The organism is Marivita sp., assembly GCF_051859345.1.
Lineage (GTDB): Bacteria > Pseudomonadota > Alphaproteobacteria > Rhodobacterales > Rhodobacteraceae > Marivita.
Map to the genome: position 1 here is coordinate 1 of NZ_JBHYFV010000009.1, position 56,105 is coordinate 56,105.

Annotated in this window: 56 protein-coding genes, 1 tRNA gene and 1 pseudogene (1 of these 58 running past the window's edge); 24 read left to right on the forward strand and 34 right to left on the reverse strand. The window is 61.0% G+C overall.

All coding sequences use genetic code 11. The features are described from left to right. Both ACTIEN_RS07965 and trpE read left to right on the forward strand, forming a co-directional pair. A pseudogene (locus ACTIEN_RS07965) lies at positions 1-315 on the forward strand (peptidylprolyl isomerase); the annotation flags it as partial. 4 nt (positions 316-319) lie between these two features. After that, a complete protein-coding gene (gene trpE / locus ACTIEN_RS07970; RefSeq protein WP_439522595.1) occupies positions 320-1,834 on the forward strand; it encodes an anthranilate synthase component I in 1,515 nt (504 codons plus the stop codon). 160 nt (positions 1,835-1,994) lie between these two features. Here trpE and ACTIEN_RS07975 read toward each other — a convergent pair whose 3' ends face one another. Beyond that, positions 1,995-2,408 carry a SufE family protein gene (locus ACTIEN_RS07975; RefSeq protein ID WP_439522596.1) on the reverse strand — a complete coding sequence of 138 codons (414 nt, stop codon included), beginning with the start codon at positions 2,406-2,408 and terminating at the stop codon, positions 1,995-1,997. Between the two features lie 134 nt (positions 2,409-2,542). On the opposite strand from ACTIEN_RS07975, the gene ACTIEN_RS07980 reads away from it, so the two are divergent. Then, entirely contained in the window at positions 2,543-3,058 is a 516-nt protein-coding gene (locus ACTIEN_RS07980; protein WP_439522597.1) for a hypothetical protein, read from the forward strand. Here ACTIEN_RS07980 and rnd read toward each other — a convergent pair. The 3 genes from rnd to purM all read right to left on the reverse strand — a co-directional run bounded on the left by rnd (position 3,055) and on the right by purM (position 5,940). Beyond that, positions 3,055-4,212 carry a ribonuclease D gene (rnd, locus tag ACTIEN_RS07985; RefSeq protein WP_439522707.1) on the reverse strand — a complete coding sequence of 386 codons (1,158 nt, stop codon included), beginning with the start codon at positions 4,210-4,212 and terminating at the stop codon, positions 3,055-3,057. The genes ACTIEN_RS07980 and rnd overlap by 4 nt on opposite strands. 91 nt (positions 4,213-4,303) lie before the next feature. Next, a complete protein-coding gene (gene purN / locus ACTIEN_RS07990; RefSeq protein WP_439522598.1) occupies positions 4,304-4,897 on the reverse strand; it encodes a phosphoribosylglycinamide formyltransferase in 594 nt (197 codons plus the stop codon). Further along, positions 4,894-5,940, reverse strand: a complete 1,047-nt coding sequence (gene purM, locus ACTIEN_RS07995) for a phosphoribosylformylglycinamidine cyclo-ligase (RefSeq protein ID WP_439522599.1) — start codon at positions 5,938-5,940, stop codon at positions 4,894-4,896. The genes purN and purM overlap by 4 nt, the downstream gene beginning before the upstream one ends. Positions 5,941-6,054: 114 nt before the next feature. Between purM and ACTIEN_RS08000 the strand changes: the two genes are divergently transcribed. Continuing rightward, positions 6,055-6,131 (forward strand) — tRNA-Ile (locus ACTIEN_RS08000). Between the two features lie 30 nt (positions 6,132-6,161). Here the strand turns inward: ACTIEN_RS08000 and ACTIEN_RS08005 are convergent. After that, positions 6,162-6,881, reverse strand: a complete 720-nt coding sequence (locus ACTIEN_RS08005) for a sirohydrochlorin chelatase (protein ID WP_439522600.1) — start codon at positions 6,879-6,881, stop codon at positions 6,162-6,164. A 29-nt stretch (positions 6,882-6,910) separates the two neighbouring features. Then, positions 6,911-7,678, reverse strand: coding sequence for an SDR family NAD(P)-dependent oxidoreductase (locus ACTIEN_RS08010; protein WP_439522601.1), 768 nt, complete (start codon positions 7,676-7,678; stop codon positions 6,911-6,913). Positions 7,679-7,880: 202 nt separating this feature from the next. Between ACTIEN_RS08010 and ACTIEN_RS08015 the strand changes: the two genes are divergently transcribed. After that, positions 7,881-8,807, forward strand: a complete 927-nt coding sequence (locus ACTIEN_RS08015; RefSeq protein ID WP_439522602.1) for a lysophospholipid acyltransferase family protein — start codon at positions 7,881-7,883, stop codon at positions 8,805-8,807. On the opposite strand, the gene ACTIEN_RS08020 is transcribed toward ACTIEN_RS08015, so the two are convergent. Further along, positions 8,771-9,469 (reverse strand): DUF1223 domain-containing protein, encoded by a 699-nt coding sequence (locus ACTIEN_RS08020; RefSeq protein WP_439522603.1) that lies wholly within the window; start codon positions 9,467-9,469, stop codon positions 8,771-8,773. The genes ACTIEN_RS08015 and ACTIEN_RS08020 overlap by 37 nt on opposite strands. A 217-nt stretch (positions 9,470-9,686) precedes the next feature. Between ACTIEN_RS08020 and acnA the strand changes: the two genes are divergently transcribed. Together acnA and ACTIEN_RS08030 are read left to right on the forward strand one after the other, a co-directional pair. Beyond that, positions 9,687-12,476 (forward strand): aconitate hydratase AcnA, encoded by a 2,790-nt coding sequence (acnA, locus tag ACTIEN_RS08025; RefSeq protein WP_439522604.1) that lies wholly within the window; start codon positions 9,687-9,689, stop codon positions 12,474-12,476. A gap of 108 nt (positions 12,477-12,584) precedes the next feature. After that, entirely contained in the window at positions 12,585-12,920 is a 336-nt protein-coding gene (locus ACTIEN_RS08030; protein WP_439522605.1) for a TM2 domain-containing protein, read from the forward strand. Between the two features lie 536 nt (positions 12,921-13,456). On the opposite strand, the gene ACTIEN_RS08035 is transcribed toward ACTIEN_RS08030, so the two are convergent. From ACTIEN_RS08035 to yajC, 10 genes are all read right to left on the reverse strand, one after another. Beyond that, entirely contained in the window at positions 13,457-13,996 is a 540-nt protein-coding gene (locus ACTIEN_RS08035; protein WP_439522606.1) for a DsbE family thiol:disulfide interchange protein, read from the reverse strand. Next, positions 13,996-14,145, reverse strand: a complete 150-nt coding sequence (gene ccmD / locus ACTIEN_RS08040) for a heme exporter protein CcmD (RefSeq protein ID WP_439522607.1) — start codon at positions 14,143-14,145, stop codon at positions 13,996-13,998. The genes ACTIEN_RS08035 and ccmD overlap by 1 nt, the downstream gene beginning before the upstream one ends. After that, positions 14,145-14,873 carry a heme ABC transporter permease gene (locus ACTIEN_RS08045; RefSeq protein ID WP_439522608.1) on the reverse strand — a complete coding sequence of 243 codons (729 nt, stop codon included), beginning with the start codon at positions 14,871-14,873 and terminating at the stop codon, positions 14,145-14,147. The genes ccmD and ACTIEN_RS08045 overlap by 1 nt, the downstream gene beginning before the upstream one ends. A gap of 58 nt (positions 14,874-14,931) precedes the next feature. Further along, entirely contained in the window at positions 14,932-15,588 is a 657-nt protein-coding gene (gene ccmB / locus ACTIEN_RS08050) for a heme exporter protein CcmB (protein WP_439522609.1), read from the reverse strand. After that, positions 15,585-16,199, reverse strand: a complete 615-nt coding sequence (gene ccmA / locus ACTIEN_RS08055; protein WP_439522610.1) for a heme ABC exporter ATP-binding protein CcmA — start codon at positions 16,197-16,199, stop codon at positions 15,585-15,587. The genes ccmB and ccmA overlap by 4 nt, the downstream gene beginning before the upstream one ends. Positions 16,200-16,333: 134 nt before the next feature. Further along, positions 16,334-16,690, reverse strand: coding sequence for an Mth938-like domain-containing protein (locus tag ACTIEN_RS08060; protein WP_439522611.1), 357 nt, complete (start codon positions 16,688-16,690; stop codon positions 16,334-16,336). Between the two features lie 16 nt (positions 16,691-16,706). Beyond that, positions 16,707-17,465: a sulfite exporter TauE/SafE family protein gene (locus ACTIEN_RS08065; protein WP_439522612.1), complete on the reverse strand. Its 759-nt coding sequence runs from the start codon at positions 17,463-17,465 to the stop codon at positions 16,707-16,709. Next, positions 17,458-18,426, reverse strand: a complete 969-nt coding sequence (gene secF / locus ACTIEN_RS08070; protein WP_439522613.1) for a protein translocase subunit SecF — start codon at positions 18,424-18,426, stop codon at positions 17,458-17,460. Before secF ends, ACTIEN_RS08065 begins: the two co-directional genes overlap by 8 nt. Before the next feature lie 18 nt (positions 18,427-18,444). Then, positions 18,445-20,103, reverse strand: a complete 1,659-nt coding sequence (gene secD, locus ACTIEN_RS08075) for a protein translocase subunit SecD (protein ID WP_439522614.1) — start codon at positions 20,101-20,103, stop codon at positions 18,445-18,447. Between the two features lie 30 nt (positions 20,104-20,133). Beyond that, positions 20,134-20,421, reverse strand: a complete 288-nt coding sequence (gene yajC / locus ACTIEN_RS08080; protein ID WP_439522615.1) for a preprotein translocase subunit YajC — start codon at positions 20,419-20,421, stop codon at positions 20,134-20,136. A 229-nt stretch (positions 20,422-20,650) separates the two neighbouring features. Here yajC and ACTIEN_RS08085 point away from each other — a divergent pair, with 229 nt between their 5' ends. The 3 genes from ACTIEN_RS08085 (at position 20,651) to ACTIEN_RS08095 (ending at position 23,369) form a co-directional block, all read left to right on the forward strand. Further along, positions 20,651-21,301 carry a trypsin-like serine peptidase gene (locus ACTIEN_RS08085; RefSeq protein ID WP_439522616.1) on the forward strand — a complete coding sequence of 217 codons (651 nt, stop codon included), beginning with the start codon at positions 20,651-20,653 and terminating at the stop codon, positions 21,299-21,301. A gap of 72 nt (positions 21,302-21,373) precedes the next feature. After that, positions 21,374-22,666, forward strand: coding sequence for a serine--tRNA ligase (gene serS / locus ACTIEN_RS08090; RefSeq protein WP_439522617.1), 1,293 nt, complete (start codon positions 21,374-21,376; stop codon positions 22,664-22,666). A gap of 1 nt (position 22,667) precedes the next feature. Continuing rightward, positions 22,668-23,369: a hypothetical protein gene (locus ACTIEN_RS08095; RefSeq protein WP_439522618.1), complete on the forward strand. Its 702-nt coding sequence runs from the start codon at positions 22,668-22,670 to the stop codon at positions 23,367-23,369. Positions 23,370-23,423: 54 nt separating this feature from the next. On the opposite strand, the gene ACTIEN_RS08100 is transcribed toward ACTIEN_RS08095, so the two are convergent. Further along, positions 23,424-23,663: an EF-hand domain-containing protein gene (locus ACTIEN_RS08100; protein ID WP_439522619.1), complete on the reverse strand. Its 240-nt coding sequence runs from the start codon at positions 23,661-23,663 to the stop codon at positions 23,424-23,426. 196 nt (positions 23,664-23,859) lie between these two features. Continuing rightward, positions 23,860-24,753 carry an NAD(P)-dependent oxidoreductase gene (locus tag ACTIEN_RS08105; protein WP_439522620.1) on the reverse strand — a complete coding sequence of 298 codons (894 nt, stop codon included), beginning with the start codon at positions 24,751-24,753 and terminating at the stop codon, positions 23,860-23,862. Between the two features lie 125 nt (positions 24,754-24,878). Here ACTIEN_RS08105 and ACTIEN_RS08110 point away from each other — a divergent pair, with 125 nt between their 5' ends. Continuing rightward, a complete protein-coding gene (locus tag ACTIEN_RS08110) occupies positions 24,879-27,344 on the forward strand; it encodes a penicillin acylase family protein (protein ID WP_439522621.1) in 2,466 nt (821 codons plus the stop codon). A gap of 139 nt (positions 27,345-27,483) precedes the next feature. Here the strand turns inward: ACTIEN_RS08110 and hflX are convergent, their stop codons facing one another. The 10 genes from hflX to dusB form a co-directional block, all read right to left on the reverse strand. Next, the gene (gene hflX, locus ACTIEN_RS08115; protein ID WP_439522622.1) at positions 27,484-28,758 is read right to left on the reverse strand and encodes a GTPase HflX; all 1,275 of its coding nucleotides are present in this window, start codon (positions 28,756-28,758) and stop codon (positions 27,484-27,486) included. Beyond that, positions 28,755-28,994, reverse strand: coding sequence for an RNA chaperone Hfq (gene hfq / locus ACTIEN_RS08120; protein WP_439522623.1), 240 nt, complete (start codon positions 28,992-28,994; stop codon positions 28,755-28,757). Before hfq ends, hflX begins: the two co-directional genes overlap by 4 nt. Before the next feature lie 122 nt (positions 28,995-29,116). Further along, positions 29,117-30,631 (reverse strand): potassium transporter TrkG, encoded by a 1,515-nt coding sequence (locus ACTIEN_RS08125; RefSeq protein WP_439522624.1) that lies wholly within the window; start codon positions 30,629-30,631, stop codon positions 29,117-29,119. Between the two features lie 3 nt (positions 30,632-30,634). Continuing rightward, a complete protein-coding gene (trkA, locus tag ACTIEN_RS08130) occupies positions 30,635-32,011 on the reverse strand; it encodes a Trk system potassium transporter TrkA (RefSeq protein ID WP_439522625.1) in 1,377 nt (458 codons plus the stop codon). A gap of 162 nt (positions 32,012-32,173) precedes the next feature. After that, positions 32,174-33,442 carry a GAF domain-containing sensor histidine kinase gene (locus tag ACTIEN_RS08135; RefSeq protein WP_439522626.1) on the reverse strand — a complete coding sequence of 423 codons (1,269 nt, stop codon included), beginning with the start codon at positions 33,440-33,442 and terminating at the stop codon, positions 32,174-32,176. Between the two features lie 286 nt (positions 33,443-33,728). Next, positions 33,729-35,144 (reverse strand): nitrogen assimilation response regulator NtrX, encoded by a 1,416-nt coding sequence (gene ntrX / locus ACTIEN_RS08140; RefSeq protein ID WP_439522627.1) that lies wholly within the window; start codon positions 35,142-35,144, stop codon positions 33,729-33,731. Between the two features lie 26 nt (positions 35,145-35,170). Next, positions 35,171-37,417 carry an ATP-binding protein gene (locus tag ACTIEN_RS08145; RefSeq protein WP_439522628.1) on the reverse strand — a complete coding sequence of 749 codons (2,247 nt, stop codon included), beginning with the start codon at positions 37,415-37,417 and terminating at the stop codon, positions 35,171-35,173. A 144-nt stretch (positions 37,418-37,561) separates the two neighbouring features. Then, positions 37,562-38,932, reverse strand: a complete 1,371-nt coding sequence (locus tag ACTIEN_RS08150) for a response regulator (protein ID WP_439522629.1) — start codon at positions 38,930-38,932, stop codon at positions 37,562-37,564. Then, positions 38,932-40,038 carry a two-component system sensor histidine kinase NtrB gene (locus ACTIEN_RS08155; protein ID WP_439522630.1) on the reverse strand — a complete coding sequence of 369 codons (1,107 nt, stop codon included), beginning with the start codon at positions 40,036-40,038 and terminating at the stop codon, positions 38,932-38,934. The genes ACTIEN_RS08150 and ACTIEN_RS08155 overlap by 1 nt, the downstream gene beginning before the upstream one ends. Continuing rightward, the gene (gene dusB / locus ACTIEN_RS08160) at positions 40,035-40,991 is read right to left on the reverse strand and encodes a tRNA dihydrouridine synthase DusB (RefSeq protein ID WP_439522708.1); all 957 of its coding nucleotides are present in this window, start codon (positions 40,989-40,991) and stop codon (positions 40,035-40,037) included. The genes ACTIEN_RS08155 and dusB overlap by 4 nt, the downstream gene beginning before the upstream one ends. 208 nt (positions 40,992-41,199) lie before the next feature. Between dusB and ispF the strand changes: the two genes are divergently transcribed. The 3 genes from ispF to ACTIEN_RS08175 are packed head-to-tail and all read left to right on the forward strand — an operon-like array spanning position 41,200 to position 42,646. After that, on the forward strand, positions 41,200-41,679 hold the full coding sequence (ispF, locus tag ACTIEN_RS08165; protein WP_439522631.1) for a 2-C-methyl-D-erythritol 2,4-cyclodiphosphate synthase: 480 nt from the start codon (positions 41,200-41,202) through the stop codon (positions 41,677-41,679). After that, on the forward strand, positions 41,676-42,164 hold the full coding sequence (locus tag ACTIEN_RS08170; RefSeq protein WP_439522632.1) for a phosphatidylglycerophosphatase A family protein: 489 nt from the start codon (positions 41,676-41,678) through the stop codon (positions 42,162-42,164). Before ispF ends, ACTIEN_RS08170 begins: the two co-directional genes overlap by 4 nt. Beyond that, on the forward strand, positions 42,161-42,646 hold the full coding sequence (locus ACTIEN_RS08175) for a CinA family protein (RefSeq protein ID WP_439522633.1): 486 nt from the start codon (positions 42,161-42,163) through the stop codon (positions 42,644-42,646). The genes ACTIEN_RS08170 and ACTIEN_RS08175 overlap by 4 nt, the downstream gene beginning before the upstream one ends. Here ACTIEN_RS08175 and ACTIEN_RS08180 read toward each other — a convergent pair. Next, a complete protein-coding gene (locus ACTIEN_RS08180) occupies positions 42,637-43,080 on the reverse strand; it encodes a type II toxin-antitoxin system RatA family toxin (protein ID WP_439522634.1) in 444 nt (147 codons plus the stop codon). The two genes, ACTIEN_RS08175 and ACTIEN_RS08180, sit on opposite strands and share 10 nt — an antisense overlap. 73 nt (positions 43,081-43,153) lie before the next feature. Here ACTIEN_RS08180 and hpt point away from each other — a divergent pair, with 73 nt between their 5' ends. After that, positions 43,154-43,696 carry a hypoxanthine phosphoribosyltransferase gene (gene hpt / locus ACTIEN_RS08185; RefSeq protein ID WP_439522635.1) on the forward strand — a complete coding sequence of 181 codons (543 nt, stop codon included), beginning with the start codon at positions 43,154-43,156 and terminating at the stop codon, positions 43,694-43,696. A gap of 94 nt (positions 43,697-43,790) precedes the next feature. Here the strand turns inward: hpt and ACTIEN_RS08190 are convergent, their stop codons facing one another. Then, positions 43,791-44,666 (reverse strand): LysR family transcriptional regulator, encoded by an 876-nt coding sequence (locus ACTIEN_RS08190; RefSeq protein WP_439522636.1) that lies wholly within the window; start codon positions 44,664-44,666, stop codon positions 43,791-43,793. 96 nt (positions 44,667-44,762) lie between these two features. Between ACTIEN_RS08190 and ACTIEN_RS08195 the strand changes: the two genes are divergently transcribed. Further along, positions 44,763-45,224: a c-type cytochrome gene (locus ACTIEN_RS08195; protein WP_439522637.1), complete on the forward strand. Its 462-nt coding sequence runs from the start codon at positions 44,763-44,765 to the stop codon at positions 45,222-45,224. A gap of 6 nt (positions 45,225-45,230) precedes the next feature. Continuing rightward, complete coding sequence (locus ACTIEN_RS08200) at positions 45,231-46,109, forward strand: c-type cytochrome (RefSeq protein ID WP_439522638.1); 879 nt, start codon at positions 45,231-45,233, stop codon at positions 46,107-46,109. A gap of 114 nt (positions 46,110-46,223) precedes the next feature. Here ACTIEN_RS08200 and lipA read toward each other — a convergent pair whose 3' ends face one another. Both lipA and ACTIEN_RS08210 read right to left on the reverse strand, forming a co-directional pair. After that, a complete protein-coding gene (gene lipA, locus ACTIEN_RS08205) occupies positions 46,224-47,174 on the reverse strand; it encodes a lipoyl synthase (RefSeq protein WP_439522639.1) in 951 nt (316 codons plus the stop codon). A 204-nt stretch (positions 47,175-47,378) separates the two neighbouring features. Further along, the gene (locus tag ACTIEN_RS08210; protein ID WP_439522640.1) at positions 47,379-48,419 is read right to left on the reverse strand and encodes a DUF6456 domain-containing protein; all 1,041 of its coding nucleotides are present in this window, start codon (positions 48,417-48,419) and stop codon (positions 47,379-47,381) included. Positions 48,420-48,663: 244 nt separating this feature from the next. On the opposite strand from ACTIEN_RS08210, the gene ACTIEN_RS08215 reads away from it, so the two are divergent. Continuing rightward, entirely contained in the window at positions 48,664-48,978 is a 315-nt protein-coding gene (locus tag ACTIEN_RS08215) for a DUF6477 family protein (protein WP_439522641.1), read from the forward strand. On the opposite strand, the gene ACTIEN_RS08220 is transcribed toward ACTIEN_RS08215, so the two are convergent. After that, the gene (locus tag ACTIEN_RS08220) at positions 48,971-50,515 is read right to left on the reverse strand and encodes a trimethylamine methyltransferase family protein (RefSeq protein WP_439522642.1); all 1,545 of its coding nucleotides are present in this window, start codon (positions 50,513-50,515) and stop codon (positions 48,971-48,973) included. The genes ACTIEN_RS08215 and ACTIEN_RS08220 overlap by 8 nt on opposite strands. Before the next feature lie 187 nt (positions 50,516-50,702). On the opposite strand from ACTIEN_RS08220, the gene ACTIEN_RS08225 reads away from it, so the two are divergent. The 6 genes from ACTIEN_RS08225 to ACTIEN_RS08250 all read left to right on the forward strand — a co-directional run. Beyond that, entirely contained in the window at positions 50,703-50,912 is a 210-nt protein-coding gene (locus ACTIEN_RS08225) for a hypothetical protein (protein ID WP_439522643.1), read from the forward strand. 55 nt (positions 50,913-50,967) lie between these two features. After that, positions 50,968-52,539: a glutamine-hydrolyzing GMP synthase gene (gene guaA, locus ACTIEN_RS08230; protein WP_439522644.1), complete on the forward strand. Its 1,572-nt coding sequence runs from the start codon at positions 50,968-50,970 to the stop codon at positions 52,537-52,539. After that, the gene (locus ACTIEN_RS08235; RefSeq protein WP_439522645.1) at positions 52,536-53,153 is read left to right on the forward strand and encodes a hypothetical protein; all 618 of its coding nucleotides are present in this window, start codon (positions 52,536-52,538) and stop codon (positions 53,151-53,153) included. The genes guaA and ACTIEN_RS08235 overlap by 4 nt, the downstream gene beginning before the upstream one ends. Positions 53,154-53,158: 5 nt before the next feature. Next, positions 53,159-54,058 carry a DMT family transporter gene (locus tag ACTIEN_RS08240; RefSeq protein ID WP_439522646.1) on the forward strand — a complete coding sequence of 300 codons (900 nt, stop codon included), beginning with the start codon at positions 53,159-53,161 and terminating at the stop codon, positions 54,056-54,058. Positions 54,059-54,178: 120 nt separating this feature from the next. Further along, on the forward strand, positions 54,179-55,504 hold the full coding sequence (locus ACTIEN_RS08245; RefSeq protein WP_439522647.1) for an outer membrane protein transport protein: 1,326 nt from the start codon (positions 54,179-54,181) through the stop codon (positions 55,502-55,504). Between the two features lie 112 nt (positions 55,505-55,616). Further along, positions 55,617-56,105 carry the 5' portion of a DMT family transporter gene (locus tag ACTIEN_RS08250; protein WP_439522648.1) on the forward strand. Its footprint extends 423 nt past the window's final position, so the window shows 489 of its 912 coding nt (coding positions 1-489); it begins with the start codon at positions 55,617-55,619; its stop codon lies off the right edge, out of view.

A 56,105-nucleotide genomic window follows, 5' to 3' on the forward strand; every position in this document is an offset into this window, starting at 1 on the left:
GAAACCGATCTTGGCCGCAACGCGCAGATCGCCGACCTCAACCCCAATCTGCTGACCGCTGTGTTCGAGATGGGCCAGGGAGACACCCGCGCGATTGCAGGCGTCGGTGATGTGATCCTTCTGCGTCTTGACGCGATCACCCCTGTGGACCGCTCGGACGGGGACGTTGAAAGGCTGGCAGAGGCGCTGCGCAATCAGGCCGCCAACAGCGTCGCCGAAGACCTGTTCCGCGCCTTTGCCACCGATGTCCAGCGCCGCGCCGGGGTCGAGGTCAACCAGACCGCGATCAACGCCGTGCACGCCGTCATCCAGTAATCCCATGGCCAATCTGACCCCCGACTTCGACAATTTCGCCCGCGCCTACGAGGCCGGCCAGAACCAGGTTGTCTATGCCCGCCTCGCCGCCGATCTCGACACCCCGGTGTCGCTGATGCTCAAACTCACCGGTGCCGCCAAAGACGCCTTTGTGTTGGAAAGCGTCACCGGCGGCGAAGTCCGGGGCCGGTATTCGATCATCGGCATGAAACCGGATGTGATCTGGCAGTGCCATGGCACAAAGAGCCGTATCAACCGCGCCGCCCGCTATGACCCGGACGCGTTCGAGGATCAAACCGACGATCCGCTAAGCACCCTGCGCGCACTGATTGCCGAATCCAGGATCGACCTGCCCGACGACCTGCCGCAATCCGCCGCCGGACTGTTCGGTTATCTGGGTTACGACATGATCCGCCTTGTCGAACACCTGCCCAACATCAACCCCGACCCGCTGGGCCTGCCGGATGCGGTGATGATGCGTCCGTCCGTGGTTGCCGTGCTCGACGGTGTGAAAGGCGAAGTCACCGTCGTGTCCCCGGCCTGGGCCACCGACGGTCTGACCGCCCGCGCCGCGTATGCTCAGGCCGCCGAGCGAGTGATGGATGCCGTGCGCGACCTCGACCGCGCCCTGCCGCAACAGGCCCGCGAAATGGGCGACGCCGCCGATGTGGCACCCCCGGTGTCGAACTTCACCCACGAGGGCTACAAGCAGGCAGTCGAAACGGCCAAGGATTACATCCGTGCAGGCGACATCTTCCAGGTGGTTCCGGCGCAGCGCTGGACACAGGATTTTCCCCTGCCGCCCTTTGCACTTTATCGGTCTTTGCGAAGAACCAACCCGTCACCCTTCATGTTCTATTTCAATTTCGGCGGCTTCCAGGTGATCGGCGCCAGCCCGGAAATCCTTGTCCGCGTCTTTGGCGATGAGGTGACGATTCGCCCCATCGCCGGCACCCGCCCGCGCGGCGCGACCCCGACCGAGGATGATGCGCTGCAAGCCGATCTTCTGGGCGACGCCAAGGAATGCGCCGAACACTTGATGCTGCTCGACCTGGGCCGCAACGATGTCGGCCGCGTGGCCAGGATCGGCACCGTGCGCCCCACCGAGAAATTCATCATCGAACGCTACAGCCACGTCATGCACATCGTGTCCAACGTGGTGGGTGAACTCAGCCCCGAACATGATGCCCTGTCCGCCCTGCTCGCGGGGTTGCCCGCAGGCACCGTGTCAGGAGCGCCCAAGGTCCGCGCGATGGAGATCATCGACGAACTGGAACCCGAAAAACGTGGCATCTATGGCGGCGGCGTCGGCTATTTCAGCGCCGGTGGCGACATGGACATGTGTATCGCCCTGCGCACCGCCCTGGTGAAAGACAAGAAACTCTACATCCAGGCCGGTGGCGGTGTCGTCTATGACAGCGACCCCGAAGCTGAATACCAGGAAACCGTCCACAAATCGAACGCCATCCGCCGCGCCGCTGCGGACGCCGCGCGCTTTACCGGCAACGGCAATACGTGACCGCAACTCGCGACGCATAGTTCGAAATAGAAGAAGATCCGGACGTTATCCGAGCTTCTTTGGGCTCCAAATACCTCGGGGGTTTGGGGGCAGAGCCCCCAAGCGGCTTTTTGACCCGAAGGGTCCAAAAGCTCAAACCTGTACGCCGCAGGCGTTCCATCTAATCTGAAGACGACCGCGCAAACCCTTGCAAACGTTCGATCATTGCCCGCAACCCGTTGGATCTTTGCGCCGACAGATGGTCGTTCAATCCCAACCGCCCCAGCTCGGCTCGGGCATCAATCGCCGCAACCTCATCAGGCGGCAGACCATTATACAGCTTGCGCAACACCGCGATCAGACCATTCACGATCATTGCGTCCGACTCACCGTCGAAATGAACCGCGCCCGCGTCGATCTGGGGATGCAGCCACACCTGGCTTGCACAGCCTTCCACCTTGGTCGCCGGCACCTTGAGGGCATCCGGCAAAGGCTCCATCGCGCGGCCCAGTTCGATCACCATGCGATAGCGGTCTTCCCAATCGTCCAGGAATTCGAAATCCTCGACTATCTCTTCGAAAGCGGCGCTGGTCATGACGGTCTCCGGTCTGTCACTGTGGTCTGAGAACACCTAGGCAGACAGGTGCAAAACGTCCAGCCCGGGCTTGATGCTTTTCAACCGCTGCACAATCGGTTACGTCGAAAGGGCTAGAGGCAGAGGGACCAACCATGCGCAAACCCGTGACGCTCTTGATCCTTGCAACCGTGACGCTGACAGGCTGCGCCACGGTCAGCGAGTCGCGTTTCAATCCGCTGAACTGGTTCGGCTCCAGCCAACCCGACCCATCGGCAATGAATCCCGCAGATGCAGAGGTGAACCCCCTGATCCCCGCGCGGCGCCTGTCGCTGTTTCAAAACAACCAGCCCGAAGCGTTTGCCGGACGCCCGATTGCCGAGATCACCGAGCTGCTGGTCGAACGCCGCCCCGGCGGGGCCATCATCCGCGCCACCGGGCAAGCCAACCGCGTCGGCCCCTTTGATGTTCGCCTGATCACCGACGAAACGGACGATGACCCAACCACGCTTGTTCTTGACCTGAAGGCCCTGCAACAGGCCGGACCGCGCAACGTCGGACCGCAGGCGCGTCAAGTCACCGTCGCCCGCTGGATCACCGATCAGGAATTGCGCGCCGTCCGCACGATCACCGTGCGCGGTGCCAACAATGCCCGGACCGTGCGCCGCTAAAGCTCAATGATCTGAACCTGCTTGCCTTTGGCAGCCAGTCCAACCCGGCCATCACACAGCCGCAGCGCGTCATCGCCAAACACTTCACGCCGCCAGCCATGCAAGGCCGGCACGTCCCGGTCGCCCGACGCCAGCGCATCAAGCTCTGCCGAGGATGCAATCAGCTTTGACGCCACACCGGACGCTTCGGTCTTCGCCTTGAGAAGCACCCGCAACAGATCGGCCAGCGCCGGGTTCACCTGCGGTGATTGGCGGGCCGAATCCGGTGACGGCAACTGCTCTTTCGGCATGACTTGCCCGCGCTGGACCGCCTCCAGAATCCCGGTGGCGATCTCTCCCTTGCGGGCCTCGCGCAACAGCAGCCGCGACCGGCCCAGATCGGCCATGTCTTTTGGCTTGGTCGAAGCGAGTTCGACCAACGCATCGTCCTTGTAGACCCGGCTGCGCGGCACGTTGCGCTCTTGCGCATAGATCTCGCGGAACCGGGCAAGTTCCTTCACGATGGCAAGGAACCGCGGCGCGTTCGACCGTGTCTTGACGCGCATCCACGCGTCTTCGGGATGGGTCACATAGGTATCCGGTGCAAGCAGAGTCGCAATCTCTTCCTCGACCCATTTGTCGCGCCCGGTTTCGGCCAACCGCTGCCGCAGGAATTCGTAAATCACCCGCAGATGGGTCACATCCGCCAGCGCATAGGCCTTCTGGCTGTCCGACAAAGGCCGACGCGACCAGTCGGTAAACCGCGAGGATTTGTCGAGCGATTGTTTGGCGATCTTGCGCACAAGGGTCTCGTACCCGACCTGTTCGCCAAATCCGGCAACCATTGCGGCGACCTGGGAATCGAACAAAGGCTGCGGGATAACGCCATGATCTATATAGAAGATTTCCAAATCCTGCCGTGCGGCATGGAACACCTTGACCACGTCGCGGTTGCGAAACAGGTCCAGCAGCGGCTCCAGCGACAGCCCCTCGACCAACGGATCGACAAGCGCCGCGTCGGTTTCCCCGTCGCCGCGATAGGCCAGCTGGATCAGACACAGCTTGGAATAATAGGTCCGTTCCCGCAGGAATTCCGTATCAACGGTCACATAAGCTGTCTGAGCGGCGCGTTCGCAAAACGCGGCAAGATCCGTCGTCGTGGTGATGATGTGCATATTTGGGTCGTTCGTTATTGTCATTCTGGCCTGCGCCCCGACACCGCTATAGCTGAAAAGCCACGGAATGCCTAGCGCACGCGCAAAAGGATCAGGGTTGATCGGGACGTTGTATGGTCCCTTCGGCAAAGCGCCGCAGGATTTTTGGATAAAGATCATGTTCTTGGACAAGAACCCGCGCGGCCAGCGCCTCGGGAGTGTCGTCGGGTAACACCGGCACACGCGCCTGCCCAAGCACCTGCCCGCCATCAAGTTCGGCTGTGACTTCATGCACCGAGCACCCGGCTTCTGAATCACCGGCGGCAATGGCGCGGGCATGGGTGTGCAGGCCTTTGTATTTCGGCAGCAACGAGGGATGGATGTTAAGCATCTTGCCCTGCCAGCGCGTCACAAAGCCCTGGGTCAGCACCCGCATGAAACCGGCAAGGCAGATGATGTCGGGTCGCGCCTGATCCAGAACCGCACTCAACGCGGCCTCGAACGCCGGACGATCCGATCCGAACGGGCGATGATCCACAACCGCTGTCGGAATCCCCCGCGCACGCGCTTTCTCAAGCCCACCGGCTTCAGGTCGGTTCGACAGAACCAGCACCGGCCGCGCCGGATGATCGCCGATCATGTCCTCGACAAGCGAGACCATGTTCGACCCACCACCCGAAATCAGGATCGCCACCCGTTTCGTCAAAGCAGCGCGCCTGAATAGGCCACACCCGGAGTCCTGGTGACGGTGCCGATCTCGAACACCGTCTCTCCGGCGTCTTGCAGCACCGCTTTCAACCCATCTCTGCGCGCCGCGTTCACGACAAGGATCATGCCAAGTCCGCAATTGAACGTCTTGAGCATCTCACCTTCGCTCATGCCCCCGGTCTTTGACAACCATTTGAACACCGGCGGCAAATCCCATGCCGTCAGGTCGATCCGCGCGCCAAGGTTGTCCGGCAGAACGCGCGGCAGGTTCTCGGTCAGGCCGCCACCGGTGATATGGGCCAGCGCATGCACGCCCCCTGACTGCACCGCTGCCAGCGCCTGTTTCACATAGAGCCGCGTCGGCGTCAGCAGCGCCGCACCCAGCGATCCCTCGGCCCAGGGGCAATCGGCATCCCAGCCAAGGCCTGACACCTCGACCAGCTTGCGTACAAGGCTGTAGCCGTTGGAATGCACGCCGTTCGACGCCAGCCCCAAAAGCACGTCGCCTTCGGCCACGCCTTTCGGCAGGTCGGTCCCCCGCTCCATTGCGCCCACGGCAAAGCCCGCTAGGTCGAAATCACCCGCCGGATACATGCCCGGCATCTCTGCCGTTTCACCGCCGATAAGCGCGCAGCCCGATTGCCCGCAACCTTCGGCAATGCCTTCGATCACCCGCGCCGCGGTGTCGGTATCCAGCTTGCCTGTTGCGAAATAATCGAGGAAAAACAATGGCTCCGCGCCCTGACAGACCAGATCGTTGACACACATCGCCACAAGGTCGACGCCCACCCCATCCACATGGCCGGTGTCGATCGCGATGCGCAGCTTGGTGCCCACACCGTCGGTGGCCGCCACCAGCACCGGGTCGGTGAACCCTGCCCCCTTGAGATCGAACAACGCACCAAAGCCGCCAAGCCCCGACATCACACCCGGCCGCGCCGTGCGCTTGGCCGCCGGTTTGATCCGTTCGACCAGAGCGTTCCCTGCGTCGATGTCCACACCCGCATCCGCGTAGGTGATGCCGTTCTTGCCGTCTGTCATGCTGCACTCTCCGAAGGTCGCGGCTGCCTTAGCGCAGGCTTGGGCACAAGTCCATCATCCGCGTGCCGCACCTCTTGACGCGCCCCTGCGGTCTGCTACTGAAACACACATGGCGGGCCTGTAGCTCAATTGGTTAGAGCAGAGCGCTCATAACGCTTTGGTTGCGGGTTCAAGTCCTGCCGGGCCTACCATATTTTACCGCTTGGTAAAAAACGCCGCTTTCAGAAAACGCCTTGCGACACATCCGGCGTCGTCGCCCGCCAGCGCAGCGCGTCCGCGATCATCCGGGGGACATCCCGGTGCAGGCCAATGGGGTCCAGCACGACGCCCGTGAACCCCGATGCCGCAACCGCCTCGGGCAGATCGTCGAGCACATGGCCGCGCTTTGCCGCAAAGAACGGCAGGCAGATGGCGTTCGCGCCCAGACCACACAGCGCGTCGGTCACTGACGGGTTTTCTTCGACAAAGCCGCAGCGGACGGACCGCGGGCCGAAATCCTCTGCCACGCGGTCGGCAAAGGCACGGGTCGCCTCGGACACTCGGCGCGATTTACCCGAACCGTGACCGGCGATCACCAGATCCGTTTTGGACGGTTCAAGTGTTCGATCCGTACAGACCCGACGCAGCCAGTTGGCGGCCAGCATCGGCAAGGTGCAATCAAGTCCGAAGCTGACCAGTTGCGGGCCGACCCCATCAGCCAGCCGTTTGGGCAATTGCACCTGCGTGAACCAGCCATCCGCCATGAACATCGGGTAGATCAGCGCGCTGGGACGCGCCGCTGATAGCGACTCGATCCGGCCTGTTACGGCCAGCGTGACACCTTCGATGCGCGCTTCGGGCAGATGCGCAGCCACCGCAGCGGCCAGGGCTGCGATTTCGGCCTCGCCGACATCCGGGTCCGAGGGTTGGCCGTGGCTGACGATCAGCGCATCAAAGGACATGGGGCGGCTCCGCGTTATCTGCCGCAGACTTAGCGCGGCGCCATGCGAATGGCACCATCCAGCCGGATCACTTCGCCGTTCAGCATCTGGTTCTCGACGATATGGCACACAAGCCGGGCATATTCGGACGGATCGCCCAAACGCGACGGGAACGGCACCTGAGCACCAAGCGAGTCCTGCACCTCCTGCGGCAGGCCCTCGAGCATCGGCGTCTTGAACAGGCCCGGCGCAATCGCACAGACGCGGATGCCCAGCTGCGCCAGATCCCGCGCCATCGGCAAGGTCATGCCCACCACGCCGCCCTTGGACGCGGCATAGGCCACCTGCCCCACCTGGCCTTCATAGGCGGCAACCGACGCGGTGTTGACGATCACCCCACGCGAGCCGTCCTCGTCCAGAGGATCGTTGTCGGCCATCAACGCCGCCGCCTGCGAGGCCACGTTGAACGAGCCGATCAGGTTGACGTTGATCGTGTTCACAAAGGTCACAGGATCATGCGGCGCGCCTTTGGACACGGTCTTCGCAGCAGGGGCGACCCCGGCGCAGTTGACAGCGATATGCAGGGCCGTGTGGTGCTCCTTGATCGCCGCCATCGCGGCAGAGACACTTGTCGGGTCGCTCACATCGGTTTCGATGAAGACACCCCCAAGATCAGACGCAATCTGTTCCCCTGCGCGGGCGTTGCGGTCCAGAATCACCAGGCGCGCCCCGGCTTCCGCCAACGCCGTTGCCGCCGCCGCGCCCAGGCCCGATGCGCCCCCCGAGACAACGGCCACCGTGTGTTGCGTGATGATCATTTGCGCTCTCCCTCATGTCCTGTTCAACACGTCTTAAGGTGAATGGCTGTTGCCTGACAAGCAACGGATCGCGCCCACCCGGTGACGCCGTTTCTATCAGCCTGGGGAAGCCCGTTGCCACGGGCTTTGACACGCGATTTGCAAATCGCGTATCAAGCGCCTTCGAAGGCGCTTCACCGCCGACACCAAGAGCAGGTTCCCTTTGACCGACAAGAAGAAGCGCAAACACACCCCCGGTGGTTGGCAGGACTGGGCAACGGACCGCGTGCTGCGCGGCGCCATCTGGCTTGCCTTGCGCCTGCCTGTGCGCGCCCGGTTGTGGCTCATGGGGCGGATGGTGCGACACGTTCTGGCGCCGCTTGCAGGGTATCGTCAGCGCGCAATGGACAATTTTGCCCATGTCTGGCCGGATATGGGGGTGCTGGACCAGCGTCGTCTTGCCGATCTTGTGGCCGACAATGCCGGACGCACCCTGATCGACAATTACGACGTGACCAGTCTGATGCGGCGCATGGCGAAGGCCGAGATTTCGGGCGATGGGCTGGCCGCAGTTGAACAGGCCAGGGCCGAGGGACGTCCAGTGCTGTTTGTCACAGGCCATTTCGGCAATTTCGAAGCGCCCCGCGCAGCACTTGTGGCAAGGGGATACCGGATCGGCGGTCTGTACCGCCCGATGTCCAACCCGTTCTTCAACGTTCATTATGCAGCCAATATGCACGCCCTGTCCGATCCCGTTTTCGAACAGGGGAGGCGCGGCACGATGGGATTGATCAAGCATATCCGCGAAGGCGGCATGGGGGTCTTGCTGTTCGATGTCTATGACAGCGCGGGCGCACCGATCGACTTCATGGGTCAGCCCGCCCCGACCTTGACCTCTGCCGCCGACATCGCGTTGAAGACCGGCGCATTGCTCGTGCCGTTCTTCGGGATTCGCAAATCAGACGGAATCAGTTTCGATGCCGTTTTCGAAGCCCCGGTGCCCCATGGAGACCCGGTCGAGATGATGCGCGAAGTCACCCGGCGTCTGGAAGCGCGCATTCACGCCCACCCTGAACAGTGGTTCTGGATTCACCGCCGCTGGAAGCCGAAGCGTCAGCGCAAACGGGCCGCCGCAAAGATCGGGCCGTAGCCCTTTTCCTGGACCAGCACCACAATCGGGGCGCTGCCATTGACCGGCACGGTCGCGGACAGCGGCGCGCGGCCGTTCCAATCACCGATATCCGACCATTCCGTCACGATATGGGTATAGGCCAACTTCTTGCCCGCATTCTCGCCCCGCGGGATGTTCACCGTTTCATGGGGTGTATAGCGCACAAGGATGACATCGGCATTTGCCAGTCCCGCCGCGGCGGGTGCCATGATCGACAGGGTGCTGCCGGACCGGTTCAGCTTCAGTGGCACCGGCAGGCCCTTGTTCGCTTGCGCCTGCACGATGTCGGCCACATCCATTGGTCGGTTGCCGACCACGTCCTTAACGCCGTTGACGACCATCTGCGGCGTATAGATCGACCGGGTGCCGAAGGAATGCGCATACCCTTTCTGGCGTTTGGTGAACGCGGAATGGGCAAACTTGTCTTTCCAGCCGATATAGTCCCAATAATCGACATGCAGCGCCAGCGCGATCACGTTGTCCCGTTCCCCGAGGCGCGACAGAATGGCATCTGCCGCAGGACACGAGGAACAGCCCTGCGACGTGAACAGCTCAACCACAACCAGCGTGTCCTGGGCGCGCAAAGAGGTTGCGTTCACACTCAGAAAGAGTGCCGACAAAAGAGCCAAAAGCCTGTTCATTCCAACGTTTTCCCACCGGTCCATTGCGTCTTTCACACTTAGACAAAGCAGATTGAAATAACCAATCAAGGTTTTGCGAGAGCCTGCGAGTTGGGCGGCACCCCTCAATTGTGTGCAATAGTATACCAAAATCGTCGCACCCCCCTTGATCGACACCGGGGCATCAGGCAAAGAGCGTATCAGATTACCTGAAATTTCCCCTCTGAGGAGCCATGTCATGCCCATCACAGTTGGTCAGGATACAGCCAAAACCCGTAAGACATTGACGGTCAATGGCACATCCATCGCGTATTACTCGATCCCCGCCGCCGAAGCCGCCGGCCTTGGGACGTTTTCGAATCTGCCCGCCTGTCTCAAGGTGGTGCTGGAAAACATGCTGCGCTTCGAGGACGGCAAGACCGTCACGGTCGAGGACATCAAGGCGTTCTCGGACTGGGCCAAGAATGGCGGCAAGGGTGAGGTCGAACTGGCCTACCGCCCTGCCCGCGTGCTGATGCAGGATTTCACCGGCGTGCCTGCCGTGGTCGACCTTGCGGCGATGCGTGACGGGATCGTGGCGCTTGGTGGCGATCCGGAAAAGATCAACCCGCTGAACCCGGTCGATCTGGTGATCGACCACTCGGTGATGATCGACGAATTCGGCAACCCGCGCGCCTTCCAGATGAACGTGGACCGCGAATACGAGCGCAACATGGAGCGCTATACCTTCCTGAAGTGGGGTCAGTCGGCCTTCAACAACTTCCGCGTCGTCCCCCCGGGCACCGGCATCTGCCACCAGGTCAACCTTGAATATCTTGCCCAGACCGTCTGGACCGATACGGACCAGAACGGCGAGGAAGTCGCCTATCCCGACACGCTGGTCGGCACCGACAGCCACACCACCATGGTCAACGGTGCTGCCGTTCTGGGTTGGGGTGTCGGGGGGATCGAGGCCGAGGCCGCGATGCTGGGTCAGCCGATCTCCATGCTTATCCCCGAGGTTGTCGGGTTCGAGCTGAGCGGCGCGATGATGGAAGGCACCACCGGCACGGACCTTGTTCTCAAGGTTGTGGAAATGCTGCGCGAAAAGGGTGTGGTCGGCAAGTTCGTGGAATTCTACGGTGCGGGGCTTGATACGCTACCGCTGGCGGACCGCGCAACCATCGCCAACATGGCGCCGGAATACGGCGCGACCTGCGGCTTCTTCCCGATCGACGACGAAACCCTGCGCTACCTCAAGACAACCGGCCGCGACATGGACCGGATCGCGCTGGTCGAAGCCTATGCCAAGGAAAACGGCTTCTGGCGCGACGCGGATTACGCGCCGGTCTACACCGACACGCTGCATCTCGACATGGGCACCATCGTGCCTGCCATCTCGGGCCCCAAGCGCCCGCAGGACTATATCGCGCTGACCTCGGCCGCCAAGGCGTTCGGCGAATACGTCAAGGGCATCCGCTCCGGCAAAGACGCCACCCCGATTGCCGAGGGCCGGTGGGAAGGTGAAGGCGGCGCGCCCGAACCGACCGAGATTCCCGGCGACGAAGGCCACCACCGGCGCGGCCATGTCCAGACCGAAAACGGCAATTACCAGTTGCATGACGGATCGGTCGTGATCGCGTCGATCACCTCCTGCACCAACACGTCGAACCCCTATGTGATGATCGGCGCTGGCCTTGTGGCCCGCAAGGCGCGCGAAAAGGGTCTGACCCGCAAGCCCTGGGTCAAGACCTCGCTTGCGCCCGGTTCGCAAGTCGTGTCCGCCTATCTTGAGGCCGCCAACCTTCAGGAGGATCTGGACGCCATCGGCTTCAACCTTGTCGGCTATGGCTGCACCACCTGTATCGGCAACTCGGGCCCGCTCGCCGAAGAGATCAGCAAGTGCATCAACGACAATGACCTGATCGGCACATCGGTCCTGTCGGGCAACCGCAACTTCGAAGGCCGGATTTCCCCGGACGTGCGCGCCAACTACCTCGCCTCTCCGCCGCTCGTTGTGGCTTATGCGCTGGTGGGCGACATGAACGTCGACATCGCCAGCGAACCCTTGGGCCAGGATCAGGACGGCAACGACGTCTTCCTCAAGGACATCTGGCCGACACAGGCCGAAATCGCGGAGCTGGTCGAAAAGACCGTCACCCGCGAGGCGTTCCAGTCGAAATATGCCGATGTCTTCAAGGGTGACGAGAAATGGCAAGAGGTCGAAACCACCGATGCCAAGACCTATGACTGGCCGCCCAGCTCGACCTATGTGCAGAACCCGCCCTATTTCCAGGGCATCACGATGGACACCAAGAAAATCGAGAACATCGAAGGCGCCAAGGTTCTTGCCCTGCTCGGCGACATGATCACCACCGACCACATCAGCCCGGCGGGATCGTTCAAGGACACCACGCCCGCAGGCAAGTACCTGATCGAACGCCAGGTGCCACAGCGCGAATTCAACTCCTACGGATCGCGTCGCGGCAACCACGAAGTGATGATGCGCGGCACCTTCGCCAACATTCGCATCAAGAACGAGATGCTGGACAACGTCGAAGGCGGCTACACCAAGGGTCCGGATAGCCAGCAGACCTCAATCTTCGACGCGGCGATGGCCTATCAGGAGGCGGGTACGCCGCTGGTGATCTTCGGCGGCGAACAATACGGCGCGGGGTCGTCCCGTGACTGGGCCGCCAAGGGTACAGCACTTCTGGGTGTGAAAGCCGTAATCGCGGAAAGCTTTGAACGTATCCACCGGTCGAACCTTGTCGGCATGGGTGTGATCCCGTTCGAGTTCACAGGCGGCGACACGCGCAAATCCCTGAACCTGACGGGCGAGGAAACCGTGTCGATCCACGGTCTCGACACGATCACCCCGCTGGCCGAGGTGCCCTGCACCATCACCTATGCGGATGGCACCGAGAAAGAGATCACGCTCAAGTGCCGGATCGATACCGGGATCGAGATCGAATACATCGAGAACGGCGGCGTCTTGCACTACGTGCTGCGCGACCTTGCGGGACGCGACGCGGTGGCAGCCGAGTAAGTTCAAATTAAGCCTGTGGACAAATAGTCCACAGGCTTTAGTTGTAGACAGTCGGAATGGCTTTCGCATAGATTAGCCCTGAATAAATCAATTTCCCAAGAGGCGCGAATGCAGCTTTCCACACAACAACAAATGCTGGTCGAGCAACGCCTCGCAAACGAGAAAAAATCTCTTACTGTTGCATATCTTTTGTGGTTTTTCCTCGCCGCTTTTTCCGCTCACCGTTTTTACGTTGGCTCAACTGCCAGCGCCTTGATCCAACTCGGTTTATTCTGGGGCGGACTTCTTCTGCTCATCGTATATGTTGGCGCACTTTTTCTTTTAGTGTGGGGGATTTGGATACTTGTTGATGCATTTTTGATGCCGGGGTTAGTCGAGAAAGATGCGCAGAGTAAGAAGTCGCAAATAATCAACGAGGTCGCACTTACCACACGTGCCGAATAGAGCAGCAGAGATACTAACTGTACGAATACCATCACTGCGCTGGCCAAAGAGGTCTCCATCACCACCTATGCGGTTGGCACCGCGAAAGAGATCGCGCTCAAGTGCCGGACCGATACAGGGTTCGAGATCGAATACAGAGTAAGTTTAAAGTCCGGCCACGGCCGAACATTTCGCGAGATCGGAAAAGGCGGGCCAAGGCTCGCCTTTTTTTTGCGTGCCATAAGGCTCAGGGAAAATCCGGCCTGACCCGAGCCGTCCCATCCGCGATCCGCCTTCAATATGCGCAAGCTACCCGGCAAACTGCCCGAAATCTGAAAAACGACTTCATATTTTGGCACATCCTGTCGCATGTGACAGCTTGGCCTATACACATTCGCCCCCAACATCCCAGATATGTTGGAGACCGGCAATAATACCAAGAGTTGGATTGATGAAACTGCTGACGATTATTCAGACCGCAGCTTTGCTTCTGATTGCAGGGGCCAGTGTGCTTGCGGGTATCCCGGACGCCGCGCCGTCGGTCTTTCCGTAAACGCTCAGTCAGCCAACGCCTTCTCAAGCGCGGGCACAAACCGCTGTTCATAATCGGACCCGACAATTGGACCAGCAAACCGGAACAGCACCGTACCATCCCCATCAATGATAAACGTCTCGGGTGGCGCAGTCACACCCCAGTCGATGGACGTGCGCCCGGCAGGATCGAACGGCACAGCGGCAAACGGATTGCCGTCTTCCGACAGATATCGCGTCGCGGTTCTTTCCTGATCGCGGATGTTCACACCGATGATCTGCATGCCGTCTGCCTGCATCTCAAGCAGCCTGGGATGCTCGACGCGACAGGGTGGGCACCAGCTTGCCCAGAAATTCACCAGCGTGACCTCGCCGCTTGTCAGCATCTCGGGCGAAAACGCCGGATAGCCGGGCAAGGCGGCTTCGGTGATGGGCGGCGCGGGTTGGCCGACGCGGGTCGACGGCAAACCCTGCGGATCTTCGCGAAACATGCCGACATAGGCCAGTACGGCGAACGCGCCGAAAATGACGGGGGGCAGCACCATGAGCGGAGAAATCTTGGCCATCATCCGCCCCGCCGGTTTTCGATCTCGTCCAGTGCGGCCTTCACCTTGCGTGCGCGTCGAAAGCTGACCAGCACGACCACTGCCAGAAGGACGATGGTAACGCCGTAGGAGCTCAGCACCTCGAAGGCGTATTTGCCAAGATCGGGCATCAGGCTTGTCCCTCGCGCGCCAACAACGCCCGCGTGCGCCGCGCCCGAATCTCGGTCTGGGTACGCAGGAACACCAGCGCGATGAACAGCAGCACGAACCCAGCGATGCAGACCAGAAGCGGAAACCAGAACACGTCCGAGATATTCTCTTCCTTGTCGAGGCTGAGAGTCGCGCCCTGGTGCAGACCCTGGTTCCAGAAGTTCACCGCATAGCGGCTGAGGATCGCAAAGACCGATCCGACAAGGCACAGGATCGAGGTCAGGTCCGCAGCGGTGTCGTCATTCTCGATCGCTTCCCACAGCGCCATGTAGCCGAGGTAGAACAGGAACAGGATCAGGAACGAGGTCAGGCGCGGATCCCACGCCCACCATGTGCCCCACATCGGCTGACCCCAGAACGCCCCTGTCGCCAGTGCAATCAGGGTCATCACGGCCCCCACGGGCGCTGCTGCCCGCGCAGCCAGCGCCGACACATGATGCCGCCGCACGATCCAGACCAAAGAGGCCACCAGCATCATGAACCACGCGTTGATCGCCATCAGCGCCGAAGGCACATGAATGTAGATTATCTTGACGGTCGATCCCTGCCGGAAGTCGTTGGGCGTAAGGAAAAAGCCCCAGATCAGGCCGGTCACAAGACACAGGCCCGCCAACGTCCATATCCACGGCAACACCTTGTCGGTGGTGCGTATGAATTTCACTGGATTTGCGTATTCCCACAAAGACATGCGTTTCAGGTAGGCGGTTTTTCAGGTGTCTTCAATTCAAAAAACCGCATGGGACGTGTTACCGCAGATTGATCCGCAAAACGGCAGCGCTGGCAAAGGGCAAAAGCGCGATCACGCCAAAGCTGATCCCGGCCAAAAGCAGCAGCGGGGTTTGCACGGTCAGCCCTTCTGCACCGCGTCGCGCCACCTCGGCCCCGAAAATGAGGGTCGGGACGTAAAGTGGCAGAACCAGCAGCGACATGAGCAGCCCGCCACGTTTCAGCCCCACGGTCAGCGCCGCCCCGAACGTTCCGATCACGCTCAGCGCGGGGGTGCCGACGGCAAGGCTGATCACAACCCACACATACGCGGGTCCGGGCAGGCTGAGCAGGACGCCAAGCACAGGTGCCGCCAACACCAGCGGCAGACCCGTGGTGATCCAGTGCGCAAAGGCTTTCACGGTGACGATGCTTTCCACCGGCAACGGCGCGGTGGCCAAGAGGTCAAGCGATCCGTCCTCCCAATCCAGGGCCAGAATGCGGTCCAGCGACAACAGGCACGCCAGCAACGCCCCGATCCAAAGGACACCCGGCGCGATGCGCGACAACAGCTCGGTCTCGGGGCCAACACCAAAGGGCACCAGAACGGTCACGATCAGGAAGAACGCAAGCCCAAGGCCAAATCCCCCTCCGGCCCGGATCGCCAGCATCAGATCACGCAGCAACAGCGCCCTCACAGAAACGCCTCATCCATCTGGCGCGTGCGTGGCGCAGCTTTGAACGGCGTCAGGTCCAGAACACGCGCCTCTTCCAGTCCAAGGTCGATATGCGTGGCCATCAGCGCGCTGCCGCCGCCCCGCAGATGCACCCGAACCGCCTGAGCGAACAGGGCAACCGAGGCCACGTCAAGCGATACCGTCGGTTCATCCAGAACCCAGATCGGCCGCCCGGTGACCATCAGCCGGGCAAGGCCCAGACGCCGCTTTTGTCCGGCAGACAGCGTGCCCGCCATGCGTCCGCGCAATTCTGTCAGATCGAAGGACACAAGGGCCGGTTCGATGTCGTCGACCCCAAAGACCGAGGCCCAGAACCGCAGGTTTTCAGTGACACTCAGCATGGCCTTCAACCCGTCGGAATGCCCGGCATGGGCAATCTGGTCTTCGGCCCCGGTGACGTTTCCCCTTTCGGGCGGTTGCAGCCCGGCCACGCTGCGCAACAGCGTTGTCTTGCCCACCCCGTTGGGGCCGCGCAGAACAAGCGCCTCGCCGGGCGCCAGATCGAACGACACACCTTCGAGGATCGCAAGGCCACCCCGGGTGACGGCAAGATCGCGGACAGACAAAACCATGGACTTGGCTTAGACCAAGGGCGCGGCTGGCAAAAGCGCGAAAATGTCACTTGTCGGATTTGTCTTTGACCCGTTTCCACGGGGGACTTTCCGTCGACGGAAAGTCACGATGCATCAATGCATCGTGCGCCGCCCTATCCGGTTGGCAGCAACGCCAGCGCCACGCGCCGACCTTCGGACAACAGCACGTTATAGGTCCGGCACGCAGCGGGTGAACTCATCACCTCGACCCCGAACCCACGCGCTTCAAGCGTATCGCGCAAACCGCTGGGAATATGTGCAATGTCATCTCCGGTGCCGATAAACAGCACATCGACCGCGCCTTCCAGCGCCAGCAGGGTCTGGCTGTCTTGATAGCCCCCCCAGGGCATCGTGCCTGTCGCCCCGGTCACAAGCGGCGCGTCGTGCTTCTTGCCGCCGATGCGGAAAAAACCGGGGCCATAACCCTCGATCGGCTCGGCGTCGTTAAAGACAACTTCGTTCAAACGCATATGTCTGCCCCCTTGTCTAAAGTGTATCCCAGAATGGCATGCCGACCAGTGTGGCCAGCCCGATAATGGCATAAGCGATGACGCGATAAAACCGTTCCCTCTCGGGCCGGAACAGCGCCTGTCCGATCAACGCGCCCACGCCGTAGGGGATCAACAGCAGCGATCCCAGCGCCACAGCCTGCGCGGTCAACACGCCCTGCGCCGCCATCAGCGGCAGCATCAAGAGACTTGTCGCGGTCAGAAACACCACCGTGGTGGCACGCGTCGTGGCGATGCCGTCGCGGCCGGCCAGTTGAAACAGGACCATGATCGGGCCGGTCAACCCGCTCAGACCGCCGATGAACCCGGCCGCCCCGCCGATCATCACGCGTGTTGGCAATGTCGGCTCCACGCTGTGGCGCCACCCGGCGATAAGCGCCGCCAGTGTGACGGTACAGACCACCACCACGACCCAGCGAATTGCCGTCACATCCGCCACCCGCAGCACCCAGATGCCAAAGGAAGCGGCCACAACCGCCGAAAGGATCAACACCGCCACCGCCTTGCGGTTGACCAACGGAAGCGCCCTTGGAAACACCGTGACCAGCGATGACATGGCCGAAACCGAAAACGCGGCGATGGCCATGACCGGGGTCAGAAAGATCACCGACACCGGCATGTAGATCAGCGCAGCCCCGAACCCCGCAAAGCCATAGACGATGCCCGCGACGATGGTGATCAGAACAAGCCAGACAAGGCCCGGTGTCGTCAACGCCGCAAGCAGCGCATCAAGCATCCACGTTCGCGAATTGGTTGCCTGTGGTGTCCGTCGGCTTGGTCCAGTCACGCTTCACGCCAAGCCAGAGCAGGATGGCAGAGGCCACGAAGATCGACGAATAGGTGCCGACAATCACACCCCAGATCATCGCGAACACAAAGCCGCGGATCACGTCGCCGCCCAGCACGAACAGCGCGATCAGCGCCAGCAGCGTGGTGACGGATGTCATGAATGTCCGGCTCAGCGTTTCGTTGATCGAGATGTTCAGAACCTCCTTGAGGTCCTTTTTCTTGTATTTCACAAGGTTCTCGCGCACACGGTCGAAGACAACCACCGTGTCGTTCAGCGAATAGCCCACAATCGTCAGCAACGCCGCGATGATCGCCAGATCGAACTTGATCTGGATCTCAGAAAAGATCCCGATGGTAAGAATGACGTCATGCACAAGCGCAATCACCGCGCCAAGCGCAAATTGCCATTCAAAACGCAGCCAGATGTAGATCAGTACCGCGCCGATGGCCAGGATGACCGCAATTGCAGCCGTCTGGATCAATTCACCAGACACCTTGGGCCCAACGGATTCGACCGAGACAAACTGAATGTCCGGCACAACTTCGGCCAGCGCCGCCTCGACCTGTTCGATCACCGCCGTGCTGACCGCCTCTTCGCCGTCCTGCGCCTGAATGCGCACCATGGCGACGTTTTGATCCGGGCCGAAGGTCGGGTCGAAAACCTCGGAAATGGTGATGTCACCCAGACCCAGCGCACCGATGGCATCGCGGTACATGCCGACATCCAACGGTTGCGCGCTTTCGGTCCGGATCGTCGTGCCACCGCGAAAGTCGATGCCATAGTTCAGCCCCTGCAGGATGAACGACCCGAACGAGATCACCATCAGGACGGCAGAGATCCCGAACCAAAGCTTCCAGCGGTTGAAGAAATCGAAATTCGTGTTCTCTTTGACCAGTCGCAAACGCATATCAGGCCGAACCCTTCCTTATACTTCGATTGTCTTGGGACGACGGCGTTCGAACCACATCACGATCAGAAGCCGTGTGACGAAAATGGCCGTGAAGACGGACGTCAGGATCCCCAGACCCAATGTGATGGCAAAGCCGCGCACCGGGCCAGAACCCATGACAAACAGAATCACCGCCGTGATGAACGTGGTGATGTTGGCGTCCAGAATGGCCGACAGCGCCTTTTCGTATCCCAGTTCGATCGCGCGCGCCGGGCCTCTTGCCGTTTTCAACTCTTCGCGGATTCGCTCAAAGATCAGCACGTTGGCATCCACCGCCATGCCGACCGTCAGAACGATCCCGGCAATGCCCGGCAAAGTCAGAGTTGCGCCGATCATGCTGAGAAGGCCAAAGATCAACCCGATATTGATGATCAGCGCGATATTGGCAAAGAGGCCGAACAGGCCATAGCTCAGCGCCATGAACACAAGGACAGACACAAACGCGACAACGGTTGCAATCTTGCCCGCGTCGATGCTGTCCTGCCCAAGTTCCGGCCCGATGGTCCGCTCTTCGAGGAAATCCAGACCGGCTGGCAATGCCCCTGCCCGCAAGAGCACGGCCAGTTGGGTGCTTTCCTCAACCGAGAAACTGCCGGTGATGATCCCCGAACCGCCGGGAATATGGCTCTGGATCACCGGATCCGAAAGCACTTCATCGTCCAGCACAATCGCAAACGGGTTGCCGATATTGGCCGCAGTATAATCCCCGAATTTTCGCGCGCCGGTCGGGTTGAAGCGGAAATTGACCGCCGGACGCCCGTTCTGGTCAAATGACGGCTGCGCGTCGACCAGTTCCTCACCACTCACCACCGGGGCCTGTTCAAGGATCACAAAGCCCGACTGGTTCAGATAGGGCAGGATTTCATTGCCAACGCCGGGGTCGGCATTTGCATCATCCGTGCGCCCCAGAACCGGTTGGAATGTCAACTGCGCCGTGGTGCCGATGATTTCCTTGAGTTCCGCAGCAGACCCGATGCCCGGAACCTGGATCAGGATGCGGTCGCTGCCCTGCCGTTGAATGGTCGGCTCACGCGTGCCCACCTCGTCGATCCGTCGGCGGATGATCTCGAGGCTTTGCTGCATCGTGCGCTCATCCGTGGCGATCTGCTCGGCCTCGGACAGGGTCACGATGATCTCCGATCCCTCGGCACGGACATCGAGGTCATTGTTCAGCGAACCGGTCAGTGACACCACAGGCTGCGCAAGGCCGCGCACAAGTTCAAGCGCACGCGCCATATTCTCAGGCTGAGAGATGCGCACCCGAAGCTCACCCTCAGCCGACGGTTGAAGCCGGATCGTGCCGACCGTGTCGCGTTCGGGGCGCAACACATCGCGCACTTCCGGCCACAGCGATTCCAGCCGCGCCTCGTAGACATCCTGCACGCGCACTTCGGCCAGAAGATGCGCGCCACCACGCAAATCAAGGCCAAGATTGACCAGACCAGACGGCAAGAACCCCGGCCAGCCAGCGCTTTGCGCCAGAAGTTCTGGTGTCTCGCCCGTCTGCTCTATCGCCGCAATCGCGTCATTGTGCTGTTCGACACGAGGATAAAAGACGTTGGGCAGCGCCAGACCCAGACCCACCACCACAGTGGTCCAGATCAGAATGCGCTTCCAGAGATCGATCTGAAGCATGAGCGAACGGTCCGATGCGGGCTGGGAAAATCAGGTGTTGGCAGGTTCGGTCTTGGACACGACCTGGGCGATGGTGTTCTGCACCACCCGAACCTTCACGCCTTCGGAAACCTCGACGTCCAGTTCGTTGTTTTCCTTGACCTTGACGACCTTGCCGATCAGTCCACCCTGGGTGACCACAACATCGCCGCGACGCAGGCCCTGGACCATTTTCTGGTGTTCTTTCAGTTTTTTCTGCTGCGGACGGATCAGCAGGAAATACATGATCGCGAAGATCAGGATAAGCGGGACAAACTGGGCAATGGCGTTGCCGTCCATGGGCGTGCTCCTTGAAGATGGCGGGGCACCCCCCGCTTGAGACTTGTCGCAAAATTTGGGCGATACCTATGTTGCCATGCAGTGCTTTGCAAGCCGGGTTCGGTTCTGTGCGACCCCGTAAATGTCGCGCCACAAAAGCGGTCGACCGCTTTTGCAAAAATCGTCGACGATTTTTGGCCCGCCCCTTGTGGCAGGTCCGCATTTTTGACTTAGGTCAGGCATGATGCGCATGTTGGCGGCCCCTGTCCTGTTTTTTCTTGCAACTGCCGTGCTGGCGCAAGACTTGCCTCTGCTCCCGGCACACGATCATGCAACCTGGCAGGCCGTCGGGCGTATCAACGCGGCTGGCTATCGCAAACGCGAGATGTGTACCGGGACACTGATCGCCCCCGACCAGGTTCTGACCGCCGCCCATTGTGTCGCGGGCACCGATGGTGTGGCCCCCCCACCCGAAGAGTTCACCTTTGTCGCCGGGTGGTTGCGCGGCGTGGCAGAGGACAGCGTGACCGGCACTGCCATCTGGGTGCATCCTCTGGCCTATGCCAGTGGGGATCTGGATGTGCGGTATGATCTTGCCATCCTGACGCTTGACCGCGCCGCAACCGTCGCGCCGCTGACTGTGGCACAGGCCGGGACCGCTGCGCCTTACGGGATTGTCGCCTACTCGACCCGCCGCCCGCACATGCTCAGCGCTGCTTTCGACTGCACGGGTCAGCCGGCCGGGTTTCTGCTGAGTCTTGATTGCCCGGTGCGGCCGGGAAATTCCGGCGGGCCCGTGCTGGCGCGGCAAGGCGACACCTGGGTGATTGCGGGTGTGATCAGCGCCATGGGACAGACCGGCGCACTGGCGGTGCCTGTGTCGCGCCTTCCACAACCCTGACCCCCTACCCAACGCCGACATTCCGGTGCATAAGGCCGCCCATCACAGTTGCGAGTCAGAAGGACAAGACCCATGCATGACATCCGAGCCATCCGCGAGAACCCTGCCGCCTTTGACGCGGCATTGTCGCGCCGTGGGTTGGAGCCGGTCTCGTCCGAAGTGCTGCGCATCGACGAAGCCCGCCGCGCCGCCATTCTCGAAGCGGAAACCGCGCAGGCCGACCAGAACAAGGCGGCCAAGGAAATCGGCAAGGCCAAGGCCTCGGGCGACGAGGCCGCGTTCCAGAAACTGCGCGATGAGGTGACCGCCAAGAAAACCGCCGTCGCCGAGATGCAGGCGCGCGCCAAGGAGCTGGACGACACATTGCAGACCCTGCTGATGGGCCTGCCCAACCTGCCCTTTGACGATGTGCCGGACGGCGCGGATGAAGCCGACAATGTGGAAGCCCACCGCTGGGGCACGCCGCGCAACTTCGATTTCCCCCCCAAGGAGCATTTCGAGATTCCCGCAGTCCAGCCCGGCATGGATTTCGAAACCGCCGCCAAACTGTCGGGATCACGTTTTGTCGTGATGTCCGGCGCTGTGGCGCGGGTACACCGGGCGCTGGCGCAGTTCATGCTGGACACGCATATCTCCGAGAACGGCCTGACCGAGACCTGGACTCCGGTCCTTGTCCGAGACGACATGATGTACGGCACTGGCCAGTTGCCGAAATTCGGAGAGGACAGCTACCAGACCACCAATGGCTGGTGGCTGGTGCCGACGGCCGAGGTGCCCCTGACCAATATCGTCAACGGCGAAACCGTCGACGAAGACACCCTGCCCCGACGATATGTGGCCCACACCCAGTGTTTCCGGTCCGAAGCGGGCAGCGCCGGGCGCGACACCTCCGGCATGCTGCGCCAGCACCAGTTCGAAAAGGTCGAAATGGTGTCGATCACCCATCCCGATCACAGCCGCGCCGAGCTGGACCGCATGACGGACTGTGCGCAGGGCATCCTCGAACGGTTGAACCTGCCCTATCGGACGGTTGTGCTTTGCACCGGCGACATGGGATTCGGCGCGCGCCGCACCCATGACATCGAGGTCTGGCTGCCCGGTCAGAACACCTATCGCGAGATCAGTTCGGTCTCGGTCTGTGGCGATTTTCAGGCGCGGCGCATGACCGCACGCTTCAAACCGTCCAGTGGCGGAAAGCCCGATTTTGTGCATACGCTGAACGGGTCCGGCCTTGCCGTCGGGCGCTGCCTGATCGCGGTTCTGGAAAACGGACAGCAGGCGGATGGATCCGTCACCTTGCCAGAGGCCCTGCATCCCTGGCTGGGTGGCAAGACGCGGATTTCGGCGGATGGGGTGATGGACTAACATGACACGGCTCTGGGCAGGTCTGGTTCTGCTGGCGGCGATCCTCTTCGCGGCCTCACCTTTGTTCACCGATGGGTTCAACGGGTTCGAGCCAGGCCAATTCCCGGTGCCGCAGGACGATCCACCGGTGCAACCGGCCGGCTACGCCTTTTCGATTTGGGGTCTGATCTATCTCTGGCTGATCATCGGCGCCGGGTTTGGCCTGCTCAAACGCAGTGATGATCCCGACTGGGAGGCGATGCGCGCACCCTTGGTGGTCAGCCTTGTGATCGGCGCAGCCTGGTTGCCGGTGGCCAACGTGTCGCCGGTGATCGCCACCATTCTCATCTGGGTCATGCTCGGCACTGCGTTTCTCAGCCTGTTTCGCGTCGGCGACACGGATCGCTGGTTTCAGCAAGCCCCGGTTGCAATCTACGCGGGCTGGCTGACCGCCGCGTCCTCTGTGTCCATCGGGCTGCTGCTGGGTGGGTATGGCCTGCTGAGCGGAACCTGGGCGGCCATCGTCGCGCTGTCGTTCGGGTTGGTGATCGCGCTGGTGGCGCAGTACCGCCTGCACCGCGCGCCCGAATACGGGGTGACGGTGATCTGGGCGCTGATCGGTGTGATCGTCGCCAATACCGGCCCGGTCAACATCGCGGTGGTCGGGTTGTGTCTGATAGGGATTATGTCGATCCTCGCCCTGCGCGGCACCGACACCGAGTAACGAAAAAGGGCTCCGGTTTCCCGAAGCCCCCACATGACGGAATGATGGTCCCGATCAGTTGCTGACGAGGATTTCAGCGTCCTGAGCGGCGGTCAGTTCGTCCATGCTGACGTCGCCATCCGCATCGGTATCGACCTCAGCGAAGACGTCTTCAGTCAGGTCCGGATAGGCGACCATCAGCTCTTCCATCGAATAGCTGCCATTGCCATCGGTATCTTCCACCGCAACCTGCGCGTACGCCAAACCGGCAGTCAGCGCGACAGCGGTTCCAAGGGTCACAACCAGGGTTTTCATTTCGTTCAACACTCCAAAGCGGACGGTGCCGCAAACAACGGCTCAACGCCGTCAGGTGCGGATATAGCAAGCCGTTTGGCCGCCACAAGATACTGAAATAAGTGCGTGAACGGCGACAGGCAACTTGCCGCTCAGGGTTTCTTTGGGCCCGAAAACACGGGGGGGTTTTTGTGGGGCGGCCCCCCCAATTCCCAACCTACCCCATGGCGCGCAGACGTTTGATCAGGCTCGAGGTGTCCCAACGCGCACCACCCAGCTTTTGCACATCCTTGTAGAACTGATCCACCAACGCCGTCACCGGCAGCGACGCCGCGACTTCATCCGCGGTCTCAAGACAGATGCCAAGATCCTTGCGCATCCAGTCCACCGCAAAGCCGTGATCGAATTTGTCGTCGATCATTGTCTCGTAGCGGTTCGACATCTGCCAGGACCCGTCAGCGCCCTGGCTGATCACCTCGACCACCGCGCGGCCATCCAACCCGGCCTTCTCGGCGAAATGCAGCGCCTCGCTCAGCCCCTGGACCAGACCGGCAATGGCGATCTGGTTGCACATCTTGGTCATCTGCCCTGCGCCGCTTTCACCAATGCGACGGCAGATGCGGGCATAAGCGTCAATGATCGGCTCGGCTCTGTCAAAGGCCGCCTGATCGCCGCCACACATCACCGACAGCGCACCGTTTTCGGCCCCCGCCTGACCGCCCGAGATCGGCGCGTCCACAAAGGCGATGCCCTTGTCACCGGCCGCCGCGTAAAGGTCTCGGGTGACTTTCGCGGACACGGTGGTGTGATCCACAAAGATGCTGCCTTCGGACATGTCAGCAAAGGCACCTTCCTCACCCAGACAGACGCTGCGCAGATCGTCGTCATTGCCGACACAGGACAGGACAAAGTCACATCCCGCAGCCGCTTTGCGTGGTGACGTCGCGTGTGCGCCGCCAAATTCATCAACCCAGCTTTGGGCTTTGGAGGTTGTCCGGTTGTACACGATGACATCATGTCCCGCCTTGCTCAGATGTCCCGCCATCGGGTAGCCCATGACCCCCAAGCCCAAGAATGCCACTTTTGCCATGCTGCGATCTCCCTTTCTCATGCGAATTTTTCTGCTGCCATTACCTGACGCCGCACCGCCCCCTTGGCAAGGGCTTGCGTGTTCTGTAGGGCCATCGCAAGTATCCGTAATTGGCTCCGAACCCCGGTTCGAAAGGTGAAAACAACGTGGCGCTGATCTTCAGAACCCTGGTTTGGCTGACCACGGCCTTTCTCGTTCTGGGGACGATCGGCGTGCTGACCGTCTACTATCTCGCCTCGCGGTCCTTGCCGGATTATGACAAGATCATTCCGGTCTCGGGACTGACCGCAGATGTCGAGATCGTGCGCGACAATTCCGGTGTGCCACACATCTTTCCGACCTCGGATCGCGATGCGTTCTATGCACTGGGCTATGCCCACGCGCAGGACCGGCTGTGGCAGATGACCCTGATGCGCCGCACCGCGCAGGGGCGCTTGTCGGAACTGTTCGGCGCGCGCACCGTGGAGACCGACAAGTTGCTGCGGCGGCTCGATCTTTACCCCCGCGCCGTGCAATCGGTTGACTCACAGGATGCAATGACGCGCGATGCGCTCGATTCCTATGCCGCCGGGGTGAATGCCCGCATCTCTGAAATCAACCGCGACAGCCTTGGCCGGGGTGCGCCCGAATTTTTTGTCTTCAACGCCCCACTGGCCCCGTGGCAACCCGCCGATTCCATCGCCTTGGTCAAGCTGATGGCCCTGCAACTTTCGAGCCACCTGAAAGAAGAAGTGCTGCGCGCCCGCACATCACTTTTGCTTCCGGACGAGAACCGTCTTGCCGACATTCTGCCCGACATCCCCGGTCAGGGGGTCGCCGCCCTGCCCGAATACGCGGCGCTGATGCCCGGCCTGTCCGGCGCGACGCAGTTCGCCCGGACAGACCCCGATCCGCTGTTCTGGCCGGTTGCAGAGCGCGGATTGGCAGGTGCGTCGAACGCCTGGGCTGCGGACGAGTCGCGTTCGGCCACCGGATCGACCCTGATGGCCAATGATCCGCATCTGCAATTCACCGCGCCGGCGACGTGGTATCTGGCCCGGATGCAGTTGTCTGCGGGCGGGGTGATCGGGGCGACCATTCCCGGCATTCCCGCGATCATGGTTGGCCGGTCCGACTCCATCGCATGGGGGCTGACCTCGTCCTATCTGGACGATCAGGACGTGTTCATCGAAGAGCTCAACCCGGACAACCCCGAAGAATACCGCACTCCTGACGGGTTCAAGGAATTCGTCACCCGCAGTTCGATCATCGAGGTCAAGGATTCGACACCTCTTACCCTGATCCTGCGCTGGACGGACAATGGTCTGGTGCTGCCATCGACGCAGTTCGATCTGGGGACGATCACGCCGCGCGATCATGTGGCCGCCCTGGGCTGGACCGCGCTCAGCACGCGCGACACCTCCATGTCGGCGGCCATCGGGCTGATGTATGCACAATCGGTTGAAGAAGCGCTCGAGGTGTCAAAGGACTTTGTCGCACCATCGCAGAACCTGACCGTGATCGACGGTGACAGCATTGCCATGAAGATGATCGGGGCGATGCCGCGCAGGGATGCCCAGCATCAAAGCCAGGGCCGGATGCCGTCTTTGGGCTGGCGCGCCGAAAACCGCTGGCAGGGGATGTTGCCGGACGATGCCAACCCGGTGTTTGTCAATCCGACGGGCGGTATCGTCGGCAACACCAACAACAAGATCGTCGACCGTCCGTTCCCCCTGCATGTAAGTTATGACTGGGGTGACAGCCAGCGGGTCATGCGCTGGCAAGGACTGATGCAGGGCCGCGAGGTCCATACCCGCGACAGCTTTATCGAAGCGCAGCTTGACACCGTGTCGATCACCGCCCGCGCCCTGCTGCCACTGATCGGGGCGGATCTGTGGTTCACCGGAGAAGCCGCGCCGGAAGGCACACCAGAACGCCTGCGCCAGCGCGCGCTTGAGCTTTTGGCGAACTGGAACGGCGAGATGAATGAACATCTGCCCGAACCGCTGATCTATTCGGCGTGGCTGCGCGCGCTTCAGGATCGCCTGATCCAGGATGATCTCGGGCCTCTGGCGGCAGACTTCACCCGCGTCGAGCCGCTGTTCATCGAACGGGTCTACCGCGATGTCGACGGGGCCAGCGCGTGGTGCAACGTGATCCGCTCGGCGGCCGATGAAACCTGCACCGATATCGCGCGCCTTGCGCTGGATGATGCGCTGGTCTGGATTTCGGAAACCTATGGCACCGCGCTGGAATCCCTGCGCTGGGGGGATGCGCATCAGGCGACCCATGACCACCCGGTTCTGGGAGGCGTCCCGATCCTGCGCTATTTCGTGAACATCCGCCAAAGCACGTCCGGAGGGGATCACACGCTGATGCGCGGACGTGGATCGGGGGAAGGCCCGAACCCGTTCCTGAACGTACATGGCGCCGCCTATCGCGGCGTCTATGATTTTGCCGATCCCGACAGTTCGGTCTTTATCCTGTCGACCGGGCAGTCGGGGCATTTCCTGTCGCGGCACTATGATGACCTGGGGATCCTGTGGCGGCGGGGCGAATATATCCCGATGTCGCTGGATGCCAACCTGGCGCGGGCGGCCTCGGTCGGTGTGACGCGGCTGGTGCGGCAGTGATCGGGTTTCGAATGGCCTGTGGCCATCCGACAGGCGCGCGCTGCGCGCGCAGAGGGGGCTCTGCCCCCGTCGCCCAAAGGCGACTCCCCCGAGGTATTTGTGGCCCAAAGAAACCAGAGACGTCCGGCACGCGGATTCGTCAGAGTGTTTCGAACTGCCGCGCGTCCTTGGCGGACCAGCGCACACGGAGCGTATAGCCGGTCTCATCCTGCGTTTCGTCCTCGACCAGCGCCTTGTCGAAGAGCCAGGCGCGCTTGCGCCCGTCTTCGAAGCCCAGATGTACCGTCTCTTCCCGCCGGTCACCTTCGAGCATGTGGTTGACCGCGTCCAGCAGAGGGCCAAGCCCCTCACCGGTCAGGGCGGAGGTGGCGAACACCCTGTCATCCCGTTCGGCACGCGCCTGTGCGGCCACCCGGTCTTCGGCGTCCATGACGTCGATCTTGTTCCAGACTTCCAGCAGCGGTGTTGTCTCGGTCACACCGAGGGAGTTCAGGATATCGCGCACGTCCTGGGCCTGATCTTCGCTGGCGCTGTGGCTGATATCGCGCACATGCAGAATCAGATCGGCGGCCAGCACCTCTTCGAGCGTGGCGCGGAAGGCGGCGACCAGTTCGGTCGGCAGATCGCTGATGAAGCCCACCGTGTCCGACAGGATCACATCCGGTCCATCCGGCAGCTTGACCGCCCGCATGGTCGGATCGAGTGTGGCAAAGAGCATGTCCTTGACCATCACCTCGGCACCGGTGAGGCGGTTGAACAGCGTCGATTTGCCTGCGTTTGTATAGCCCACAAGCGCCACGATCGGATAAGGCACCTTGGCGCGGGCGGCGCGGTGCAGGCCGCGTGTCTTGACCACCTTGTCCAATTGCCGGCGCAGACGCACCAGTTGGTCGTCAATCGCGCGGCGGTCGGCCTCGATCTGGGTTTCGCCCGGACCCCCAACAAAGCCAAGCCCACCCCGCTGCCGTTCCAGGTGAGTCCAGGCCCGCACCAGCCGCGTGCGCTGATAGCTGAGCGCGGCCATTTCCACCTGAAGCACACCTTCGCGGGTTGCCGCGCGGTCGCTGAAAATCTCGAGGATCAGCCCGGTGCGATCCAGAAGCTTGACGCCCCAGGCCTTTTCCAGGTTGCGTTGCTGGACCGGCGTGACCGGGCCGTCGACCAGCACCAGTTCCACGTCCTGCGCCTTGATCACCGCTTCCAGTTCCTTGATCTTTCCGGACCCGAACAAGGCTCCGGGGTGCGGTTTGGGCAAACGGACGACATTGCTCCCCATCACCTCGAGGCCGGGCAAGGCCGCCGCCAAAGCCACGGCTTCTGCCAAGGCAGGTTCGGGCGCGCGCCGCGACCGGTCGCTGGTGATGTCAGGATGCAGAACCCAGGCGCGGGTCACATGCGGGTCGTGTTCTTTCAACTTTCGCCTTCGCCGTCATACAGATTGATCGGCTGTGCTGGCATGATGGTCGAAATGGCGTGCTTGTAGACAAGCTGTGACTGGCCATCGCGCCGCAGCAGCACACAGAAATTGTCAAACCAGGTGATCACGCCCTGCAATTTGACGCCATTGATCAGGAAGACAGTCACCGGCACCTTGGTTTTGCGGACGTGGTTCAGAAACGCGTCCTGAAGATTCTGCCTATCAGATGCCATAAAAATTGCCTTTATTCTTGCTCTTGCCGTGCGGAACGTCGTGATTTCACGCCACTATGTCTTGGGGTTCGCTTAAATTCCAGAGGAAAAACAAGGAAATTCTGCAAGTGTGCAGCTATGGCTCAGTCGCGCCAGAGATCCGGCGTCAAAATGACCACCAGAGCCAGCATTTCCAAGCGCCCCATGATCATCGCGATGGCGGCAATCACCTTGGCTCCGGGCGCCAGTTCGATCAGTGTCAGACGCCCCGCCTGCACCACCTCGACCAGCGGCCCGCAGTTCGACAGGCTTGCCACCGCCAATACCAGCGATTGCTCGAACGGGATGCCGAACGCGGCAAAGGCCACGGTTGTGCCAGCCAGCGTGATGGCGAAAATCATGAAGAACACCCAGGCGATGAACGCGCCTTCGCGCCGTGTGCGCCGGGACACCAGACCCGAGCGACCAACCGAGGACGGATGCACAAGGCGATCGACCTCGCGCATGCCGTTGACGATCAGCGCGAACACCCGCAACAGCTTTACCCCACCCGCTGTGGTCGCCACGCCCCCCCCGATCAGTGCCAGACCCATCAGAATCAGCCCCGGCGTTTCAAGCCCGGACCAGGCCTGTGCATCCACCCAATCCACGCTGGCAAAGCCGTGGGTGGTCAGGAAGGACAGAACCGTAAACGCCGCCCCCCAGAACGCCCGAAACGCTGCGACAAAGTTGTTCTGATCACCCAGGTCGAGCGCTGCCACAAAATGGCGCAGCAAAAGCAGGACCGGAACCAGCAGCACGATGGACAGCCCAAGCCGGAATTCGGGATCGTAAAACAGTCCCGCCTTCTGCGCGTTGCCGGTGTCTTGCGAAAACGTCATGCGAGACAGCGCGAACAACAGGAACACCGCCATGATCGCCTCTCCGGCGATACCGCTGCTTGCCCCGGAGGGACCGCCAACCGGCGAAATGCCCGACGTGGACATGACGCTCATGGCATGGGTGAGCGCCACAAATGGCGTGTCCCCGACCACCAGCAGCAACACCCAAAGCGCCAGCGTCAACAGTGTGTAGGACGGCACCAGCACAGCCGCGCTGCGCGCCAGTCGACTGGCCGGATTGGCAGTGTCGCGCCGCGCTGCCCCGGCCACGACGTCCTGTCCCGGCTCGCCCAGCGATGTCACTTCGAACCCGCCAAGGTTCAGCGGGGCCAGGATCGCCGCCGCCGCCACCCACATCAGCAGCCCCCCCATCCAGCCGACCTGCGCGCGCCACAGATGTTCGGCCATCGACAACCGCTCGGGCGGAAACAGCGGCATGCCCGTGGTCGACAGGCTCGACACCATTTCAAGATAGGCGTTGAGAAACGTTGTCGTCTGAAGCGACTCGTAGAACGGCACCGCCAGAATCGCGGGCAACAGAAGGAAACTGCCCAACAGCGCAAGCAACTGGCGCATGGCGTTGCGGTTGTGCGGACGGTTGGCCAGCGCAAGCCCGATCAGCGAACACACGACCAGCCCGACCAGCCCGGAATAGAAGAACGCCCGCGCGTCCTGAAAGGCCTCGTTCCACAACGCCACGCTTGCCGGGACAATCATCGACGCCGAAGCAAGGGTTGTCAGAAGCACCAACAGCGGCAGGCGATACAGAAGCGCCATGATTCAGAAGAAGTCGATCGAGACCTGAAGCAGGCGTTCGACCTCCGAAACATCCTTGGCCAGGGTGAACAGCACCACCTGGTCACCTTCTTCGATCACCATCGCGCCGGTTGGACGCCGGACCTTGCCGCCCTTGCGCACGGCCCCCACGATCACCCCTTCCGGGAAGTCGATATCGCGCAGCTTTTGCCCCGCCATCGGTGAGGTGGAGAGCACTTCGGCTTCGATCACCTCGGCCTCGGCATCGCCGATCGAATAGACCGACCGCACGCGGCCGTGGCGGAAATGGCGCAGGATCGAACTGACCGTGACCGAACGCGGGTTGATGTAGGCATCAATTCCCAACGGCTCCATCAGAGGTTCCAGTGTCGGATCGTTGATCAGCGCAATCGCCATCCGGCAGCCTTCGGATTTCGCCCGCACAGCCGCCAGCATGTTGGTCTTGTCGTCATCGGTGACACACAACACCGCATCCGCCCGTTCGATATTGGCTTCGGCCAGCAACGTCACATCAAGACCGTCGCCGTTCAGGACAATTGTCCGTTCCAATGCCTCGGCCGCGCGTTCGGCACTTCTGCGGTCGCGTTCGATCACCTTGACCCGGATCCGGTCGGCCCGCTCTTCAAGATGTTTGGCGACCATCAGGCCAACATTGCCGCCGCCGATGATCACCACCCGTTCCTGTTTGCGGTGGGTCTTGCCGAAAATCTCGAGCGTGCGGCGCACGTCTTCGTTGTGCGCCATCACATAACAGGCGTCCCCGGCAAAGATCTGGTCCCCGGATTCGGGCGCAAACAGCGTCCCTTCCCGTCGGATGCCGACCACGATGGTGCGCAATGTCGAAAACAGGTCCGTAAGCTGCTTCAGAGGCGTGTTGATGATCGGGCAATCGTCGTCGATGGTCAGCCCCATCAGCGCAGCCTCGCCATCCAGAAAGGTCTCCGTATCAAACGCAGCAGGCGCATTCAGCCGTTGCAGCGCCGCCTCGGCCACCTCCATCTCGGGGCTGATCACCACGTCGATGGGCATGTGATCGCGCCGGTAAAGGTCGGAATAGATCGCCGTCAGATAGGATTTCGACCGCAGCCGCGCGATCTTGCGCGGGATCGAGAACACCGAATGCGCCACCTGGCAGGTCACCATGTTGACCTCGTCCGAATGCGTCGCCGCGATGATCATGTCCGCATCCCGCGCCCCCGCCTGGTCAAGCACATCCGGATAAGACGCAAACCCCGCGATCCCCTGCACATCCAGAGCATCGGTCGCCCGGCGCACCAGTTCGGGATTGCTGTCGACCACCGTGACGTCGTTTCGCTCCCCCGAAAGGTGCCGCGCGATCTGCCAACCGACCTGACCTGCTCCGCAGATGATGACCTTCATGTGCTTTGCCCGCGGACGGGCCCCTTGGCTATGGCGCAGGCTTCTGTTTGGCAGAGGTGGGGGGTGGGGTCAATTGGCGAGGGGATCAGCCGTGGACAGACCGCATGTGTTGACCACACCGGGTAAACATATCCTGACGCAAAAGCCCGCGAAGACACCAACCTACCCCAAGGCGTCGGCACCGCGCCAGCTGGGCAGCACCATCTCCACCCAGGAACGCATTTCGTTCTTGCCGCTTCGAAGCACGCCACCGTGAAGCTCGGCAATCTTCTTGGCCAAGGGCAGTCCCAGGCCAAGGCCGCCACGCGCCCGGGTCATGACAGCCTCTCCGACCGCGAAAGGACGGTCGGATCGTTCAGCCTGACCTTGCGCAAGGCCGGGTCCCTCATCGTAACATGTCAGGTGTAACGTCCTATCATCGCCCCGGGAAGCGACCAGTTCGATATGGCCTTCGCCATGTGTCGCGGCATTTGTCACCAATGACGACAATGCCAATGACAGCTGTTCCCCGTCGCCCCGGATGGTCTGAGTGTCGCCTGCACATCGCTTTTGGACGTTGCGGTGCGATGCAGTCACGATGGGTTCAATGGGATGGACGACAGCGTCAAGAAGCCCGTCACACGAAAAGACCTCTTCCGCGAGAAAAAGTTCGCCATTCTGCAATTTGGAAAACCCGATGATATGCTCAATCAACTTGTGCAGATGCTCGCCCGAGGCGGTAATCGCCGAAATCGACCTGTCAGTGAACTTACCTGCAAGGTCGGCATCCATTTCCAACTCACCGGAAAGATGTGCCTTCAAAAGCCGCGCATTCCCCAAAAGCACTGTCAAAGGTGTACGAAACTCGTGCCCGACCAGCGCCAGAAACTCTTGCTGCGCTTCTGAAGCGATCTGATAGCGTTTGCTTTGATTTCCGCCGGTTCGATCCGCGTGCTTTTGTTCAAGATGTGTCACGACCTCATCGGCAAAGGATTGCAGTTTGCGGATCGCTTCCTCGGAGGGCGCTTCATGCGGTGTGACGTCGATTGCACAGACGCTGCCCACACGAAATCCCGAGCTTAGAATGATAGGCGCACCGATATAGAAGCGGATCTTGGGTTCCAGCGCGACGGCGGGATGATATTTCAGCTCGGGATGTTCAAGCGTGTCCGGCAAGACCAGCGGCTGCTCGGACATGATCGCCCGCGAACAGATCGAGTAATCGCGCGGCGTGGAGTCCAAGTCGACACCGGTTTTCGCCAAGAACCACTGGTGATCCGACTCCACAACCGAAACAAGCGCGGCAGGCGTTTCGAAAATGTCCGAGACACGCTCAACGATGCGCTGCACAAAGTCATCGGTCCGCCGTTCCGAACCAATCACCTCGCGAATTTCTTTCAGCCGCGCGTGTTCGTTGATTGCAAACGGGAATGCTATGTTCGACCGATCCATTGTGTAGCCCCTTTTTCGTTGCAATCGAAATCGACGCTGACCACTTATTGTTCACTTCAGGTTCGAAGCGCCCATTCCAGTTCATCTTGTGAATACCAAAGCCATTTTATCAAATTAACGTGTCCGCCGCAAAAACTGTTCCGAGGGACTACTAATTTCGATCCCAGGCATCGTGAAATCACGCACCTTACCCTCAAATCCCCCAACGTTAACAAACCCTTAATAGGTCCACTCCGGACCCAATGTTTCGCGCGCGAAACAATAGGGCCAGAACGGACCTACCCGATCAGGACGCCTCTTCCACCTCATCCTCAAGGTACGCCACCCGACTGCCCGCCTTGGAGCTGGTGACCACCCCGAGCGACTTCAGCTTGCGGTGCAAGGCGCTGCGCTCCATGCCGACAAAACTTGCCGTGCGGCTGATATTGCCGCCAAAGCGGTTGATCTGGGTCAGCAGGTATTCCCGTTCGAACGCCTCGCGGGCCTCGCGCAGGGGCATCGTGGCAAGGGTGCCGGACAGCACCACCCGGCCCTCTTCGTCCTCGGCCTGTGCATTGTCCTGCGGCAGTTCGCGCGCGGCGATGTCGCCGGTGCCGTCGCCCAGGATCAGCACCCGTTCGATCAGGTTCTTGAGTTGGCGCACGTTGCCCGGCCACACCATCGTCTGCAACAGCGCCACCGCATCCGGGCTCAGCCCGCGCTTGGGAAGGCCCTGCGTCTGGTTGAACAGGTCGATGAAATGCCCCGCCAGCATCGGGATGTCCTCGCGCCGGTCCTCAAGACTTGGAACGGAAATCGGCACCACGTTGAGCCGGTGATAGAGTTCCTCGCGAAACATCCCCGCCGCGATCTCGTTCTGCAAATCACGGTTTGTCGATGACACAACCCGCAAATCCACCCGCACCTTATCCGTGCCGCCAACCCGCTGAAACTGCTGGTCCACCAGCACGCGCAGGATCTTGGACTGGGTGCCCAGCGGCATGTCCGCCACCTCGTCGAAATAGATCACCCCACCATGCGCTTGTTCAAGCAAGCCGGGTTCCACACCGCGTTCCGGCGTTTCGCGGCCGAACAGCACCTCTTCCATCGTCTCGGGTGCAACACCGGCACAGTTCACCGTCACAAACGGCGCGCTGGCGCGGTTGGAATGGGCGTGGATATAGCGCGCTGCCACTTCCTTGCCGCTGCCTGCGGGACCGGACAAGAGCACCCGGCCGTTGGATTTTGTCACCTTGTCGAGGTTCGACAGCAGGCCGCGATACGACGCGCATTCACCCACCATCTGCGCCACGTCGGTTTCCCGGCGTTTGAGTTTCTGGTTCTCACGACGCAGTCGACTGGTTTCCATCGCCCGGCGAATGACGACCAGCAACTGGTCGATATTAAAGGGTTTTTCGATGAAATCATACGCGCCCTGCTTGATCGCAGCGACCGCGATTTCGATATTGCCATGGCCCGATATGATCACCACCGGCACATCCGGATTGTCTCGTTTGACGGTCTTGAGAATGTCGATCCCGTCCATCTTGCTGTCTTTCAACCAGATATCGAGGATCAGAAGCGCCGGTTCCTCGGCGTTGATCTCGGTCATGGCCTCTGACGAGTTACCGGCAAGCCTGGTGGTGTATCCTTCATCCTCAAGGATATCCCCGATCAATTCACGGATGTCGCGCTCGTCGTCTACAATCAAAATATCGCTCATGGCCTCACTCTCATGTCCTTTAATCGTCACATCTTGAATTCTGTGTCAGCCGGTCTTGTGTCGGCCTTGGTCGTACTGTCCTGTATGTCCCCGTCGACCAAAACGGGCAGCCGAACCACCGCCATTGCGCCGCGACGGCCCGTGTCATCGAAGGGCGCGGCGTGCTCCAGAGTCAGCGTTCCGCCGTGTTCTTCGATGATCTTTTTCACGATCGGCAGGCCAAGTCCTGTGCCTTTCTCGCGTGTCGTGACGTAAGGCTCAAAAAGCCGCGTCGGATCTTCGGGGAGTCCGATGCCGTTGTCCGAAATCCGGATTTCAGCGACGGACTCATGCCGTTCACAGGTCACACGGATCTCTGGAACGACCGGAATATCAGAGCCTGTTTCTCTATAACTTTCAATTGCTTCTCCGGCGTTCTTCACCAGATTTGTAAGGGCTTGCCCAATCATGGTGGCATCGACTTCGGCCGGGATGTCATAGGTCGGCATGTCGGTCACAATCTGCACATCGGGTTGCCCCGCTTCCTGAAGCAGGATGACGCTGCGCAGGATGTCGACCACATCTTCTGGCTTGCGATCCGGTTCCGGCATCCGCGCGAATTTTGAAAACTCATCAACAATGCGTCGCAAGTCATTGGTTTGGCGTACAATCACTTCGGTGAGCTGCTCGAGGTTATTGGCATCAACCTCGGACAGTTGCTTGCGAAACTTGCGCCGGATGCGTTCGGCAGAAAGCTGGATCGGCGTCAGCGGATTCTTGATCTCATGTGCAATGCGCCGCGCGACGTCGCCCCAGGCGGCCATGCGCTGAGCGCTGACCAGATCGGTCACATCGTCAAAAGCCACCACATACCCCTCAAGTCCCCCGTCTTCGCGACGGCGCGTGGAAAGGCGCACCAGAAGATTTTCCAACTGGCCTTCTCGGCTGACCTTGATTTCCTCCTGCGCGGTTTCGATGGCCTGTTCGCGCAGACGATCGAACAGCGGGCCGAACTCTGGCACGGCCATCGTGATCTCAACGCTGCGCTGGTTTTCCTCCCATCCGAGCAGGCGTTCGGCAGACCGGTTCACAAAGGTCACACGCCCATCCGCGTCCAGTCCGACCACGCCCGATGTGACCGAGGTCAGAACCGAGTCAAACAACCGCTGGCGGCGTTCGATCTGGCGGGTGTTGTCGAGCAGCGTTTCGCGCTGGCCCTTGAGCTGCCGGGTCATCTGGTTGAAATACCGTCCCAGCATGGCGATTTCGTCGTCGCCGTCCTCTTCGAGAACCTTCACATCCAGATCGCCCGAACCAACGCGCTGTGCCGCACCTGTCAGGCGGCCCACCGGACGGCTGAGACGTTCGGCGAACCACAGGCCCAACCAGATCGCCGCAAGGATCAGCAGGAACGCAAACCCAAGGTAAAGCAGTGCAAAGTCAAAAAGCACGCGGCCCCGATCGTTTTCCTGTTGCTGGTAAAACCGTGCGGTTTCCTGGGTGTCATCCAGCAGGTTGAGGATCTGGCCATCGACATCCCGGGTGATGAACAGATAGCGATCGGTGAAGGCCTGCAACGGGATCATCGCGCGAAGTTCGTTGTTATCCCAGTCCTGAACAAGCGCGATGCCCGCGTCATTCGCCTCATCAAAGACATCCGGGGTTGGGCGTTCGTAGTCGAACAGGTACGACCCTTCACCACGTGCCCGAATTTCACCTGCGCCATCAATGACATACGCCTCGCGCAAGCCGCGCTGGATCTGCGCCTGTCCCTGGCTGAGCGCCTGGCGCAATTCGCCGTCATCCATGATGAAGGTGGCCCGGCGATTGGCATCCAGAAACGCCCCGAGCGCGCGCGCGTCCTGTGACAGGCCTTCGCGGTGTTCCTGTTCATAAGCTTCGGCAGCGGACAAGGACGCCCCGACCACGTTGCGCACCCGTTCGGAAAACCAGGTTTCCAAACCGATATTGATGGTCAGAACGGCAAAGACAGCGACCGTGATGGTCGGCAACAGCGCCATCAGGGCAAAAGCGCCCGTCAGCCGCAGGTGCAGACGCGATCCGGCGGATTTGGCACGGCGCGCGGAAATGAGGTTGGCCACCCGACGCAACACAAGCGCCGCCAGAAGCAGCATGTAGATCAGGTCGGCCAGCAGCACCAGACGCAGGTTGAACTGCGCGCCGGTGCCGGTGTCGAGCGGCCCCAGAACAAGGATGGTGGCGACAGCAAGAATTGGCCCAAGAAGCACAAGCCCAAGGGTCACGGCATTCTGGTAGCGTCGTTGCCGACGCATCCGGCTCAGCCGGGTCCAATTCAATGAGCGTGCCCAGGTGGCCACAGCCAACCCCCGCCTTGATGTGCCGCGCAGCCCGGCCACCGCTATATTTTGTGGTCTCGGCACACTGCGTCACCGCCGAACCACTATTATGTGGCAGTTTTACATCAATTTGCGGCGCCGTGTCACCTGAATATCGAGGTCTGTGATCTTCTTTCTGAGCGTATTTCGATTAATTCCAAGCAAATCAGCGCATTTTGCCTGATTTCCGCCGGTCGCCTCGAGGGCGATCTCGATCAGCGGCGCTTCGATCTCGCGCAGGATTCGCGGATAGAGCCCCGGCGGCGGAAGCATTGTTCCGTGCAGATCGAAGTATCTGCGCAAGTGGCGAGCCACCGACGCGCTGAGTTTTTCGCTATCACCGCCGCGCAGGACCGGGCCGGTGTCGGGCTGGTTGCCCAACACGTTTTCCACTTCGGCGCGGGTGATTTCATCGGCGCGAGACGTCAGGCTGAGACGACGCACAACGTTTTCAAGCTGGCGCACATTGCCCGGCCAGCTATAGGCGCGGAACAGGTCGGCGGCGTCTTCGGACAGCCACCGCTTGGCCCCGCCATCCCGTTCGGCGCGGATCAGGAAGTGATCGCTGAGCAGGGCAATGTCGTCGACCCGTTCGCGCAAGGAGGGCACCGCGATGGTTGCGCCGCTGATGCGGTAATACAGATCTTCGCGCACACCGCTGTTTGAAATGCCCTGCCCCGGATCGGTTTGGCTTGTCGCGATGAAGCGCGGAACATTGTCGCCGGGACCATCCATCATGCGCACGATGCGGGCCTGCACTTCGTCGGGGACATCGGCCAGTTCGTCGATCAGGAGCGTCCCGCCCCGCACCCGTGCGAGAATTCGCGCCGGGCCTTCGATATCCGACAGATCGCTTCCCGTGACGGTCACGAATGGCAGGGAGCGGCGGTCCGAGAAGTCGTGCAAGGCGCGCGCGATGAGGGATTTGCCGGTCCCGGATTCACCACAGATCAACACCGGCAGATCGGTGTTCATCACTTTGGCGACCAACCGGTACAGCGCCTGCATCGCCGGGGTTTTGCCGATCAGCGGCAAATCATCCGGGGCATCCGTCGGGGTGACATCGCTGACCGGGCGCGGCGTGCGCATTCTTGCGTCCAGCGCCTTGGCGGTGCGCTTCATCAGGTCGGGCAGATCGAAAGGCTTGGGCAGGTAATCATACGCCTCGGCCTCGGCAGCCTGAATCGCGGTCATGATGGTGTTCTGCGCCGAAATCACGATCACCGGCAGATCGGGGCGATCCTGCGAAATCTTTGGCAGCATCTCGAGCCCGTTGCCATCGGGCATGACCACGTCCGAGATCACGACATCGCCTTTGCCCTCGGCGACCCAGCGCATCAGCGTGGTGAGCGAGGACGTGGCATGCACCTTGCATCCTGCCCGAGTCAAAGCCTGGGTGAGAACCGTGCGGATCGTGCGGTCGTCATCGGCTACAAGTACCGTGCCATCCATCAGTTTGACTCCTTTTGTTTACGCGGCGCGAGCGGCAGCGAAATTCGGAAACGGGTTTTGCCGGGGACAGAATCCACCGAGACCCAACCGTCGTGATCTGAGATAATCTTGCTGACGAGCGCGAGGCCGAGGCCGGTGCCGTTTTCGCGTCCCGACACAAAGGGATCGAACACGTCGCCGCGAATCTCCGGCGGCAGGCCGGGGCCATCGTCGATCACCTCGACCTGCAGCGGCAGCGACTGGCCGGTGCCATCGGCGCGGCGCAGGCTGTAGCTGTGTTCGTAATAGGTGTGCAGGCGTATCCTGCCACCTTCGACCGGATCTGCCGCCTCCGAGGCGTTCTTGATCAGGTTCATGAACACCTGCAACAGCTGATCGCTGTCACCAAGCGCCAGGGGCAGCGACGGGTCGTAATCTTCGATGATCATCATGTGTGCGCCAAACCCCAGCAGTGCCGAACGGCGCGCCCGGTCAAGAACATCGTGCAGGTTGACGGGTTTGCGTTCCGGCGCGGACAAGTTGCCGAACTGTTCCACCTGTTCGAGCAGCTTCACGATTCGCCGGGTTTCCTCAACGATCAGGTCCGTCAGTTCGAGATCATCGTTGGTCAGGTTCATGCTCAGCAACTGCGCCGCCCCGGTTATCCCGGCGAGCGGGTTCTTGATTTCATGCGCCAGCATTTCCGCCATGCCGATGGCTGACTTGGCCGCGGATTTGACCGTCTGGCTCTGGTTGACACGCCCGGCAAGTTCGCGCGGGCTGATCAGCAGGATCATGCAGCCTTCGTTGCCTTGAAGCGGCGCGATTTGCAGGTTGCACACCAGTGGCGGACGCGATCCGGGGCCGACATCCACATCATTGACGAACAGCGCCGTCCCGTTTGCACGGGCGCGCGCGAGGCTTTTCTCCATCGGGGCATCAACGGTAAGCCGGTCCCAGATTGGTTGTCCCAACAACCACTTGGCCGAGTTGTTCATGAACCCTTCTGCCGCCGGGTTCATGTCGAGGATGTTTTCGTCCTCATCAATGACGATCGCGGGGACCGGAAGGGATGACCAGATCAGCCGTTCATCCACCATTGTGGGCTCTCCCGCATCTTCGTTCATGCGGCTTGCCTCTTGTCGCTCAGGAGGGCGTCCGTCAGGGTGGACAGAACGAAAGATGGATCGTTGGCCGTCAGGATCGCCTTGCGCAGGCCGGTGTCGGTGGCCGCTTCATCCATGTACCAGCCCAGATGTTTGCGCGCGACGCGCCCGCCAAGATCGCAGCCATAGAAGGTCAGCATCGCGTCATAGTGCCCGCCCACCATATCGACCAGCGCGCGCCCCTTGGGAACAACCGGCCGCGGCGTGCCGTAGATGTCAGCGGCGATCTGTGCCAGGATCCACGGCTTGCCCTGCGCGCCGCGCCCAACCATCACGCCATCGGCGCCGCTTTGGGCCAATGCGGTGCGGGCGGAGGTGGTGTCCACGATGTCACCGTTGGCCACCACAGGAATGGAGACAGCGTCTTTGATCCGGCGAACGGCGCGCCAATCTGCCTGGCCCTTGTAGAATTGGCAGCGGGTGCGCCCGTGTATGACGATCATCGCGATTCCAATGGCTTCAGCGCGCTGTGCCAGTTCGGCGGCGTTGTGGGACGCATCGTCCCAACCGAGGCGCGTTTTCAGGGTGACCGGAACAGACACGGCGCTGACCACGGCGTCAATCAGGCGGCAGGCATGATCCAGATCGCGCAGCAACGCCGACCCCGAATAGCCACCCACAACCTTTTTGGCAGGGCAGCCCATGTTGATGTCGATCACCTGCGCGCCCATGCCTTCGACCATGCGCGCCGCTTCGGCCATCGCGTTGGGTGTGCGGCCTGCCAGCTGGACCGAGGTATTGGCGATCCCTGCCCCAAGTTCCGCCTTTTCGCGTGTGCCGGGCCGCGCAGTGAGGAATTCTCCGCTGGCGATCATTTCAGACACGACACGTCCTGCACCAAAGCCGGACACCAGACTGCGGAACGGCAAATCCGTGATCCCGGCCAACGGGGCCAGCAACACAGGTGGGGACATGAGATAGTTTGGAACCGACGGTGTCACCGCTAAAATCCTTGACTCGTTGAATTTGAGCTAAGCCCTGGCCGCAAACCATTCAATGGAAATAGCCTGAAAAACAGACCCTCCAAGTGCAATTGCCTAATTATTAGGCAACAACCCCCGGACGATTGCATAGCACCGGGACAAACCTTAGACACATCGCAACGGTTTGAGGGATTTCCATATGAAAGTTCGGCTGGGCAACGGGTATGATGTTCACAAGTTCGGGCCCGGCGATCATGTCGTGATCTGTGGTGTGAAAGTTCCGCATGATCAGGCGCTTATGGGCCACTCTGATGCCGATGTCGGGATGCATGCGATCACCGATGCGCTGTATGGCGCGCTCGCGGCGGGGGACATTGGCCGCCATTTCCCGCCCTCTGATCCGCAATGGAAAGGCGCGGCGAGCGAGATCTTCCTGAAACACGCGGTTCAGATGGCACGCGAGGCGGGATTCGACATCTGCAACGTCGATTGCACGCTGGTCTGCGAGTTTCCGAAGATCGGCCCCCATGCCGACGCGATGCGCACTGCGCTGGCGCAGATTATGGGAATGCCGGTCGCGGATATCTCGGTCAAGGCGACGACATCCGAAAAGCTGGGCTTTACCGGGCGCGGCGAAGGCATTGCGGCCATCGCAACGGCTGCATTGGTGGCATCATGAACAAGATGATCGCGACCTTCTTCGGCGTTGGCCTGCTGCGCCCTGCACCGGGCACATGGGGGTCATTGGCCGCCTTGCCCGTGGCTTATGCCGTTCTGTCCATCGGCGGCTTCTGGTTGTTGGTGAACCTGACCTTTTTTGTCTTTATGTCGGGCTGGATCGCCACTCGCGAAGTGACTCGCGGGCAGACGGATCATGATCCGTCCTATATCGTGATCGACGAAGTTGTGGGCCAATGGATCGCCCTGTTTCCAGTGGGTTACGGTGCGATGATGATGTCGGTCGACCTGTTGGCGCTATACCCCGGCTGGATCGCGGCCTTTGTTCTGTTCCGCCTGTTCGACATCTGGAAGCCGTGGCTGGTGGGCAAGGCCGATGCGCGTGGTGATCCACTTGGGGTGATGCTGGACGACGTGATCGCGGGGGTGTTTGCCGCGCTTGGAGTGATCGCGCTGGCAGCACTGTTCCATCTGGTGCTGATGTGAGCGAAACGCGGCCCGAAACAATCCTGCGGCTGGCTGTCGAGGCCGGGGTGACGGTCACAACCGCCGAAAGCTGCACCGGCGGGATGGTGGCGGCGGCCATCACGGATGTGGCCGGATCGTCTGCGGTGTTCGAACGCGGGTTTGTCACCTATTCGAACCAGGCCAAGATCGACATGCTGGGCGTTGGTCCTGCCACCCTTGAGGCACATGGCGCTGTCTCGGAAGAGGTCGCGCGCGAGATGGCGCTGGGGGCGCGGGCGGCGGCACATGCCGATGTTGCAGTGTCGATCAGCGGCATCGCCGGTCCCGGTGGGTCGGAACACAAACCCGAGGGCCGCGTCTGTTTCGGATTGGCGACGCGCGGCGATGTGCAGACCAGCACCATCGAGTTCGGTGCGCTTGGTCGGGCGGAGGTGCGGGCAGCGGCGCGGGATGAGGCGCTGGACCTGTTGGTTTCGGCGCTGCAAGGCGGTCAGGTGTAAAGCTCTGACGCGCGGCGTTCAAAGGCGCGCACGATTCGCTGCATCGCTTCGTAAAAGAACATGCCGGCCGCCCCTTGCAGGATGCGGTTCTTGAATTCGAAATCGACGTAAAACGTCACTTCGACCCCGCCTTCCACATCCTTGAAGCCCCAGTTGGAATGCATGTGGCGAAACGGTCCGTCCAGGTATTCGGTGTCGATCTTCATGACCTCGGGCCACAGAACCACGCGGCTGCCAAAGCGTTCGCGAAAGACTTTGAAGCTGATCACGAGATCGGCCAGCATCACCTCGTGATCGCCCCGATCCTCTCGTGAACGGATGCGCGCGGCGGCTGTCCAGGGCAGGAACTTGGGGTAATTCGCCACGTCCGCCACCAGATCATACATCTGTTGCGCCGAGTATGGCAGGGTGCGGGTTTCGGAATGTGTGGGCATCTGCTCTTTATGTTTTGACCGTGACAGTGGCGGGGGATGTCGTATTGTGCGCGCGAAAAATCAAGGGAAACCTATGTCAGAGCGTCCTTATGTCATCGACGAAATGATCTCGGCCAAGGCGATTGCCGCCCGGATCGAGGAATTGTCGAACGCGATCACGGAAGAATTCCGCGACACCAACAAGCTGGTGGTCGTCGGATTGCTGCGCGGCAGTTTCGTCTTTATCGCCGATCTGGTACGCGAACTGGACCTGCCCGTCGAGGTCGATTTCCTTGAGGCATCGTCTTATGGCGACAGCATGGAATCAAGCCGCGAGGTGCGGATTCTCAAGGATTTGCGCGGCCAGATCGAAGGCCGCGACGTGCTGGTGGTCGAGGATATCGTCGACACGGGCCATACGCTCAAACACGTTGTGGGCCTGCTGGCGTCGCGCAATCCCGGACGGTTGCGCACGATTGCGCTGCTCGACAAACCGTCGCGGCGCGAAACCGATGTGGCGGCGGACTGGATCGGGTTTTCGATCCCGGATGAATTCGTCGTCGGCTATGGAATCGACTATGCGCAGCGCAACCGCAACCTGCCCTTTATCGGCAAGGTGCGGTTTGTGGAGGCCTGACCTGGGGCCACCTGTTGTGGATCGCCATGGGTGCGGCATCCGGCAGCACCGGCGCGGACCGCGTGTCCAGGCGGAGGGTGCGATTGGGCAGGCCTCAGGACAACTTGAGATCACCAGCCAGAGCGGCGCTGTGCGGTTGCAACAGCTTTTCCAGAGCGTCCATCAGCCGCTGAAGCCGTTCACTGCCCGCAAGATCGCGGTGACAGGCCACCCAGACCGGCACCGTGAAATCCGGTGTGGCGCGGGTCAGGCGGACAAGGCCGGGTGCGGCGTCCCCAAGTATACAGGGCAAAAAGGCCTGCGCATTGCCGCGACTGACCATTTCGGTGAGCAGGCAAAAGCTGTCTGCGCTTGCAGCGATCAGACTGGGATCAATCTCTCGGGCCATCCACTGCGCGGGTTTTGAGCGTTCCAGCGGTCCGGTGAGGCCCAGCCAGTTCGTGGCATCACGAGAGTCTGCGCGTCCGTACACGGCAAACCGCATGTCGCCCACGCGTTTTCCTGTCAGATCGTCGGGCAAGGAGGGTGCCGGGCGCAGCGCGATATCGGCGCGCAGCCGTGCCATATCCAGATGCGCGTTGGAGGACAGATAGGTCAGCCGGTCCGGCTGAATACGACGGGACAGCGCAGGGTAGATCCACGCCAGCACGGTCTGACAGAAGGTATCGGTCGATGTGAGGCGCAGCGAGGTGCCAGACATGCTGCCGCTGCCATGCATCAGGGCTTCTGCCGAATTCACATGCTGCGCCGCAAGACGGGCCGCCTCGATCACGGGGGCACGGTCGGGGCGCAGACGGTAGCCACTCCTGTCACGCTCGAAGACCGGGCCGCCGCAGACCTCTTCAAAGCTTGCGATGCGGCGCAGAACGGTGGCGTGATTGACGCCAAGCACCTTGGCCGCCGCATTCACGGACCCCGTATCGGCCACGGCCAATACAAACCGCAGGTCGTCCCAATTCAACTTGTGCATGAATGCCCACCCGTTTTGCATTTTCTAACAATTAATTTGTGCTGAACGCGAGGCATACTATCTCATGTATGAACACATTTCAGGGAGTTGGAATTCATGATGAAAAATCTCAAATTCGCGGTCGCTCTTGTGGCGCTCGGCTGTGGCAGCGCGGCCTATGCGCAGGATGACTTCACGGCCCAGTTGAAAGCGCGACAGGGGCAAATGCGGATCATTGCGCTCAATCTCGGCATTCTGGGCGGAATGGCGCAGGGCAAGACGGAATATGACGCAGCGGCGGCGCAAACCGCCGCAGACTCGCTGGTCGCCGTGTCGGGCATCAATCAGGACCTGCTCTGGCCAGCCGGGTCGCATGCCGACAGCATCGAAGGCACAAAGGCCCTGGCCGTGATTTGGGAAAATAACGACGGATTCATGTCCAACTGGTCGGATTTCGGCGAGGCCGCGCTGGCCATGCAGGCGGCGGCCGGCGGCGGACAAGCGGCGCTTGGACCTGCGATGGGGACGATTGGCGGCACCTGCAAAGCCTGTCACGATGACTACCGCGTGGCGAACTAAGCGCTGATGCGGCTTCTTCTGTGGGCATTGGCAGGGCTGGCGGCCGTTTCAGCAACCGGAGTCTGGATGACTCGCGCGCAGCCCTTTGAGGCTGCGCGTTTGGTCGATTTGACCGGAAACGCTGAACGCGGCGCACCCGTGTTCACGGCCGCAGGCTGTGCGTCCTGCCACACGGCCCCTGACGCGGAAGGGGATGCCAAGCTGGTGCTGGTCGGGGGCCAGAGGTTTCCGTCCGATTTCGGCACCTTCGTGGCGCCGAACGTGTCACCCCACCCCGAATCGGGCATCGGCAACTGGTCACTGGCAGATTTCGCCGGCGCAGTGCGACAAGGCGTGTCGCCCGAGGGACAGCACTATTACCCGGCCTTCCCCTACACCGCCTATACCCGCATGACGGATCAGGATTTGGTCGATCTGTGGGCCTATTGGCAGACCCTGCCCGCCGACGCGACGCCAAGCCAACCGCACGAGGTTGGGTTTCCCTTCAACATCCGCCGCTCTGTCGGTGTCTGGAAACAGCTTTACCTCAATGAAGATTGGGTGATCGCCGAAGCAGACACAGCAGAGGTGGCGCGGGGACGGTATCTTGTCGAAGCGCTGGCACATTGTGGAGAATGCCACACGCCACGAACCGCGCTTGGCGGGTTGGATACGTCGCAATGGCTGACCGGAGCGCCGAACCCGTCAGGGCGCGGGACAATTCCGGCGCTGACACCGGCCGAGCTTGATTGGGGACCAACCGAGATCGCCTATTACCTCGAGACCGGCTTCACACCGGATTTCGACAGTGCCGGGGGACATATGGTGGCGGTGATTTCGAATTTCGCCAAGCTGCCTGCCGGCGACCGGGAGGCGGTTGCCGCCTACCTGAAGGCGCTGCCGTAGACCAAAGCCTTCAAAGGCTTTGGCGAAATCCTTCAAAGGATTTCACCTCGAACCTGAGGCAACCGGCGATCAAAGCCATCAATGGCTTTGGTCAATAGCTTGAAAGCTTTTGACTCAGGCCTTGGCGAGCTTGGCTTCGCGATTGCTGCGCAGACGGGCGAAATCATCCCCCGCGTGATAGGATGAGCGGGTCAGCGGAGTTGCCGAGACCATCAAAAACCCCTTGCCGTAGGCCGCTTTTTCATAGCTTGCAAATTCCTCTGGCGTGACAAAGCGATCAACCGCGTGGTGCTTCGGAGTGGGTTGCAGGTATTGACCAATGGTCAGGAAATCCACATCCGCCGCGCGCATGTCGTCCATCACCTGAAGCACGGATTGACGCTCTTCACCCAGACCAGCCATGATGCCCGACTTGGTAAAGATCGACGGATCGATCTCTTTCACCCGCTGCAACAGTCGCAGCGAATGGAAATAGCGCGCGCCGGGGCGCACCTCGGGATAGAGGCCGGGCACCGTTTCCAGATTGTGGTTGAACACATCCGGGCGCGCCGCCACCACGGTTTCCAGCGCGTCGGGCGCACATTTCAGGAAATCCGGTGTCAGAATTTCGATTGTGGTGGTTGGAGAGCGGTGTCGCACCGCGCGAATGGTCTGGGCAAAATGCTCGGCCCCGCCATCCTCAAGGTCATCGCGGTCCACCGAGGTGATCACCACATGGTTCAGACCCAGCTTTTGAACCGCATCGGCCACGCGGCCCGGTTCGAACGCATCCAGAGTGTCGGGACGGCCTGTGGCGATGTTGCAGAAGGTGCAGCCACGGGTACAGATGTCGCCCATGATCATCATGGTTGCGTGGCCCTGACTCCAGCATTCGCCGGCGTTTGGGCAACCCGCTTCTTCGCACACGGTCACGAGGTTGTTCTCGCGCATGATGCGGCGCGTTTCGTTATAGCCTTCGCCACCGGGGGCTTTCACCCTGATCCAGCTTGGCTTCTTGGGCTGGGCATTGTCCGGACGATGGGCTTTTTCCGGGTGGCGTTGTTCTGGTATCTTGAGGTCGCGCAACGGTTTTTCCCCGCTAAGTCAGGTCAGGACTGCCATAACATATAGGGCAGCAGGAGGTAGTACCAGTGTTGCATAGCTGCGTTGCAGCTTCAAATTCCCAAATGTAACGAGTACCTCCTGCACCCCAATAACAGGGTCGTGCGCGACCTTTGCCCGTGAATGGCACCTGTGATTGCGTCGATCTGTCCCGACGCGGCGGTGCGATTATCCGATCAAGACACCGTCTTTCGACAGGGTTCGGGCGTAAAACAGCGTCAGCCGCTGCAACGCGATGCGCAAGACAACCTTGCCGGACCGGGCCGACCAGCCAAGTCGTTTCTCTGTAACTTCAAGCCCTTCGCGCAGGCAACAACAGCGCAGGACCACCTCGCTCAGTCCGGGGCCAAGATCGCGGATCGCATCCAGCGTTCGGGTGAAGGCTTCGCTTCGCCGCGTGTCGCGGATTGCGCGGGCCGCCGTGTAGTGGCGCTGAAGCGCCTCCGGGCGGTCCCAGCCCAGAAGGTCAGAGCTTTTGAACCCGGCAATCGCAAAATCTTCGTGCAACCGATCCCCGGCGGCCACAAAATCGGGTGACAGGAACGGCTGTCCGTCCGGCCCGCGACGCCTTGCCAGGGCCGAAAGCGGGCTTTCGAATCCAGGACCGTTCGAGAGCGACCGATCGCGGGACCGCCGATCCGGACCGGTTTCGCCATACATGCCACCGAAGTCATCCGAAGCCCGCGCCGCGCGGGCGTCCCGTTCGGCGACCAGCCCCGGAAGGCTGCTGCGGCCCTCTTCGGTCACGCGGTAGCGTTTGATCGTTGTGCCACCATCCGGCGCAATCCAGTTGCGGATGACCAGCGCTGCGGCCAGATCGACATCGACCGCCCCAAGCACCACCGTCTCACCTTCGCCGACGGTCTTGATGATCGCGGGTTTCGGCAGGTCCGGGCTGTAAAGCAGCATCGCGCGCGGCTGGCACAAGTGGCGCAGCGCATCCGTCGCCGCGTCAAGACGGGTGTGATGCGTTTGCAGATCGTCAGGTTCGGACACCGGCCCGCCCAACACCCGATCAACCATCGGATCATCCCGCAGCGTTTCGAGCTTTCGCACCTGCCGCAGAACGGTCGAGGCATGGCATCCCGCTTCGCGTGCGATTTCGCGAATGGGTCGTCCTTCGGTGGTGTGTGCCAGATATCGGTGCGCGGCTTCTGGCAAAAGTGCATTCAATCCAAGGTGTGTCTGGACATAGAACATGTCGGTCATTTGTTTCCCCCATAAGAAGTCTGTCAGAAATGGTCCCCAGGTTTATCCACAGACGGTATTCAACCTATGGGTGTATTTGTTTCTGATTTGTTAACTTTCTGCGCTGGAGAAGTTTCTGTTTCCAAAAGGTAAACAATTGGAAACGGGACCGTTCGCAGATTTTCGCCCCACGCAACACACCCTTGGGTTGTGCAATGTTAAGCCCGCTCGACTGGCCACGCGGCCATTTCACAAGGGGACCAACATGCAAGATTTACTGACACAGCTGTCCAACCTGCGCCGTCCAAGGTTGCTGATCCGGGCCGCCCGTATTGGTGCGGAAACCTATCGGCGTGATGCGCGGTTGCCGCGCCTGCTGGGGTACGGCGTCACGCTACGGACGGGTCCGGCGCTGCTCAGGCTGATGGAGTTGGAAGCCGAAATGAATGAACATCGTGAAAACGGCGACGCGGGGTATCGCGTCGCCGATCATGTCGAAGTGTTGACGGCCGTGATGGGGGAATCCCAGTTGCTCCGCGCTCAGACGCAAGCACAGGGTGGTCCGACGCTGATTACATGAACGCGTCCGGCATGGAGTCCTTTTTCCGGGCCACATAGTCGGCCAGCGCTTCGTGGATCGCAGGATCAAGCGCTGGCTGCTGATAGGTGTCGATCAGGCGTTGAACCCGCTCGGTCGCCAAGGCCATCGTGTCGCGCGCGCCCTCTTCGAACCATGTCTCGTAAGGTTTGAAATCGAACAGCCCGGACCGCCAGAAGGCCGACTTGAAGTTGGCCTGTGTGTGTGCGCACCCAAGGTAGTGGCCACCCGGACCCACTTCGGCAATTGCGTCCATAGCCTGTGATTCTTCATCATAGTTGACGCCCTGCGCCATCTTGTGCAGCGCTCCAAGCTGGTCGGCATCCATCACGAATTTCTCGAACGACGACACCAGCCCACCTTCGAGCCACCCGCAGGCATGCAGCATGAAATTGACACCGGACAGAAGGCCCATGTTCAGGCTGTTCGCGGTTTCATAAGCGGCCTGCGCGTCGGGCAGTTTCGATCCGGTAAAGCTCCCGGCGGAGCGGAACGGCAGCTTCATGCGGCGGGCCAACTGCCCTGCCCCGTAGGTGATCTGGCTGGCCTCGGGGGTGCCGAAGGTGGGCGCGCCCGAGTTCATGTCGATCGAGGTCACAAACGCGCCGAAAATCACCGGAGCGCCGGGGCGCACCAACTGGCTATAGGCAATGCCGGACATCACTTCGGCCAGCACCTGCGTCAGCGTACCCATGACCGACACCGGCGCCATCGCGCCGCCGACGATGAAGGGGCTGATGATGCAGGCCTGATTGTTCTGCGCATAGACCTCCAAAGCACCCATCATCACGTCATCGAATGTCATCGGTGAGTTGATGTTGATAAGCGAGGTCATGACAGTGTTGTTCTGCGCGAAGTCCTGACCAAACAGGATCTCGCACATGTCCACGCTGTCCTGCGCACGGCTGGGTTCGGTCACCGAGCCCATGAAGGGTTTGTCCGACAACGTCATGTGCGCCATCAGCATGTCGAGGTGACGCTTGTTTACCGGGATGTCCGTGGGTTCGCAGACCGTGCCGCCCGAATGGTGCAACCACTTGGACATGTAGCCCAGCTTCACGAATTTCTCGAAATCGGCCATCGTGGCATAGCGGCGGCCCCCCACGGCGTCATGCACGAAAGGCGGGCCATAAACCGGCGCGAGCACGAGGTTGCGGCCACCGATTTCGACCGACCGTTCCGGGTTGCGGGCATGCTGGGTAAAGGTCGAAGGCGCTGTGCTGCACAGTTTACGCGCCAATCCACGCGGGATGCGCACGCGCTCGCCGGTCACTTCAGCACCAGCCTCGCGCCAGCGGTCGAGCGCTGCCGGGTTGTTGACGAAGTTCACGCCGATCTCGGCCAGAACGGTTTCCGCGTTGGTCTCGATGATCTCGAGCGCTTCTTCGTTCAGGATCTCGAAATTCGGGATATTGCGCTGAATGTATTTTGCCGTTTCGACAGAAACCGCTGTGCGCTCTGCCCGTCGCGCCGCACCGCCGCCACCGCGTGACCGTCTGCGTGTTTCTGCTTCTGCCATGATCAAACTCCATGCGGATACAAAAGGGCTCCGGCGCGGTGTCCGGTGGACCTTCCATAGTATGAGACCGGACATCGTCAGCGACGGATTGCGTCCTGTGCGTTGCGAAAGCGACATTCGGCGGCACCCAGGGGAACTGTGCCGATGCGTCAACCGTTAAGCGTACAGACCGTTCAAGGAGAGACTCATGCGCTTTGCCCCGAAAAAGACCGCTGCGATGTTTGCCGTATTGCTGGTGGGGCTGGGCGTGGTCTGGGCTGGATTCGCCGTTGGCTCGATCATCTTCGGGCTGTCCATCGTGATCTGTTTCCTTGTCTGGATTCTGGGTGCGCGACTTGTGCACGAGAACATGGGCAAGACCTGGCATCGTCCGAAACGCAACTGGCAGCAGGACTGACCAAAACCCGCGCAAGCAATATTGCCAATCGGAATGGCTCTGCCTATCAGGAGCCATGGACATGACATCCCACGACCGCCTTCTTATCATCGACTTCGGCAGCCAGGTGACGCAGCTGATTGCGCGCCGCCTGCGCGAGTTGAATGTCTATTGCGAAATCCATCCCTACCAGAACGTGACGGATGATTTCCTGACCGACTTCGCGCCCAGGGCCATCATCTTTTCCGGCGGCCCCGACAGCGTCATGCGCGAAGGATCGCCGCGCCCGCCCAAAGCGGCGTACACGCTGGGCGTTCCGATCCTTGGCATCTGCTATGGCCAACAGGTGATGATGCAGGATCTGGGTGGGAAGGTCGAAGCGGGCGAACACGCAACAGCCGAATTCGGCCGCGCCTGGGTCGCCCCGAGCGAAACGCGCAACGAACTGCTTCAAGGCTGGTTCATGGACGGCACGGGGCGCGAACAGGTCTGGATGAGCCACGGCGACCATGTCTCTGACATTGCTCCGGGTTTCGAGGTTCTGGGCACCTCTCCGGGAGCACCGTTTGCGATCACGGCAGACAAGGACCGTCACTTTTACGCGGCGCAATTCCACCCCGAGGTGCACCACACGCCCAACGGCAAGACGCTCTATCAGAATTTTGTTCAATTGGCCGGGTTTACCGGCGACTGGACCATGGGCGCCTACCGCGAAGAGGCGATCCGCAAGATCAAGGACGAGGTCGGGGACAGAAAGGTGATCTGCGCCCTGTCCGGTGGGGTCGACAGTTCAGTGGCAGCGGCCTTGCTGCACGAGGCCATTGGCGATCAGTTGACCTGCGTGTTTGTGGACCATGGCCTGTTGCGTCTCAACGAGGCCGAGGAAGTGGTGTCCATGTTCCGCGACCACATGAACCTGCAGGTGATCCATGCGCAGGAACAGGAATTGTTTCTAGGTGAGCTTGACGGTGTAAGTGACCCGGAGACCAAGAGAAAGATCATCGGGCGTCTCTTCATCGACGTGTTCCAGAGATACGCGAACGAGATCGAAGGTGCCGAATTCCTTGCCCAAGGCACGCTTTACCCGGACGTGATCGAATCCGTGTCCTTCAGCGGCGGGCCTTCGGTGACGATCAAGAGCCACCACAATGTCGGCGGTCTGCCCGAAAAGATGGGGTTGAAACTGGTCGAACCGCTGCGCGAGCTGTTCAAGGACGAGGTGCGCGCGCTTGGCCGCGAACTGGGCCTGCCCGACAGCTTTATCGGGCGTCACCCGTTTCCCGGCCCCGGCCTTGCCATCCGCTGTCCCGGCGAAATCACCCGCGAAAAGCTCGAGATCCTGCGCAAGGCGGATGCGGTCTATATCGACCAGATTCGCAAACATGGGCTATACGACGAGATCTGGCAGGCGTTTGTCGCCATCCTGCCCGTGCGCACGGTGGGCGTGATGGGCGACGGGCGGACCTATGATTTCGCCTGTGCGCTGCGGGCGGTGAATTCGGTGGATGGGATGACGGCGGATTACTATCCGTTCAGTCATGAGTTCCTTGGCGAAACCGCCACGCGCATCATCAACGAGGTCAAGGGCATCAACCGTGTGACCTATGACATCACATCCAAACCTCCGGGAACGATCGAGTGGGAATGATCCGCACAAGCCTGTTTGCAGCGGTGCTTGCCCTGCCGACGCTGGTCCATGCAGAGCCGTCCTATCACCGCGTGACCGGTGTGGCAGCCAACGATTCGTTGAATGTGCGCGCCGAACCGACGGCCAGCAGTGCAGATATCGGCGATCTGGCGCATGATGCGTCCGGTATCGAGGTGTTTGACTTCGACGCATCCGGCAACTGGGCCCGCATTGCGCTGAACGAAAGGGATGGCTGGATCTCGACCCGGTTTCTGACCCGCGACGCGGTCGAGACAATCGGCACCACGTCGGTCCCTGTCGGGACGGTCTGCGGCGGGACAGAGCCATTCTGGGCGCTCGGCCTTTATGGAGAAGAGGCACGCTATTCGCATCCGGAGGACGGAGATACCGACTACGCCTTTGACACTGCGGTTGTGGCCGAGGGGCGTTTGGGCAGCCCTGCCCTGATCACACTCGCGACAGAAGAGTCTCACGTCATCGAGGCCACGTTGTCTGGCGCAGACTGCAGCGATGGCATGAGCGATCGCTCCTATGGCTGGACCATTTCCATGCAGCTCATCGCGCTGGGCAAACGGCGGTTTCTGTCCGGCTGTTGCCACTTGCCGCGGAACTGACGGACATGTCCCAATTCCCAAACACCAAGGGGGGCGCCGTCGTGCCGGTGTCGCCAACTGTGCGTGCCTGTCTCTGGATGATCGGGGCCATCGTGTCGTTCACATCCATGGCCATTGCGGGCCGCGCGGTGAGCCTCGACCTCGACACGTTCGAGATCATGATGTTTCGCAGCCTCATCGGCATCGTGATTGTCGTCATCGTGGCCAGTCTTGCAGGCACATTGCGCGAAGTGCGCGCGCAAAAGCTTGGTCTGCATTTTATCCGCAATGTCAGCCACTTCGCCGGGCAGAACCTGTGGTTCTATTCGATCACGGTGATCCCGCTGGCGCAGGTGTTCGCGCTGGAGTTCACATCGCCTTTATGGGTGATCGTACTGGCCCCGCTGGTGCTGGGGGAACGCCTGACCAAATCCCAGGCCATCGCGGCGGTGATCGGGTTTATCGGCATTCTTGTCGTGACACGGCCAAGCCCCGACACGTTTCACATCGGACTGGTCACGGCCGCCCTTGCCGCAATCGGCTTTGCGGGTTCTGCGGTCTTTACCCGAAAGTTGACCCGGACCGAGACAATCACCTGTATCCTGTTTTATCTCACGGTGATGCAGGCGGTCCTCGGGCTTGGCTTTGCAGGGTTCGATGGTGACATTGCGCTTCCGACCGCTGCGAACATGCCGTGGATCCTTGTCATTGCGGTTGCCGGACTGGTGGCGCATTTCTGTCTGACCACAGCCCTGTCTCTGGCCCCTGCCACCATCGTGATGCCAATTGATTTCACCCGCCTTCCGGTAATCGCCATCGTTGGCGTGCTGCTGTACAACGAACCGCTGGACCCGTTTGTCCTGCTGGGCGCTGCCCTTATTTTCGGCGCGAATTACTACAACATCTGGTCCAGCACGCGGGCGTAACAGCAATGTGACGCTGCGGAATTAGATCTTGCCTGACGTACGGTAAAAATTGACCGTTTCATGGGCACTTCGATAACCCTTTCCTAGAGGAGACAGGTATTTCACAGGGATGAGGGTCCAATGACACGAATAATGACAAGCGCGATGGCGCTTGCCGTAGCAGCAGGCACGGCACAAGCGGGCGGAATCGAACGCTCCAACAACGATTACGGATTTCTGTTCACGCCGAACGATCAGCTTCAGCTGGGCTTTTCGCATGTGATGCCAGAGCTTTCGGGCAAATACACCCCCGAGCTGACAGCGGCGGGCGGCGGTGAAGACAGCACCGGCAACATGCTGACCGACTATACGAACTACACCTTTGCCTACAAAAACGACTTCACCGAAAAGCTGACATTCGGTCTTTTCGTGAACAATCCCTATGGCGCAGGTGCGGAATACACCCAAGGGATCTATGCAGGCCTGACTGCGGATTGGGACAGTGATCAGGTTGCGGTTGTCGGCAAATACCGCTTCACGGACCGCGTGTCGTTCTTTGCCGGTGCGCGCTATGTCGAAAGCCAGGCGGACATCACCATTCCGGACCTGCTTGTCCGCAGTGCGGTTGGACGCAACGCCCAGGGCATCGGCGCGCAGGCGCAGGCGCTTGGTGCTGAGGCCCAGTCGCTTGGCGCCCAGGCGCAGGCTGCTGGGGCGGCCGGTGATCTGGCCAGGGCGCAGGAACTTGGCGCACAGGCACAGGCACTTGGTGCCCAGGCGGCGTCATTGGGCGCAACCGCCCAGAACCTTGGTGCCGCGGCACAGGATTTCGGAACGTCGATGGAGTACAACGCCAGCGGTCGCCGCGTGGGTGATTGGGGTGCCATCCTTGGCGTGGCTTATGAAATCCCGGACATCGCCCTACGCGTCGCCCTGTCCTGGCAAAGCGAAATCGAACATAACTTCGGCACCGGCGAATCGCTTGCCGGTCTGGGCGTCGACACCAACAGCGGTGACACCAAGGTGACCATGCCCCAGGTTGTCGCGCTTGATTTCCAGACAGGGATCGCACCGGGCACGCTTTTGTTCGGTCAGGTCAAGTGGACGGAATGGTCCAAGTGGGAAGTGCGGACACCGGAATACGAAAACGCCACCGGCGGCGCGGTAACCGCTTTTGACAATGACCGCGTCACCTGGAAGCTGGGGGTCGGACGTTCCTTCAGCGAAGACCTGTCCGGCTTTGCCCAGGTCACTTACGAGGCGCAGAACGGCGACATCACATCCCGCCTTGCCCCGCGTGACGGGATTCTCAGCCTCGGCGTCGGGGGTCAGTACAAGATGGACAACATGACCCTGCGCGGCGGGATCGAATACGCGTGGATCGGCGATGCCGAAGACGCGTCTGGCGTAAAATACGACGGCAACACCGCTTTGGGAGTGGGCCTGTCCCTGACCGTCGACTTCTGATCCGCCAAGAGTGATCCGATTGACCCCGCCAGACCGTGTTTGGCGGGGTTTTTCGTGGACTTGCGCATCTTTCGGGTCGCCCGTCCCGCCGCAGTCCCGCTAAACCACCCACATGACAGCACAGACATCCCTTTCCACCCGCGCGTGGGTCGAGCTCATTCTTCTGGGCCTGATCTGGGGCGGGTCGTTTCTTGCCATTCGCACGGCGCTGGACGAGATCGGACCATTGACCTCGGTCCTTCACCGTACGGGGTGGGCGATGGTGGTCCTATGGGGGTTTGTCGCTCTCAAAAGGCTTCCTATCCCAAGATCCCCAAGGATTTGGGGCGCGTTTCTGGTCATGGGGGTCTTGAACAACGTGATTCCCTTCAGCCTTATGGCGTGGGGGCAGCTATACATCCCGACCGGACTGACCTCGATCTTCAACGCGGCAACAGCCATCTTCGGAATTGTGGTCGCCGCGCTTGTGTTTGCCGATGAAAAGCTGACCGCGCGCAAGGTGATGGGAGTCGGCCTTGGCTTTTCCGGAGTGTGCATGGCGATCGGCGTCGACGCCCTCCGGCAGTTCGATACGACGTCGCTTGCCCAACTGGCCATCGTT

Excerpts from the sequence above, each read along its gene's own strand:
- ACTIEN_RS08135 (WP_439522626.1), bottom strand. The coding sequence starts at position 33,442 with ATGGATCGGTCGAACATAGCATTCCCGTTTGCAATCAACGAACACGCG.
- ACTIEN_RS08200 (WP_439522638.1), top strand. The coding sequence starts at position 45,231 with ATGCGGCTTCTTCTGTGGGCATTGGCAGGGCTGGCGGCCGTTTCAGCA.
- ACTIEN_RS07975 (WP_439522596.1), bottom strand. The coding sequence starts at position 2,408 with ATGACCAGCGCCGCTTTCGAAGAGATAGTCGAGGATTTCGAATTCCTG.
- ACTIEN_RS08150 (WP_439522629.1), bottom strand. The coding sequence starts at position 38,932 with ATGGATGGCACGGTACTTGTAGCCGATGACGACCGCACGATCCGCACG.
- ACTIEN_RS08045 (WP_439522608.1), bottom strand. The coding sequence starts at position 14,873 with ATGTCTTTGTGGGAATACGCAAATCCAGTGAAATTCATACGCACCACC.
- ACTIEN_RS08125 (WP_439522624.1), bottom strand. The coding sequence starts at position 30,631 with ATGGCGCTTCTGTATCGCCTGCCGCTGTTGGTGCTTCTGACAACCCTT.
- ACTIEN_RS08095 (WP_439522618.1), top strand. The coding sequence starts at position 22,668 with ATGACACGGCTCTGGGCAGGTCTGGTTCTGCTGGCGGCGATCCTCTTC.
- ACTIEN_RS08035 (WP_439522606.1), bottom strand. The coding sequence starts at position 13,996 with ATGGCCAAGATTTCTCCGCTCATGGTGCTGCCCCCCGTCATTTTCGGC.
- ACTIEN_RS08210 (WP_439522640.1), bottom strand. The coding sequence starts at position 48,419 with ATGACCGACATGTTCTATGTCCAGACACACCTTGGATTGAATGCACTT.
- hfq (WP_439522623.1), bottom strand. The coding sequence starts at position 28,994 with ATGGCATCTGATAGGCAGAATCTTCAGGACGCGTTTCTGAACCACGTC.
- ccmA (WP_439522610.1), bottom strand. The coding sequence starts at position 16,199 with ATGGTTTTGTCTGTCCGCGATCTTGCCGTCACCCGGGGTGGCCTTGCG.
- ACTIEN_RS08180 (WP_439522634.1), bottom strand. The coding sequence starts at position 43,080 with ATGCCCACACATTCCGAAACCCGCACCCTGCCATACTCGGCGCAACAG.
- trpE (WP_439522595.1), top strand. The coding sequence starts at position 320 with ATGGCCAATCTGACCCCCGACTTCGACAATTTCGCCCGCGCCTACGAG.
- ispF (WP_439522631.1), top strand. The coding sequence starts at position 41,200 with ATGAAAGTTCGGCTGGGCAACGGGTATGATGTTCACAAGTTCGGGCCC.
- ACTIEN_RS08220 (WP_439522642.1), bottom strand. The coding sequence starts at position 50,515 with ATGGCAGAAGCAGAAACACGCAGACGGTCACGCGGTGGCGGCGGTGCG.
- ACTIEN_RS07980 (WP_439522597.1), top strand. The coding sequence starts at position 2,543 with ATGCGCAAACCCGTGACGCTCTTGATCCTTGCAACCGTGACGCTGACA.
- serS (WP_439522617.1), top strand. The coding sequence starts at position 21,374 with ATGCATGACATCCGAGCCATCCGCGAGAACCCTGCCGCCTTTGACGCG.
- ACTIEN_RS08145 (WP_439522628.1), bottom strand. The coding sequence starts at position 37,417 with ATGCGTCGGCAACGACGCTACCAGAATGCCGTGACCCTTGGGCTTGTG.
- secF (WP_439522613.1), bottom strand. The coding sequence starts at position 18,426 with ATGCGTTTGCGACTGGTCAAAGAGAACACGAATTTCGATTTCTTCAAC.
- ACTIEN_RS08225 (WP_439522643.1), top strand. The coding sequence starts at position 50,703 with ATGCGCTTTGCCCCGAAAAAGACCGCTGCGATGTTTGCCGTATTGCTG.
- ACTIEN_RS08060 (WP_439522611.1), bottom strand. The coding sequence starts at position 16,690 with ATGCGTTTGAACGAAGTTGTCTTTAACGACGCCGAGCCGATCGAGGGT.
- ACTIEN_RS08240 (WP_439522646.1), top strand. The coding sequence starts at position 53,159 with ATGTCCCAATTCCCAAACACCAAGGGGGGCGCCGTCGTGCCGGTGTCG.
- secD (WP_439522614.1), bottom strand. The coding sequence starts at position 20,103 with ATGCTTCAGATCGATCTCTGGAAGCGCATTCTGATCTGGACCACTGTG.
- ACTIEN_RS08155 (WP_439522630.1), bottom strand. The coding sequence starts at position 40,038 with ATGAACGAAGATGCGGGAGAGCCCACAATGGTGGATGAACGGCTGATC.
- ACTIEN_RS08010 (WP_439522601.1), bottom strand. The coding sequence starts at position 7,678 with ATGATCATCACGCAACACACGGTGGCCGTTGTCTCGGGGGGCGCATCG.
- acnA (WP_439522604.1), top strand. The coding sequence starts at position 9,687 with ATGCCCATCACAGTTGGTCAGGATACAGCCAAAACCCGTAAGACATTG.
- ACTIEN_RS08065 (WP_439522612.1), bottom strand. The coding sequence starts at position 17,465 with ATGCTTGATGCGCTGCTTGCGGCGTTGACGACACCGGGCCTTGTCTGG.
- ACTIEN_RS08105 (WP_439522620.1), bottom strand. The coding sequence starts at position 24,753 with ATGAGAAAGGGAGATCGCAGCATGGCAAAAGTGGCATTCTTGGGCTTG.
- ACTIEN_RS08100 (WP_439522619.1), bottom strand. The coding sequence starts at position 23,663 with ATGAAAACCCTGGTTGTGACCCTTGGAACCGCTGTCGCGCTGACTGCC.
- ACTIEN_RS08190 (WP_439522636.1), bottom strand. The coding sequence starts at position 44,666 with ATGCACAAGTTGAATTGGGACGACCTGCGGTTTGTATTGGCCGTGGCC.
- ACTIEN_RS08005 (WP_439522600.1), bottom strand. The coding sequence starts at position 6,881 with ATGTCCTTTGATGCGCTGATCGTCAGCCACGGCCAACCCTCGGACCCG.
- purM (WP_439522599.1), bottom strand. The coding sequence starts at position 5,940 with ATGACAGACGGCAAGAACGGCATCACCTACGCGGATGCGGGTGTGGAC.
- ACTIEN_RS08245 (WP_439522647.1), top strand. The coding sequence starts at position 54,179 with ATGACACGAATAATGACAAGCGCGATGGCGCTTGCCGTAGCAGCAGGC.
- ACTIEN_RS08195 (WP_439522637.1), top strand. The coding sequence starts at position 44,763 with ATGATGAAAAATCTCAAATTCGCGGTCGCTCTTGTGGCGCTCGGCTGT.
- ACTIEN_RS08235 (WP_439522645.1), top strand. The coding sequence starts at position 52,536 with ATGATCCGCACAAGCCTGTTTGCAGCGGTGCTTGCCCTGCCGACGCTG.
- ACTIEN_RS08085 (WP_439522616.1), top strand. The coding sequence starts at position 20,651 with ATGTTGGCGGCCCCTGTCCTGTTTTTTCTTGCAACTGCCGTGCTGGCG.
- ACTIEN_RS08170 (WP_439522632.1), top strand. The coding sequence starts at position 41,676 with ATGAACAAGATGATCGCGACCTTCTTCGGCGTTGGCCTGCTGCGCCCT.
- rnd (WP_439522707.1), bottom strand. The coding sequence starts at position 4,212 with ATGCACATCATCACCACGACGACGGATCTTGCCGCGTTTTGCGAACGC.
- trkA (WP_439522625.1), bottom strand. The coding sequence starts at position 32,011 with ATGAAGGTCATCATCTGCGGAGCAGGTCAGGTCGGTTGGCAGATCGCG.
- ACTIEN_RS08030 (WP_439522605.1), top strand. The coding sequence starts at position 12,585 with ATGCAGCTTTCCACACAACAACAAATGCTGGTCGAGCAACGCCTCGCA.
- dusB (WP_439522708.1), bottom strand. The coding sequence starts at position 40,991 with ATGTCCCCACCTGTGTTGCTGGCCCCGTTGGCCGGGATCACGGATTTG.
- guaA (WP_439522644.1), top strand. The coding sequence starts at position 50,968 with ATGGACATGACATCCCACGACCGCCTTCTTATCATCGACTTCGGCAGC.
- hpt (WP_439522635.1), top strand. The coding sequence starts at position 43,154 with ATGTCAGAGCGTCCTTATGTCATCGACGAAATGATCTCGGCCAAGGCG.
- ACTIEN_RS08020 (WP_439522603.1), bottom strand. The coding sequence starts at position 9,469 with ATGAACAGGCTTTTGGCTCTTTTGTCGGCACTCTTTCTGAGTGTGAAC.
- yajC (WP_439522615.1), bottom strand. The coding sequence starts at position 20,421 with ATGGACGGCAACGCCATTGCCCAGTTTGTCCCGCTTATCCTGATCTTC.
- ntrX (WP_439522627.1), bottom strand. The coding sequence starts at position 35,144 with ATGAGCGATATTTTGATTGTAGACGACGAGCGCGACATCCGTGAATTG.
- ACTIEN_RS08215 (WP_439522641.1), top strand. The coding sequence starts at position 48,664 with ATGCAAGATTTACTGACACAGCTGTCCAACCTGCGCCGTCCAAGGTTG.
- ccmD (WP_439522607.1), bottom strand. The coding sequence starts at position 14,145 with ATGCCCGATCTTGGCAAATACGCCTTCGAGGTGCTGAGCTCCTACGGC.